This is a genomic window from Weissella ceti (assembly GCF_018394055.1).
In the GTDB taxonomy this organism is placed as follows: domain Bacteria; phylum Bacillota; class Bacilli; order Lactobacillales; family Lactobacillaceae; genus Weissella; species Weissella ceti.
Genome location: NZ_CP074441.1, coordinates 745,615 through 802,692 on the forward strand (window position 1 = coordinate 745,615; position 57,078 = coordinate 802,692).

General features: G+C 39.2%; 65 protein-coding genes, 1 tRNA gene, 1 other RNA gene and 1 pseudogene (1 of these 68 only partly in view). 16 read left to right on the top strand and 52 right to left on the bottom strand.

The features are described from left to right. From KHQ31_RS03815 to KHQ31_RS03970, 32 genes are all read right to left on the bottom strand, one after another. On the bottom strand, positions 1–233 hold the 5' portion of the coding sequence (locus KHQ31_RS03815) for a hypothetical protein (protein WP_213409668.1). 202 nt of this gene lie to the left of the window's left edge; the window shows 233 of its 435 coding nt (coding positions 1–233); it begins with the start codon at positions 231–233; the stop codon falls past the left edge of the window. Next, positions 233–637 carry a hypothetical protein gene (locus KHQ31_RS03820; RefSeq protein ID WP_213409669.1) on the bottom strand — a complete coding sequence of 135 codons (405 nt, stop codon included), beginning with the start codon at positions 635–637 and terminating at the stop codon, positions 233–235. The genes KHQ31_RS03815 and KHQ31_RS03820 overlap by 1 nt, the downstream gene beginning before the upstream one ends. Further along, positions 618–932: a head-tail connector protein gene (locus KHQ31_RS03825; protein ID WP_213409670.1), complete on the bottom strand. Its 315-nt coding sequence runs from the start codon at positions 930–932 to the stop codon at positions 618–620. The genes KHQ31_RS03820 and KHQ31_RS03825 overlap by 20 nt, the downstream gene beginning before the upstream one ends. 19 nt (positions 933–951) lie before the next feature. After that, positions 952–2,013: a phage major capsid protein gene (locus KHQ31_RS03830; RefSeq protein WP_213409671.1), complete on the bottom strand. Its 1,062-nt coding sequence runs from the start codon at positions 2,011–2,013 to the stop codon at positions 952–954. 18 nt (positions 2,014–2,031) lie between these two features. Continuing rightward, positions 2,032–2,808: a head maturation protease, ClpP-related gene (locus KHQ31_RS03835; RefSeq protein WP_213409672.1), complete on the bottom strand. Its 777-nt coding sequence runs from the start codon at positions 2,806–2,808 to the stop codon at positions 2,032–2,034. Further along, the gene (locus tag KHQ31_RS03840; protein WP_213409673.1) at positions 2,805–3,896 is read right to left on the bottom strand and encodes a phage portal protein; all 1,092 of its coding nucleotides are present in this window, start codon (positions 3,894–3,896) and stop codon (positions 2,805–2,807) included. Before KHQ31_RS03840 ends, KHQ31_RS03835 begins: the two co-directional genes overlap by 4 nt. Continuing rightward, positions 3,896–5,584, bottom strand: coding sequence for a terminase TerL endonuclease subunit (locus KHQ31_RS03845; RefSeq protein ID WP_213409674.1), 1,689 nt, complete (start codon positions 5,582–5,584; stop codon positions 3,896–3,898). Before KHQ31_RS03845 ends, KHQ31_RS03840 begins: the two co-directional genes overlap by 1 nt. Beyond that, positions 5,571–5,909 (bottom strand): P27 family phage terminase small subunit, encoded by a 339-nt coding sequence (locus KHQ31_RS03850; protein WP_213409675.1) that lies wholly within the window; start codon positions 5,907–5,909, stop codon positions 5,571–5,573. Before KHQ31_RS03850 ends, KHQ31_RS03845 begins: the two co-directional genes overlap by 14 nt. A 134-nt stretch (positions 5,910–6,043) precedes the next feature. Then, the gene (locus tag KHQ31_RS03855) at positions 6,044–6,376 is read right to left on the bottom strand and encodes an HNH endonuclease (protein WP_213409676.1); all 333 of its coding nucleotides are present in this window, start codon (positions 6,374–6,376) and stop codon (positions 6,044–6,046) included. Between the two features lie 412 nt (positions 6,377–6,788). Continuing rightward, positions 6,789–6,974, bottom strand: coding sequence for an XRE family transcriptional regulator (locus KHQ31_RS03860; RefSeq protein WP_213409708.1), 186 nt, complete (start codon positions 6,972–6,974; stop codon positions 6,789–6,791). A gap of 430 nt (positions 6,975–7,404) precedes the next feature. After that, positions 7,405–8,685, bottom strand: a complete 1,281-nt coding sequence (locus KHQ31_RS03865) for a type II restriction enzyme (protein WP_213407995.1) — start codon at positions 8,683–8,685, stop codon at positions 7,405–7,407. A gap of 15 nt (positions 8,686–8,700) precedes the next feature. Beyond that, the gene (locus tag KHQ31_RS03870) at positions 8,701–9,546 is read right to left on the bottom strand and encodes a DNA adenine methylase (RefSeq protein WP_213407997.1); all 846 of its coding nucleotides are present in this window, start codon (positions 9,544–9,546) and stop codon (positions 8,701–8,703) included. A 106-nt stretch (positions 9,547–9,652) separates the two neighbouring features. Beyond that, on the bottom strand, positions 9,653–10,057 hold the full coding sequence (locus KHQ31_RS03875; RefSeq protein WP_213407999.1) for an RNA polymerase subunit sigma-70: 405 nt from the start codon (positions 10,055–10,057) through the stop codon (positions 9,653–9,655). Positions 10,058–10,167: 110 nt separating this feature from the next. Further along, positions 10,168–10,479 (bottom strand): hypothetical protein, encoded by a 312-nt coding sequence (locus KHQ31_RS03880; protein WP_213408001.1) that lies wholly within the window; start codon positions 10,477–10,479, stop codon positions 10,168–10,170. Between the two features lie 354 nt (positions 10,480–10,833). After that, a complete protein-coding gene (locus KHQ31_RS03885) occupies positions 10,834–11,133 on the bottom strand; it encodes a hypothetical protein (RefSeq protein ID WP_213408003.1) in 300 nt (99 codons plus the stop codon). A gap of 67 nt (positions 11,134–11,200) precedes the next feature. Next, the gene (locus tag KHQ31_RS03890; protein ID WP_213408005.1) at positions 11,201–11,494 is read right to left on the bottom strand and encodes a DUF3310 domain-containing protein; all 294 of its coding nucleotides are present in this window, start codon (positions 11,492–11,494) and stop codon (positions 11,201–11,203) included. 16 nt (positions 11,495–11,510) lie between these two features. Beyond that, positions 11,511–12,137, bottom strand: a complete 627-nt coding sequence (locus KHQ31_RS03895) for an RNA ligase family protein (protein WP_213408007.1) — start codon at positions 12,135–12,137, stop codon at positions 11,511–11,513. 52 nt (positions 12,138–12,189) lie between these two features. Next, complete coding sequence (locus KHQ31_RS03900) at positions 12,190–12,582, bottom strand: RusA family crossover junction endodeoxyribonuclease (RefSeq protein WP_213408009.1); 393 nt, start codon at positions 12,580–12,582, stop codon at positions 12,190–12,192. Between the two features lie 258 nt (positions 12,583–12,840). After that, the gene (locus KHQ31_RS03905) at positions 12,841–14,250 is read right to left on the bottom strand and encodes a DUF5906 domain-containing protein (protein ID WP_213408011.1); all 1,410 of its coding nucleotides are present in this window, start codon (positions 14,248–14,250) and stop codon (positions 12,841–12,843) included. A gap of 12 nt (positions 14,251–14,262) precedes the next feature. Beyond that, positions 14,263–15,141, bottom strand: coding sequence for a hypothetical protein (locus KHQ31_RS03910; protein WP_213408013.1), 879 nt, complete (start codon positions 15,139–15,141; stop codon positions 14,263–14,265). Between the two features lie 6 nt (positions 15,142–15,147). After that, positions 15,148–15,717 (bottom strand): DUF669 domain-containing protein, encoded by a 570-nt coding sequence (locus KHQ31_RS03915; RefSeq protein ID WP_213408015.1) that lies wholly within the window; start codon positions 15,715–15,717, stop codon positions 15,148–15,150. A gap of 2 nt (positions 15,718–15,719) precedes the next feature. After that, positions 15,720–16,457 (bottom strand): AAA family ATPase, encoded by a 738-nt coding sequence (locus KHQ31_RS03920; protein WP_213408017.1) that lies wholly within the window; start codon positions 16,455–16,457, stop codon positions 15,720–15,722. Then, on the bottom strand, positions 16,450–16,617 hold the full coding sequence (locus KHQ31_RS03925) for a hypothetical protein (protein ID WP_213408019.1): 168 nt from the start codon (positions 16,615–16,617) through the stop codon (positions 16,450–16,452). The genes KHQ31_RS03920 and KHQ31_RS03925 overlap by 8 nt, the downstream gene beginning before the upstream one ends. Beyond that, positions 16,617–17,012: a hypothetical protein gene (locus KHQ31_RS03930; RefSeq protein WP_213408021.1), complete on the bottom strand. Its 396-nt coding sequence runs from the start codon at positions 17,010–17,012 to the stop codon at positions 16,617–16,619. Before KHQ31_RS03930 ends, KHQ31_RS03925 begins: the two co-directional genes overlap by 1 nt. Next, positions 17,009–17,215, bottom strand: a complete 207-nt coding sequence (locus KHQ31_RS03935) for a hypothetical protein (RefSeq protein ID WP_213408023.1) — start codon at positions 17,213–17,215, stop codon at positions 17,009–17,011. The genes KHQ31_RS03930 and KHQ31_RS03935 overlap by 4 nt, the downstream gene beginning before the upstream one ends. Further along, complete coding sequence (locus KHQ31_RS03940; RefSeq protein WP_213408025.1) at positions 17,212–17,466, bottom strand: hypothetical protein; 255 nt, start codon at positions 17,464–17,466, stop codon at positions 17,212–17,214. The genes KHQ31_RS03935 and KHQ31_RS03940 overlap by 4 nt, the downstream gene beginning before the upstream one ends. Positions 17,467–17,607: 141 nt before the next feature. Then, positions 17,608–18,024, bottom strand: coding sequence for a hypothetical protein (locus KHQ31_RS03945; RefSeq protein WP_213408028.1), 417 nt, complete (start codon positions 18,022–18,024; stop codon positions 17,608–17,610). Beyond that, positions 18,014–18,157 carry a hypothetical protein gene (locus tag KHQ31_RS03950; RefSeq protein ID WP_213408030.1) on the bottom strand — a complete coding sequence of 48 codons (144 nt, stop codon included), beginning with the start codon at positions 18,155–18,157 and terminating at the stop codon, positions 18,014–18,016. Before KHQ31_RS03950 ends, KHQ31_RS03945 begins: the two co-directional genes overlap by 11 nt. A 102-nt stretch (positions 18,158–18,259) precedes the next feature. After that, the gene (locus KHQ31_RS03955) at positions 18,260–18,526 is read right to left on the bottom strand and encodes a hypothetical protein (RefSeq protein WP_213408032.1); all 267 of its coding nucleotides are present in this window, start codon (positions 18,524–18,526) and stop codon (positions 18,260–18,262) included. After that, positions 18,516–18,977 carry a hypothetical protein gene (locus tag KHQ31_RS03960; protein ID WP_213408034.1) on the bottom strand — a complete coding sequence of 154 codons (462 nt, stop codon included), beginning with the start codon at positions 18,975–18,977 and terminating at the stop codon, positions 18,516–18,518. Before KHQ31_RS03960 ends, KHQ31_RS03955 begins: the two co-directional genes overlap by 11 nt. Positions 18,978–19,068: 91 nt before the next feature. Next, positions 19,069–19,242 carry a hypothetical protein gene (locus tag KHQ31_RS03965; RefSeq protein ID WP_213408036.1) on the bottom strand — a complete coding sequence of 58 codons (174 nt, stop codon included), beginning with the start codon at positions 19,240–19,242 and terminating at the stop codon, positions 19,069–19,071. Positions 19,243–19,934: 692 nt separating this feature from the next. Then, positions 19,935–20,156, bottom strand: coding sequence for a hypothetical protein (locus KHQ31_RS03970; RefSeq protein WP_213408038.1), 222 nt, complete (start codon positions 20,154–20,156; stop codon positions 19,935–19,937). Between the two features lie 262 nt (positions 20,157–20,418). On the opposite strand from KHQ31_RS03970, the gene KHQ31_RS03975 reads away from it, so the two are divergent. The 5 genes and pseudogenes from KHQ31_RS03975 (at position 20,419) to KHQ31_RS03990 (ending at position 23,179) form a co-directional block, all read left to right on the top strand. Then, positions 20,419–20,784, top strand: a complete 366-nt coding sequence (locus KHQ31_RS03975) for a helix-turn-helix domain-containing protein (RefSeq protein ID WP_213408040.1) — start codon at positions 20,419–20,421, stop codon at positions 20,782–20,784. 3 nt (positions 20,785–20,787) lie between these two features. After that, the gene (locus KHQ31_RS03980; RefSeq protein WP_213408042.1) at positions 20,788–21,183 is read left to right on the top strand and encodes an ImmA/IrrE family metallo-endopeptidase; all 396 of its coding nucleotides are present in this window, start codon (positions 20,788–20,790) and stop codon (positions 21,181–21,183) included. 87 nt (positions 21,184–21,270) lie between these two features. Beyond that, the gene (locus KHQ31_RS03985) at positions 21,271–21,909 is read left to right on the top strand and encodes a hypothetical protein (RefSeq protein WP_213408044.1); all 639 of its coding nucleotides are present in this window, start codon (positions 21,271–21,273) and stop codon (positions 21,907–21,909) included. A 205-nt stretch (positions 21,910–22,114) separates the two neighbouring features. After that, positions 22,115–22,249: pseudogene (locus tag KHQ31_RS07925) on the top strand (Arm DNA-binding domain-containing protein); the annotation flags it as partial. A gap of 33 nt (positions 22,250–22,282) precedes the next feature. Next, positions 22,283–23,179, top strand: a complete 897-nt coding sequence (locus tag KHQ31_RS03990; RefSeq protein WP_264336080.1) for a tyrosine-type recombinase/integrase — start codon at positions 22,283–22,285, stop codon at positions 23,177–23,179. Positions 23,180–23,326: 147 nt separating this feature from the next. Here the strand turns inward: KHQ31_RS03990 and KHQ31_RS03995 are convergent, their stop codons facing one another. From KHQ31_RS03995 to KHQ31_RS04010, 4 genes are all read right to left on the bottom strand, one after another. Continuing rightward, positions 23,327–24,457: a THUMP domain-containing class I SAM-dependent RNA methyltransferase gene (locus KHQ31_RS03995; protein WP_213408048.1), complete on the bottom strand. Its 1,131-nt coding sequence runs from the start codon at positions 24,455–24,457 to the stop codon at positions 23,327–23,329. Positions 24,458–24,547: 90 nt separating this feature from the next. Further along, positions 24,548–24,918, bottom strand: an RNA gene (gene rnpB, locus KHQ31_RS04000) — RNase P RNA component class B. Between the two features lie 25 nt (positions 24,919–24,943). After that, entirely contained in the window at positions 24,944–25,363 is a 420-nt protein-coding gene (gene gpsB / locus KHQ31_RS04005; RefSeq protein ID WP_213408050.1) for a cell division regulator GpsB, read from the bottom strand. Between the two features lie 91 nt (positions 25,364–25,454). Then, positions 25,455–26,012, bottom strand: a complete 558-nt coding sequence (locus KHQ31_RS04010) for a DUF1273 domain-containing protein (protein ID WP_213408052.1) — start codon at positions 26,010–26,012, stop codon at positions 25,455–25,457. A 188-nt stretch (positions 26,013–26,200) separates the two neighbouring features. Between KHQ31_RS04010 and recU the strand changes: the two genes are divergently transcribed. Together recU and KHQ31_RS04020 are read left to right on the top strand one after the other, a co-directional pair. Next, on the top strand, positions 26,201–26,812 hold the full coding sequence (recU, locus tag KHQ31_RS04015) for a Holliday junction resolvase RecU (RefSeq protein ID WP_213408054.1): 612 nt from the start codon (positions 26,201–26,203) through the stop codon (positions 26,810–26,812). Beyond that, positions 26,805–29,072, top strand: a complete 2,268-nt coding sequence (locus KHQ31_RS04020) for a transglycosylase domain-containing protein (RefSeq protein ID WP_213408057.1) — start codon at positions 26,805–26,807, stop codon at positions 29,070–29,072. The genes recU and KHQ31_RS04020 overlap by 8 nt, the downstream gene beginning before the upstream one ends. Positions 29,073–29,244: 172 nt before the next feature. Here the strand turns inward: KHQ31_RS04020 and KHQ31_RS04025 are convergent, their stop codons facing one another. The 14 genes from KHQ31_RS04025 to KHQ31_RS04085 form a co-directional block, all read right to left on the bottom strand. After that, entirely contained in the window at positions 29,245–31,401 is a 2,157-nt protein-coding gene (locus KHQ31_RS04025; protein WP_213409709.1) for a C39 family peptidase, read from the bottom strand. 333 nt (positions 31,402–31,734) lie between these two features. After that, positions 31,735–32,496 (bottom strand): DnaD domain-containing protein, encoded by a 762-nt coding sequence (locus tag KHQ31_RS04030; protein ID WP_264336081.1) that lies wholly within the window; start codon positions 32,494–32,496, stop codon positions 31,735–31,737. A 3-nt stretch (positions 32,497–32,499) separates the two neighbouring features. Further along, complete coding sequence (locus KHQ31_RS04035; protein WP_213408061.1) at positions 32,500–32,640, bottom strand: hypothetical protein; 141 nt, start codon at positions 32,638–32,640, stop codon at positions 32,500–32,502. A 247-nt stretch (positions 32,641–32,887) separates the two neighbouring features. Further along, positions 32,888–34,372 (bottom strand): GA module-containing protein, encoded by a 1,485-nt coding sequence (locus tag KHQ31_RS04040; RefSeq protein WP_213408063.1) that lies wholly within the window; start codon positions 34,370–34,372, stop codon positions 32,888–32,890. Continuing rightward, positions 34,338–37,292: a KxYKxGKxW signal peptide domain-containing protein gene (locus KHQ31_RS04045; RefSeq protein WP_213409710.1), complete on the bottom strand. Its 2,955-nt coding sequence runs from the start codon at positions 37,290–37,292 to the stop codon at positions 34,338–34,340. The genes KHQ31_RS04040 and KHQ31_RS04045 overlap by 35 nt, the downstream gene beginning before the upstream one ends. 829 nt (positions 37,293–38,121) lie before the next feature. Beyond that, positions 38,122–39,417: an asparagine--tRNA ligase gene (gene asnS / locus KHQ31_RS04050; RefSeq protein WP_213408065.1), complete on the bottom strand. Its 1,296-nt coding sequence runs from the start codon at positions 39,415–39,417 to the stop codon at positions 38,122–38,124. A gap of 10 nt (positions 39,418–39,427) precedes the next feature. After that, positions 39,428–39,940 carry a cell wall elongation regulator TseB-like domain-containing protein gene (locus KHQ31_RS04055; protein WP_213408067.1) on the bottom strand — a complete coding sequence of 171 codons (513 nt, stop codon included), beginning with the start codon at positions 39,938–39,940 and terminating at the stop codon, positions 39,428–39,430. Between the two features lie 83 nt (positions 39,941–40,023). Then, a complete protein-coding gene (locus KHQ31_RS04060; protein WP_213408069.1) occupies positions 40,024–42,849 on the bottom strand; it encodes a helicase C-terminal domain-containing protein in 2,826 nt (941 codons plus the stop codon). A gap of 124 nt (positions 42,850–42,973) precedes the next feature. Next, positions 42,974–44,005 (bottom strand): tyrosine-type recombinase/integrase, encoded by a 1,032-nt coding sequence (locus KHQ31_RS04065; RefSeq protein ID WP_213408071.1) that lies wholly within the window; start codon positions 44,003–44,005, stop codon positions 42,974–42,976. Beyond that, complete coding sequence (locus KHQ31_RS07890) at positions 44,006–44,140, bottom strand: hypothetical protein (protein ID WP_264336084.1); 135 nt, start codon at positions 44,138–44,140, stop codon at positions 44,006–44,008. A gap of 117 nt (positions 44,141–44,257) precedes the next feature. After that, positions 44,258–44,788: a hypothetical protein gene (locus KHQ31_RS04070; RefSeq protein ID WP_213408073.1), complete on the bottom strand. Its 531-nt coding sequence runs from the start codon at positions 44,786–44,788 to the stop codon at positions 44,258–44,260. A gap of 55 nt (positions 44,789–44,843) precedes the next feature. Next, a tRNA-OTHER gene (locus KHQ31_RS04075) sits at positions 44,844–44,917 on the bottom strand. 85 nt (positions 44,918–45,002) lie between these two features. After that, positions 45,003–45,974, bottom strand: a complete 972-nt coding sequence (locus KHQ31_RS04080) for a hypothetical protein (RefSeq protein WP_213408075.1) — start codon at positions 45,972–45,974, stop codon at positions 45,003–45,005. A 506-nt stretch (positions 45,975–46,480) separates the two neighbouring features. Next, positions 46,481–47,065, bottom strand: coding sequence for a helix-turn-helix domain-containing protein (locus tag KHQ31_RS04085; RefSeq protein ID WP_213408077.1), 585 nt, complete (start codon positions 47,063–47,065; stop codon positions 46,481–46,483). Between the two features lie 649 nt (positions 47,066–47,714). Between KHQ31_RS04085 and KHQ31_RS04090 the strand changes: the two genes are divergently transcribed. The 5 genes from KHQ31_RS04090 to KHQ31_RS04110 all read left to right on the top strand — a co-directional run bounded on the left by KHQ31_RS04090 (position 47,715) and on the right by KHQ31_RS04110 (position 50,007). Next, a complete protein-coding gene (locus KHQ31_RS04090; protein ID WP_213408079.1) occupies positions 47,715–48,314 on the top strand; it encodes a hypothetical protein in 600 nt (199 codons plus the stop codon). Between the two features lie 57 nt (positions 48,315–48,371). Beyond that, on the top strand, positions 48,372–48,614 hold the full coding sequence (locus KHQ31_RS04095) for a MerR family transcriptional regulator (RefSeq protein ID WP_213408081.1): 243 nt from the start codon (positions 48,372–48,374) through the stop codon (positions 48,612–48,614). A 1-nt stretch (position 48,615) separates the two neighbouring features. After that, positions 48,616–48,960, top strand: a complete 345-nt coding sequence (locus tag KHQ31_RS04100; protein ID WP_213408083.1) for an HTH domain-containing protein — start codon at positions 48,616–48,618, stop codon at positions 48,958–48,960. 89 nt (positions 48,961–49,049) lie between these two features. Then, positions 49,050–49,298, top strand: coding sequence for a hypothetical protein (locus KHQ31_RS04105; RefSeq protein ID WP_213408085.1), 249 nt, complete (start codon positions 49,050–49,052; stop codon positions 49,296–49,298). 244 nt (positions 49,299–49,542) lie between these two features. Beyond that, positions 49,543–50,007 (top strand): hypothetical protein, encoded by a 465-nt coding sequence (locus tag KHQ31_RS04110; RefSeq protein WP_213408087.1) that lies wholly within the window; start codon positions 49,543–49,545, stop codon positions 50,005–50,007. An 866-nt stretch (positions 50,008–50,873) separates the two neighbouring features. Here KHQ31_RS04110 and KHQ31_RS04115 read toward each other — a convergent pair. Both KHQ31_RS04115 and KHQ31_RS04120 read right to left on the bottom strand, forming a co-directional pair. Beyond that, positions 50,874–51,980, bottom strand: coding sequence for an FRG domain-containing protein (locus tag KHQ31_RS04115; protein WP_213408089.1), 1,107 nt, complete (start codon positions 51,978–51,980; stop codon positions 50,874–50,876). Positions 51,981–51,982: 2 nt separating this feature from the next. Then, positions 51,983–52,540, bottom strand: a complete 558-nt coding sequence (locus KHQ31_RS04120; RefSeq protein ID WP_213408091.1) for an ImmA/IrrE family metallo-endopeptidase — start codon at positions 52,538–52,540, stop codon at positions 51,983–51,985. A 439-nt stretch (positions 52,541–52,979) separates the two neighbouring features. Between KHQ31_RS04120 and mvk the strand changes: the two genes are divergently transcribed. Genes mvk through fni form a run of 4 tightly spaced genes read left to right on the top strand, consistent with a single transcriptional unit; the run spans position 52,980 to position 57,027 of the window. Continuing rightward, the gene (gene mvk, locus KHQ31_RS04125; RefSeq protein WP_213408093.1) at positions 52,980–53,915 is read left to right on the top strand and encodes a mevalonate kinase; all 936 of its coding nucleotides are present in this window, start codon (positions 52,980–52,982) and stop codon (positions 53,913–53,915) included. A 15-nt stretch (positions 53,916–53,930) separates the two neighbouring features. Beyond that, positions 53,931–54,917 carry a diphosphomevalonate decarboxylase gene (gene mvaD / locus KHQ31_RS04130; RefSeq protein WP_213408096.1) on the top strand — a complete coding sequence of 329 codons (987 nt, stop codon included), beginning with the start codon at positions 53,931–53,933 and terminating at the stop codon, positions 54,915–54,917. After that, complete coding sequence (locus tag KHQ31_RS04135) at positions 54,914–55,981, top strand: phosphomevalonate kinase (RefSeq protein ID WP_213408098.1); 1,068 nt, start codon at positions 54,914–54,916, stop codon at positions 55,979–55,981. The genes mvaD and KHQ31_RS04135 overlap by 4 nt, the downstream gene beginning before the upstream one ends. After that, entirely contained in the window at positions 55,981–57,027 is a 1,047-nt protein-coding gene (gene fni, locus KHQ31_RS04140) for a type 2 isopentenyl-diphosphate Delta-isomerase (RefSeq protein ID WP_213408100.1), read from the top strand. The genes KHQ31_RS04135 and fni overlap by 1 nt, the downstream gene beginning before the upstream one ends. Positions 57,028–57,078: the final 51 nt, after the last annotated feature.

Consider the following 57,078-nt stretch of genomic DNA (forward strand, 5'->3'; position numbering starts at 1 on the left):
TATGTCACACCACCGATACCACCAGGCTTAACCTTGTAGGTCGTTTCTTTAACAGTTGCACCGGTATCTCGATAACTGCCTTCTACTTCTTGCACAATTTTCTTACCAGCTTTACCAGCCTGTTTTGCAAAATCATTCGAAATATCGATAACAGCTTGTCGTCCTAACTTGCGCTCAACAGTCCTGAAGATGTCTTCAAGCCCGTGAACTTCGAATTTAGTACCATTCGCCATTAGCCCACCTCGTTGAATAAGCCTAGTGGTTGTTTCGTCTTGTGCACCAATAACTTGACGTAACGACCGTTAGTTATGTCCGGAATAATTTCATCCACTTCAAAATAACCAACATTCCCCAATCTGATGTCGTTGATCTTAACGACCATACTCACATCTAGAACAGTCTTGTTCAATTGAGGAATAACTAGTGTTAGAGACGTCTTTTCAAACTTCGCCCCAAGTAGAGCAATGTCTTTATTAGACGGCTTATACGCTAGTCCTAGTCCTTTATAAACCTTAGTCAACTTAAGCTTAGGCTTGCGCCCGTCATCAGCTAAATCGCGCTTAGAAAAGACGGTAAACGGCACATTCATCTCATTAGATTGGTATCGTTGATTTTTCTTACGCTTTGACTTGTCCAAAACTCTCAGCTCCCGTCTTCAATGCCAGGTCATTAATTTCAGCCCGATAGTTATCAAAGAAGTATTCGCCTTGGTCGTTGAAAACGTACATAGCGCGAGCGATAATCAACTCTCGATAAGTAGCATTTGCTAGACTCTTCACACCTGTAAAATCTGTAATCAACTCTACTGATGCATCAAGAATAGCCTTTAAACGCTCATCTTCTTCATCGTGAAAAAGCTTTAACGCCTCTTTCAAAGCATCTAATAACTTCTCAGATGTAAAGTCAGCGCTTAATGGTGTGTATTCACTCATATCACGCCCTCCTTATCGACTACTTAGAAGCAGGCTTAGCCTTCTTTTCTTCCAAACCAGTTGGCACTTTGATTGCGTAAACGCGTGATGCGTTGTTATCGATTGCCTTACCTTCTGCGTATTGCTTAGCAATGTGCAAGTCCATGTCTTCCATTGCCAAAGTTTGGTCGAATGTAGAGATAGTCAAACCACCACCGATAGCGGCAGTGTATCGTGAAGGAATGTAAGCAACCGCTTCACCTTGCTTAACACCTTGCGCAGGCACCAACTTCATTCCCATTGGGTAGTTTTCAACGTATACGCCAGATGCGTTTTGTACAGTAAATGCACCACGCAACAACACGTATTCAGTTGGTGAAACGGCTACATAAACGAACCCGTCAGTCTTCAAAACCTTGCCATTTTCAGCGATTGACAAGTCTTGTGCAATTTGTGCAACTTGCTTGATAACCTTGTCAGTATCTGCAAAGTCCAATGTTCCTGAAACTTCCTTCTTAGGGTAAGTAGTCTTACCATTTGCTACAGTTCCCTTGTTCAAGTCACGATCTAGACCGATTGGCAAGTTAGACCCGTCACCAGAGATAAACGCTTCTTCCAAAGCAGTGGCCATAGCTTCAACAATTTGGTCGACAACGAACTTCTTAACCCAGTCTGGTCCAAAGTCCTTCAAGTCCTTAGGGATAGCAATAAAGGCAGTTAACTTGTTGTGCATACCGTCTTCTGATACAAAGTTAACGTCCAGTTGACCCTTGATGTCTCCGAAGATGTCGCCCCATACAGCGTTACCAGAAGTTTCCGCCTTAATCATCTTCATACGCAAACCAGTGTTTTGCATGTTCAAAGTAGCTAGGAATGGGTGGTCTTGTGACAATGCATCAAATACTTCGTTGATAGTATCTTCTGGCAACAAAGTAGCATCCTTAGTTCCTACTTCTGTGTTCACATCATTAAAGAACTTACGTTCAGCAGCAGACATCTTCACTCCTGATGCCTTACCTGCTTGAGCGTCAGCAACCGCATCAGCTACCATGTTCTTCATCTTTTCTTCAAACAATTCTTGTGGTGTTTGTTCCAAGTTCATAATTAAATTCTCCTTTTATTAAGCGAATAGCTTTTCCATTACAGCGTTAACAATCTCTTCATTAGACAGTTCATTTTCAACTGGGGCAGTAGGTTGTTCTTCCTTTTCAGGCGTCGCTTCCTCTTCTGTTTCCTCAGTTTCCATAGCTTTTTCAATATCATCCAAGCGTCCGTCAATCTTCTTCAGAAACGCTAGAATTTCAGCCATATCTACTTCTTCTGTCTTTACTTCAACGTCCGTCTTTGTTTCTTCTGGCATACCTTCTCCTTTCACTTGCGCTACCATTTGCGCATCATCTTCCTCATACATCAGAGCATTGGCGAAACCAAGCTTGATAGCTTCTCCCGCACTGATATACGTTTCGTCTTGCATCATCGTTCGCAACTTCTCACGATCTAACCCCGTACGTAAAACATAAGCATTCAAGATACCTTCATTGACCACATTCAAGGCATCATCATTAGCGCTCCCATAAGCGTTATGAATCATGAAATAAGAAACGGGAGACATCTTAACAACATCCCCCGCGCATGCAATAACACTAGCTGCACTACCTGCGAAACCAGTGATATTAATATGAATTTCCTTATCGCTTGAACGCAACAAGTTGTAAATCTCACTGCCAGCAAACACTTCGCCACCACCTGAATTCAGGTTAATTTCCACAGTGTCACTATCCTCATTTGCCAACGCTTCACGCACATCTTGTGGTGTCGTTGCTGTCTTTTGACTAGCGTCAGCACGCATGTACTCAGCCGTCTCTTCACTAGCAATTGTTCCTTTAATCTCAATCATTCTTCTTCTCCTTTCGCCGCATAATTCTTAGTCAGAACAAACTCATCCCCGCCTTCAACAGGTGGTAGGTCAAAGTAACCGGCCACCATATTACGGGTTAGAACACCAGATGAGATTAGTTTGTCAGCCTGTTCAGCCATTTCAAAGATTGAATGGTCGTGATGGAATGACATCTTAATCTCCATACCTAGCTTTTGTTCAACTTCGCTATTAAGCAATGTCAGGATAGGACGAACAACGTTTTGACGATAAGTAGCCAACGCGCCTGAGTTATCAGCTTGTTCTCCATACAACAAAGCAACAGGTATACCTAATACACTTGCTGCATCAAGTACTACCATCTTCTTCAATTTCGCTAGTTCATCAGCCCCGAAAGACTGATTAACTCCAGATTTGAAGTTTTGCTCTTCATACGAAAGCCCCTTTAACTGGGGAATGATTGCAACTTCATTTGTCTCAACACTCTTCCTAATCTTACTGATTGTTTTAGACATAATCTCAGCTTCGTTTTCCTTAGCGAAGTTATTATTACCCTCAACTTTCAGCAACGCGCGTAATTGATTCTTACGCTTAGCATTCCCCATGATGTAGGCATAAAGAGCGTCTAACTCACGATTGAAATTATCAAAATTTCGTTGCCACATCTCAGATGACAACGTCATATGCCATACATCTTCATGTTTGAACTCACGCTTAAACGTAAATTCGCCTACGGTGACGTGTTTGTACTTGTTGCCATAATTAGTTGACTCTTCAACCGTGAAACTATCAGCAATCAGTAACTCTTTACTTGAGTTGGTAACGACCAACACTTCGTTCTCGTTGACTAACTTGTACACAACATCACGCCAAAACTCAGATGCGTTCTGGTTTTTATTAGGTGCCACATTCAATCGTTTGTATACAGCTTTGCGTTCAACGTCCGCCTTCACACTCATAAACGAACGAGCGATATAATTAGCAACAATCGTCATACCATAATCAGTCAGTGACGATCGAACGCCTGTAAAAAAATCATTGATGACAATTTCATCAGATGATGGGTCCCGACTGTTACCCTTGAGAACTAGCTTTGAAAACCAATTCATTAAAAGTCCACCTCCATAAATGTATTGAAAGCCGCGTCCATATTGACCGCCTCCTCTAACTCATCAGCACGGTACATAGCGAAAACAAAGGCCATAAATCCATCTGTCTTTCGCCTACGTTCTTCCCGTTTCAAGTACTCATGTCGTCCCTCGGAAGTCGTGTTGACCAGGACGTTCCATGTGTACCAACGCATTAGAGGAACATCTCCCCACGCGAACTCTTTGTTAGCAAAACCTGCTTCAATTCGTGGTGCCAGCAAAGCTGATACAGATTTAGAACTACGGATAACATCGAAATTGTCATATCCGGATACTAAAAAGGACTGACGTAAATAGTCAGCCCGAAAGGTATCTAAAACAATTCTGTCAATGTTATATGTATCTCGCCTTGTATCAAACCAATCTACAACCACACTTGCATCAATAGTTGGTGTATCTAGCACAGTTAAATCGCCTTTGCTCTCCCATTCTTTCAATGGTGCAAAGACACGGCTGCCTTTAATGTCATTAGCTGGGATATTGTATCCCATGTGCTTTTCAACAAAATCTTTAGTAGCGAATGAATGTGTTTTCCAGACGTACTTACCATCAACTTTGAACAGAAGTCCAACAGCCGTGAAGTCACGCACACTTGAGAAATCAACAGCCCCAATGGCCATACTTCCTGCCGGAACTTCAATCTCTTGATTAGTTGCGGTAATCTCTTCTTTCGTGGCAACATTCTTAGTCGTATCAGTAGCTGGTAAGTTCATACGCTTAGTCAAAAACTCAGCACGTTTGCTATCATCTTCTGACATACTCTTGTGTTGTTTCTTAATCTTATCGAATAGTCGGGCGCCATAATTAGAGAGTGGCTTAACCAACATTGGGTTAGCTAACTCCCACTTCTCTGGATCATCAACTTCACTTTCATCATCAAGTTGAGCAATGATAGGTAGTAGAGTATCTGGCGTTTCTTCTCCCGCCAATACCTTATCTGCTAAGTCTAGTTGTTTGTCCATAAATCCACCGCGGACATATCCCATTGATCCAATCATCAAAGAACGACTTTCCGCAACTTTACCAAGTCCGCTTTCGAACACGTTAACAATGGCATCATTTTCATAGGCGTGAATTTCATCAAACACGACCAGACTGTCACGGGCCCCGTCCTTAGTCTTAGCATTAGACGTTCGGGGGGTAATTGATCCATGCATTTGCTTGCTAGTAATCTTCTGTTTCAAATGCTCAAACATCTTATTAAGGACATCATCATCTTCAATAGCCTGATAAATTTCATCTACCGAAGTCTTCGCTTGATCAAGAGAGTTAGCGACGATACCTACATTGTAGTTACGAATACCGTTCAACTCTGAGATAAGAAAAGCTGCTAACGTAGATGTCCAACCATTCTTTCCCGCTCCACGACCTAGTACCAATAATATGCGGTCAAAGAATGGCTCTCCTGTGTCTTTTCTATATAAGAAGATAAGTGCATCACAGAATTTCTGGAAGTCGGTGTGTGCAAAAAAGTGGCGCTCTGAGAAATTAACCAAACGATTAATCTTCTGTTCGTCAAAATACAAATCATCTCGAGTTAATACGTCACGTTCCAACATCTCAATCAACTTAATGCGTCTCTTATTAAGCTTTATGTCACCATTGCGATACGATTGAATGTAATTATCTACATATTTATTCGTAAGCATCGACATTTACCCCCGTGGTTTCGGGCGCTTTATAATCAAGAACACTCTTAGCATCTAGTCCCAACGTTTTGAGAATGTTATTCATGGCCGTATTAATCTTCTGCTTTTCCGTCACGGCTGGATTTACCTTTCTGTAGATCTCATTACCGCCAACAACGTCAATCATCACGCCATTCTTCTTAATCTCATCGTCAAGCGCAATCAAATCTTCGTTGAATTGTCCGTAACGCTTGATTAAATCTTCTTCGTATGCTGTAATTGTCCTAACAGCACGAATACCCGCAGAAAGACTAGATTCCACTTGGTTTCTGGTCTTTTTTTGCATACCCCCACCCCCTTTCTGTAAAAATCACTCTTTTTCATAGAATCGACCCACTCCCCCCGGTTCTCCAACGTTCGTTTTTTTCGAATTTTTTCGACGGGGGGGGATTTTATTATTCGTATGTTTCTATCAACTTCTCAACCAAACCACTCATCACTATCACCGTTGCGTTTACGCATCATAGAACGATACTTGTCATGCTTAGCGTTGTGACACATACGACACAGCGACTGTAGGTTACTTGCATCAAGAACCAAGTCAGGTCTATCAATAATAGATAGTATGTGGTCTACCTCGATAACTACATCAGGCATGCGATCAGTTGTGATAACACCATCAGCTCTACAACTCAAACACTCATGGTGGTCACGCTCTACCACTTGGTTACGCAACTCACGCCATCTCTTACTACGATAGAAACGAACTCTATCAGCTCGGTCATAGAACGTCTTAGGTACATCACTACGCATCGCTATCACCTCTCTTGAACACACATGTTTATTTGCGCCTCTATTTTTTGGCCATAAAAAAGAGCAACCGTTTTTTAACAGCTACTCTTTTGAAACCAATTAGCAGTGACGGAATCGAACCGTCATATTTACGGGACTGTTGTGCTAGCTCCTCACCCGATTGCCCTCACGTTATGACGCTATCTCATGTGATACTCTGCCACCATTGAATAAATTAGATCGCTCGACCGGCATACCAATTCACGACACATCTCTTTTTTTACAAGTAATTTAAGTTAGCGTGAAATATTGTCGTCTTTTGTTCATACCTAATTATCGAACAATATCATAATACCCCGTTTACCCCGCCTTACGGCCGAACGTTTTCCGAACACTCCCCGAACGTTTTGAACAAAGAAAAAAGCACCCGAACTTAATCGAGTGCCTTATCATAAACTTCTTCTAATTTTTCAGCGAATGCCAGGCTAATATCATCGATCGAATTCTTACCACTTCGTAGACGACCAATCTTACTTGCATTTATTCCGTATTCTTTATTCAATGCATACGATGATAAATCACTATCCAGCACCGCCTGAACTTTATCCCTTAATTTCATCACAACACCACACTCACTAAATTAATAACTAACGCAAGGACTGAAATGACTAATGCAGATATCGCCATTTTGTATAGAGTTTCGTTTTTCATGATAATTTGTTAAAATGGGTACACAAAGACGAGGTATCTCTACCCCGCTTTTGCTATTTATTTGAGAAGCAAGTTCACTAACGAATTGATTAAATTGATAATTGCTGTTATCAAGCTAATCGTTACAATTCGCTCAGCGGCCTTGTTTTTCTTTTTGCGCTTTTTCTTACCCATTTCATTTTCCCTTTCTTTAATATTCAGGACTTCGTTACCTCAACCCTATAACTATATTATATAATACGTTCGTATAACAATCAACACTTTTACATAAGAAAAACCGTGAATTATCAACTTTATTTAGTCGGTAACTCACGGTTATTTTATTTACTTAAAATATTCTAGTCGACAGTAACACTTATTATCCAATCTATCCATGATTTTACAGTTGAATGTCGTCGTTCTGCCGTAGATTGAGATCCAACCTCATACGCATATTTTAACAAAATTTCCGCAATAACTGGTTTACTAATAAAACCCCCATTGTTAATAAATTCCTTAAAACACATGTCGAAACTCTTATCCCTTAACATTTGCTCTATGATAATTTTATTTCGCCTATTACTATTTGGCATTTTTTGAACTTTTCGGCCTAATTCCGTCAGAGCAAAAAGTCCTTTCTCAATACGTTTAACCATCCCAATAAAAACTAAGGCATTAAGATAATAATCGCCTTGCCTTTCATGAAATTCGTATCTATCTATCACATCAGACTTTTTAATCTCTTCATCAATGTAGTTTAACAAATCTAAAACTCTTGTAATATTATCAGCTTGCGGAAAACTACTTTTTACAACAATATTCTCACTTTGATTAGATATATTAATGACATCATCAACAGTCAAATCTAATGATTCATCAACAATAAAGTTAATTTGTTCTACCTTTTTAATGCTGGAATAATTATCCTCTTTATTAAATTTGAAAATATGAAACGCATAAATACCATCTGAATACGTAAAATAAATCGGTAAGACTTTTTTATCCGTACCAAGATTATTATAGACCCGATATGGATAATACAATTGTCGAATCATGAAAGTTTTAGGAATATAACTTTTCGCTTCGATTATAGCTAGTCTATCCAAAGTTTCAAATCCTGCATCAATTTCGACTTGACTATTCTCCACTTCAAATTCAAACGTCTTATCTGAGCTTTCTAAATCAATATTATATTTTAAACTCCCACTAGACAACCGACCTGAAATGGTTTCAACAGCTGGAACTTCATCCATAGCCTTCATCACATAATCTATCATCCCAGTCATCTGGGCGATATTCAAGGCTACAGCTTCTGAAGTAACATCAAAACTATCAAAAGAACGGACATATTCCGGCAGTTTTACAACAATAGGACGTTTGTCCTCATATGTAAACTCTGCATATGCTTTGAATTCACCAATAACATATGTTCCTCGACTATTTGGTAGGATTCTCAATTTATGTTCTTTGAAAATATCTGGTAATGCGTCTACAGAATCAAACTTTGTCATTAGCCGTGGTTCGCGATATTTTTTAATTTCCATCGACGAAATTTCAAAAGACCCTCTCAAACGTATGGTCTCTAAAACATTGAAATCATCAAAAATCTTTCCCCACGCGTCATCATTTAACCCAGACATCCTAAACTCCTAATTTTAATAGTTTGTAATAATTACTTCATCAACGTTTCCACGGCCTTGGGCGCGACTATTAATCACTCTCTTCGCTTGTACAATATGAATGTTTTCAGAATACTCTTTGTACAATTCGTGAATAATTGGGGCTGATGAATTTGACATCATTACGTAAGCCCCACGACTATCTAATTCCTTAAACAAATCAGCCAAACGAGCTTGATGTTCATCTGTAAACCCATTCAATGTATATCCCACAAAATTTTGTTTATCGTCCGTCAAATTAGCATATGGCGGATCTAAATATACAAAATCATTCGCTTTTACATCTTTCAAGGCATCAGCGTAATCACCCGTTAAAATATTAACATTATTCTCATTCAAATAAACTGATACTGCCTTCAGTACACTTTCATTAACAATTGATGGATTTTTATATTTTCCATACGGTACATTTACTTGTCCTTGACTATTCACTCGAAATAATCCATTAAACCCTGTTTTATTTAAGTAAATAAAGCGGGCTGCCCGCTCAATATCCGTCTTATTGTCTATAATTCCATTCCTATCCCACTCTCTAACAGTATAGTAATAATCACTAGAATTATTTGCATCATGCTCTTTCAATATTTCTATTAATTCGTTTACATGTGTCTTAACAATTTTGTAAGTATTAGTTAGCTCTGAATTAAAATCATTAATTGTGACGTTTTTAAACTGACTGTCTAAAAATACTGCTCCACCGCCCACAAACGGTTCAAAGTAATGCTCAAATTTCTCTGGAGCATATTTATTTATTTCTGATAGTAATTGTCTTTTTCCACCAGCCCATTTAACGAATGGTTTTATTAGCGGGTTCTTATTCATTCTTATTTTCTCCCAACTTCAAGTTTAACTTAACATCTAGATTAACATATAATTTTTAAATTCAGTATAATATCCCGAAAAAAATGTCATTATTGTGAACCTTTTTTTATTTATTCACACGTAAATCATCTGTTTCATAAAACGATTCCGCGAAGTACATAAATGCACGTTCAATACGTTTTTGCCCTACTCGTTCCCCGATGTACATACGTTCTTCAATTTCACTCCAAGTTAACTTATGAAAGTACCGTAACTTCAACATCGTTCGATAAGGTTCAGGCATGTATTCACACGCTGACTTGATATTCGTAATGATATTCTTAGCCCAAATTGCGTCAGTATATTTTTGATCGTTCCCATTGCCGCCAGGTCGACTTGTAGGCATATCTGAAATAGTTGGAGACCCTAGAGATACACGGGCCATATTTTCTAATCTCGGCAATTCTTTTTCAAACAAATAGCGGACATTATCCACTGTTTTACGTTTATCTAGTTTTGGTAACAAAGCCATACACTCAACGCCCCCTTAAAACGCCATTAATCATCTTGTAATCAATTTTACCACTAAATCAGCACATTCATCTGAATGTAACTAAAATCGTTTACAAGCGATTTAAAGGGCTATTTACCGAAATTTTTCTTAGCACGATCAGATAGTGCTTGTCGTTGTTCTTCTGTCATCTCGCGCTTAGTCGTCGCGGACATACCCGCAATGTCGTCCATGTAGCCATAGAACTTAATTACACGCCCGGTTTCGTCTACTTCTACACTAACGAACTGTGTAACGCGTGGTAGATACTTAGTAATATGCTTACGTACGTTTGTATAGATTGACCAACGCCCGCTCGCTTCTAGAAATGAAATACTGGTTTCTCGGTCATCTACACCAAATCTGCTCTTCGACACTTCTGCCGAAACTGTTTGATTATTCAATTTAATCTCTTTGAGTTCCACTCGCTTGCTCCGTTTCCCTATAACTCACCCTGTTTTCAGGGTCTAAAATCAATTTAAAACCGTTTTAGGTACAAATACATTACTCGCTATTTAAAACGCTTAAAAAATCTATTAACTACACCGCGCATGTCTGACTTGAATTTGTCAACTGACTTAACCAATTCATAATTAAATGGTCGGCACGCTTTGCAATTATCTGCGTTGCAGTCTTCGGAGTGAATGTGCTCATCTTCCAAATCGCTTAAATCAACTTCTACCCAAGGTAACTTACAACGTTTGCAATTACACGCACCTGTCTCTTGACGTTTTAGTCGGTCTACTCGCCTATGTCGATTATTCGGCATCATCTTCCTCCCACGAAACCGTGTAAGATCCGCTATCCATAAACTCGCCACTCGGCTTTCTATGGGTAATGTAATACCCCAACTTTTCCAATTCACGTTGCACATCTTCGCGTTGTAAAGCCGCAACTTTTAACTTGTCGTACCCACTGAAAGTGACTTCGTGGTATGTTGAACCATTTTCAATTTTGCGCTCAATGGCATCTAGAATGTTCTGTAAACCTTCTTCAGAAGCCTTTTTCTCCAAAATATTCTTATCAGTCCGTTCTCTTGCTTCTTTTGCTGTAATCATTATTTTTCTCCTAACCCTACATATTCGTCTAAACGCTTGCGGATATGACGTTCAATATTCACATGCGCTACAGGTTGTTTTGCAAACCATTCTGCAAACTTCGGATAGTTGTCAACCTCCCACAGAGCTTCCAAAAAGTGGTCCCAAGATGTGTAATAAAAGTTTTCAATTCGATATTCTTCGCACGGTACCGCATTAGGTACTTAATCGCACTACCGCGATAGAAAGCGATAGTATCGTCACGTCCTACTAATTCAGGCAGCACGTCCTTTAATTCGTTCCCACTAGCTAATTGATACCCAGCAGGCTTAGTTACAGGGTCATGTCCAGATAGGCAACTAGTGATATTAATCGTTTCCATAACATTCTCCTTCTAATTAAAAATCAGCCATCTTAACTTTTGTGATGACACGTTCTCCTGTTCGAGTTAGTGGCATATGTTCTGGGACAGCTACTAGTCCTTCGTAATATGCGCCATTATCTTGTCGTTGACGTCCTGTTTGTTCAAAGCGTTCTAATACCGCTCGCCAATTTGGAAGTAATTCATGTTCTACGTAACGCAATCCTAATTGTTCTGAAATCAACTTCACGTCGTCATACATTAACCACACGCCATCAATGTTGATGTCAAAAATTTGAAATTGTGGTTCTGCATTATGTGGGTTGCCTTGAATTTTCCCACCAAATGTTTCTCCGTAAATTATCACTCTTTTTTCGCCAAAAGTTTCGTCAAATTTGTAATTGCCGTTTTGTGTCAAATCGCCCAACAATTCTGTTTGATACCCTTGTAATTGTGAACCACCTGTACGGCCCTTAACCTCTAACTTATACCCATCCCAAATAATACGTGTATTAGTCCCGTCCATTTTTTCAGACACCCACCATTTTGTTGTGTCGTTCATGTAAGGTAATAGTTCAGGTCGCGGTAATTCCTTATCCAACTTCTTTGTTTCCTTGTTGCGGATATATGGCCCGTAAAACTTTGGATAAATTAAAGTGTTCATCACATTCTCCTTTTAATAAATAATCATTCACTTAGTTAAGTGAGTAAAAAAATTAAGCCTTCCAAATTTCAATTCTTAAACTACGGGTAAAGTGCGTCATCTTCTGCCCCGTCAGCTTAGTAATCTGACAATCATCGAACCCTAGCGCCATTTGCATAGCATCTAACGTTGGCTTAATCATGTTGTCTAAATCTTTCGTTGATCGCTTTAACTGATTGACGTTGGTTTGATAGAACACTAAACTCACTGCCAGTTCATCTCCTGGTTGCACGTCTACTTGAAACTTATCTTGTAGTTCATCTAACGCTTCCGTCAGTTCATCTTTGTAGTCGTGATATTTCTTGCCACGATATACAGCGTTAGTTTTCGTGTTGTGTTGCAAGTCATTTCCACTACCAAAATCGTTATTCAACTCAATTAACGCTTCAAAAATCTTGTTGCTCACAAATTTCTCTCCTAAATTGGTGACGGACGGTGACGGTTAGTGACGGATCCTGGTGACGGTTTTAACCCAGTCATACCAACAGTTGTGACGGTTATGACGGTTTTACCCCCTCTTATTTCTTATATATTCTTTTTTATTTACTTTTATTAATTTAAGAAGAATAAGTAATAAAAACCGTAATAACCGTCACTATCCACTCATACCAACGGTTTAAACCGAAACCATAACCGACACCAAACCGTCACTAACCGTCACCCTTTACTTGATTAGGTAATATTTACCGTCTTTCTTTCCAACTCGCTTATATCGTTCAGCCATTTTCTTGCCGAATGCTTGCGTACTCATTGGGCGTTCACCCTCGCCTAAGTTTAAACCTAGATAATAATCGGAATATTCACTGTACAATTCTGACGACTTTCGCTCTCCTTGGTTATTTGAATGGCGTAACGTATCAACCCATTGTGTAAACGGATCGAGCGCCACAATATCATCAACAATGTTATCTTCGATTTTCCAATCTTCTTTAACCGCTTCTTGATATTGTTCAATCGCATAAGTAGCAAGCATTGGGATTTCTTCTCGTAACTTGTACTCTGGGAACATATCGTCACGCTTCAATCGCTCGCTCGCAGTAGCAACGGGTGCTACGGTTTTGATGATGTGCAAACGTCGCTTGATAGCTCCACTGTCGTTGAACGTGGGCATTTCGTTAACATTGACGATCATCTTTGAAGTAATACGGTAGTCCGTCCCGTCAACTCCTTTACGTTCAACCGGCGAAAGTCCACCACCAGTGATTGACTTAAACGTGTCATCTTCCTTAAATCGAACACGACTGGCATCATCGTCAACCATTAGTGACTTGCCAACGAAACGAGCAGTTTCAAAACGAGCATTGTTCCCTTGTAAGTTCTTCAACTTAAAAGCCCCTACTCGTTCGCTACCGAACATAGCTTGCGTTACCTTAGTAACGAAATGCGTCTTACCTGTTCCGCCAAGTGGGTCAAGCAAGAATAGCGCCCCTTGTTTCCAACTCATGTTCGATTGAAAAGCATAGCCTAACCATGCCCACAAGAACTTGGCGTTTTCTCCGAACATATATTCGGCATATGCCACCCACGTTTCAGGCACCTTGTTAGGGTCCGGTGCAAAGTCAAAACCATGAATAACGTACTTTTCTTTAACCGGATTGAAGAAAACGTTTGTTGTAACGTTCAATGTCCAACCTTTAAAGCCGATGTAATTATCTTTGATACTATCGTCAAAGCTTCGCGACTTCTCAATCAAGTACGGCTTAATGTCTCGTTGCAACTCTCGCTTTTTATTCGTTGTGATACGCAATCGATCACACAAGAACGTAATTGCAACGTCCACCATGTTATAGACTTGCTTAACTGGAACTCTGTCCCAAAACGAACCATTCCAGATATAACCCCAATCTTCTTTGACGGCCATGTTATCAGTGGCGATTAACCACTCTGAAAAATTAACAACTGAATTGATTACATACTTGTAATTGCCTTCTTTCGACATTCGAATTTCTAGCCAGTTGTAATCTCCAATAAATGTTGTACTCATCATCGGATTGTTTAGTTCTTCTTGATCACTGAATGGAATTTGAAGCGTGTTAAATCTATCGACCGATGTCAGTCTTAAATCATTTGCCATAATTCCTTCTTTCTACCCCAAAAGGCGCTTCGTTTTTCTTGTAATATCTTGCACGGGGTTATCCAATTGAGAAGATATGCCACTGTCCTCGAACGCTTCAAGTAAATCATCTTCGTTAATGTCGTTAAAAGCCGTTTTAAGAGCTCCTAGAACTCTCGTAAGGTTATTGTCCCGTTCGCCCTTTAAAAACGTTACAGCGTGTTTCTGGGTGTAACTTGTAATGAACGAAGTTAGGTTTTCAACACTAGGTTCTTCTGAAAAACTTCCAAAACCACCACCCGTGAAAACACTCTTCGGTTTTGGCACATATTCAGCTTGAATTTTGTATCGTTTACGCTCTGCCATATCCCACGGAACAATCGTGTCTTCTTGTTGTAAAGGTAGCCCCATAAGACGACCTACCGTCTTAGATGCAGTAATATCAGCGCCGTAGTTCAAGATATTCAGACCAGCACGCACCAAGTTTAGATAGACTTCTTGGATAGCTGTGTCTAAATGGTCTGGCATAATCGGCTCTCCTAGTGGAATGTATAGCCTAGCACCATTTTCATGGTCACTCTCATTTGAGAAAGAAGATGGTGTCTTCCAAAGATACATTTCAATCTGGCTCTTTGTTAGAACAGTCAGGAACTCGTGCACCAACTCTTGATAGTTTGGCACTCGATCTAAGTCGAAAATTAACGCTTGAACATTAACTATGTTGGCCCTGTTTCGTGCAAGTCCGTTTTTTAAATCACTTGGTGTAAAATACTGCGCAGAATACATCTTGAAAGCATTCAAATCATTAATTGGCTCACGCCGTAGCGGTAAGCTTTCAACGTATTCAATTACATCTAATTCATCGACGCAGTCATAGTCACCAAGCATGCCCGATTTCATAAATGCGTACATGATTGATTAGAACCCTCCACCAAATGCATCAGCTTGTGGTTCTGGAGGAAGTGGCGCGCCGTTACCAAACGCATTTTGAGGTGCTTGGTTAGCATTCTTTGGGTTCACAATAGATTGATCAACTTGTGTCCCGTTCGTTTGCCATGGTTGAATGTCGTTAATGCGTGGGTTGTAGTAAGTTGTCTTCTTTCCAGTTTGGTTGTCTGTGCTTTCAGACTTTTCAAATTGGTTAACAGATACAGATACTTTCTTGCCGACCAACGCAGGTGCGATTGAATTTACATCAGCAGATTGTCCAGCTTGAACGACACCAGTCGCAGCAATAAGTGCCCCAATTTCGCGATAACGGAAAGGTTGGTATGACGTAACATCAGAGTCATCCATGAAGAAGTGGTTAATAGTAGCGCCCTTGTATTGTCCATCTTCGACTACGAACTTAACAGACATCTTGTCCGCTCCGTTAACTGCTTTACCTGTTGCCTTCGCTTCTTCAATAGTTACGTTGTATACGCCACCGAATTCTAGTGTTGTCGCTCCTGAAAACTTTACGTCTGCTGGGTTAAATGTGAATGCCATGATTAGTTACCTTCTTCTTTCGTTTCTGTGTTTGTAGTAGTTTGTGTTTCGTCTTGCAATAGATTTTCTAGCTTGAAATTAGTGCGGGTGTCCAGTCTATTAGCGCCTTCATTACCCTTTTCAGGGTCGACGTCTACCATGAACTCTCCATTTTCTTTATGGATACGTCCTAGAATGTCGAACCAACCAGCGAACGCGTTACGCGTCTTATCGTTCATATCAGGCTTGAATGTATTCGGATTAGCTCCGTCAACTTGATGTGCAGTAGCTAACACCGGAATGCCTAACTCACGCAATTCTGCGCCTAGGTCTCGGAACCACTTCTGCACCAAGTTCCAGTTTTGTCTTCCGTCTTTAGATGCATTTTCGATGTTATCAATCACCCAGTTTTGTAAGGCGCTGACATTATCTAGTACGATCATATCTACATCAGATGCAATCTTTTTGCGTCCGTTTTCATCAAGGTTAATCTGCTTAGTATCCTTGTTGAAGTCGTACAAAAATCGAGTTAAATCATAACGAACTTGCGCTTGAATTTGCGGTGCATCGGCTTCTCCGTAAGCGATTAGCTTAACGTTATCCGTGTCTGCCAGTGCGCTGTACGAACCGTCGAAGCTCAATACCAATTTATTTCCTGAGAACAACTTAATTGCTCGTGTTTTCTTGGTTCCTTTACCTCCGTATAGGAAGTACATATTTCCACCAAAAGGGATAGTTCCCGCATTAAAATACTTAGGCAATAGGCACACCTCCTTCTTCAAATTGATTGATGATTTTAACCATTTCGTCTCCGAAGTTAGCAATTAAATCATCTTTCTTACGTAGCTTACCGTCTCGCAGTACGCCCGTTCCAAACCGATTGAGAAAGGCTTGTGCGATAGCGAATTCTGAACCGGTCATTAATTCCACTTCACTTTCTTGATTTTTGTTTCTTTGACAACTTTTTCAATGTGTTCTTCTACACGTTGACCAAATTGTTTCTTCAGTTTAGTAGGACTTTTCAACTCAAATGCATCTAGTCCATATTCATTCAGAAACGCTTGTTTGATTGGCAGTGTGTCTGGGATATCCTTCTTGATTGAAGTAGCGACTGTGGCCTTCCACATCTTCGCTCCGTTTAACAAGCGATCACGATATCCTTCTTTAACTACCTTTGTAGGCTTTTCCAAGAAACGGAAAGCGTAGGCTAATTGTTCTAGATCGTCGTCACTTAGCTTAGCTAGATGTTCCGCTGTGATGTCTTGAATAGGATATGCTTGCCCCATTTCGTCAATAATGCGTAATTCATTGCTCATAGTGTCTTAATCTCCAATTTCAATAGTTTGGCCATCTTCTTTGCTTGTGGGTTAGCGTTGACGGTTAGCAACATCTCCCCCCCTACGACATAAACTTCATCACCGGTGTAAATCGCATTACCATCAATATCCATGCCGACCATACTTGGCACTTCTTCTGCTTGGAAGAATGACTTCTTTAAATAATCTTCTTCGTAACTCATTTCTTATGCGTCCCTTCTGATTGAGAGTAGGACATCACGATATGCATAGGGCAAAATTTCTCTTGTCCATTCTTGTAATGTACCCAATAACCAACGTGTTCTTTACCGATTTCTTCCGGTTGGATAACATCTACTACCGCAGTGGGGTTAGTTCCAATTGGTTCACCGTGCTTATCCAAGTATCGGAATTGATGCTTTTCCTTGAATTCAACATAGTAGTCGAACTCTTTAATCACTAGTGTTCGTCTCATTCTGAAACCTCCTGATAGAAATATTCACCAATCGCCATTTTGTTCAGTACATTAGTTATTTTTTTCGATTGAAATTCGTTTTCAGTAGTAGCAATAACATCGTTCGTTCCCCAACGTTGCTTTTTATAAACTGCCCACATATCACACCAACTTTTCTTTCGTTCCACCGAACGCTTGAATGAATAAGTCAGCTTGGGTTTCACTCATACCTTCTTCGTATTCTGGTGCTCCATGCATATTGAAGTCCCAGACAGCAGGTTCACGATCATGAAAAACATTTGCTTTGCTTAGTACCCAATACGTATTTCCATGTGTATCATTTTGCACGTAATAACGTGGTTCACGTTCAGGTTGTAGCTTTTCATCTCCAAAGAAATGATTAACAATAGCCAGTTGTTTGTCCTCATAATTACCGTCTCCGTCATACACCCAATCATCTAAGATCGAAATATCAGGAAATACGATTAACAGTTCTCGCGGAGATGCAATTGCTTTTCTATTTATGCCATCTAACTGATTAATGACCGTTTGCGGTGCGTGTGTAATCTTATTCGTCATTATCTAGTCCTGCCGTTTCCAATGCTTCTTGCAAAATGTCGTGATCATCTGCATGTTCATTCACAAAATCTTCCAACACAATTAATTTGTTCAAATAGTCAAGTGGCAACTCTGCCATTACTTCGTTAGACATTAATCTGCTCCCTTCACATCTTCGTAATATTCTAAATAGTCATCTTCGCTAGTAGTCTCACATACTTCTGGTTGGTCAAGTAGTTGGTCGATAATTTGTTCATTAGTCAAATTCATGTGGCTCTCCCCATGTCACTGAAATACATTGCACGTCAACTAAGACCGAGTTCATCACTTCTCGATACGCAGCATTTCTATCCACATACGTCATCGTGTGTCGTGGCCATTCCTTGTGTGGCTTATTTGGGTCTTTGTAATACTTGAACAACTTGAAACGTCCGTGTCGTTCGAGTTGTTGCATAAAGTCCAATACTTCTTGACGGAACACTTCATCTGTCTTGCCTTGTCGTAAGAATGGCTTAGTTAACATATAGAACTCCCATCTCTGTTAGTTCTGCTTCTAAACGATTGTGTTCATCACGCAATGCTTTCAATTTCGGATGTCCTTCTGGCACATTCGTCAGCGGGCCGAACTCTGCATACAAGTCATGGCGTAGCTTATCTGTAATCGTGCGTGATTTAGCAATCAAACCAGGACGTTCAGCTAAATTTTTCTTTCGCAATTCATTCAGTGCGATCTGTTTTTTTGTTTCCTTATTCTCGATTGCACGCAGTTTCTTCTCCCGCTCCTTTTTCTTGGCGCGCTTGATGTCAGCTGTCACCACCTGACTCCATCCGATTTTTATGAAGATGCGTTCTTTTACACCTACTTCCGCACCAATTTGGGCATTTGTTAGCCCTCTAAACCGTTGGAAAGTGTAGTGTTCTTTGCTCATCTTCGCCATTTCTTCTGGCGTTTGAGTTGATTTATTCACCATCATTTATCCTTTCGTGTGATACAATGAATGGGTAAAATTTTGTCTAGAAATCTTTATCCGGAGTGTACTAAGCGCCAACTTAGTGCACTCTTTTTTATTGCTCTGTAAACGTGTTTTCAATGTGCCAAACCTTATCAGCAAGAGCGTCTAACTTATCGCCAACAGCTTGCCAACCTGATGTAGAAGCAGTGTAGAAAACATAGCTTGCTACTGCTCCAGCAACGCCGCACATCATTCCGAACAATGTTGCATTAATTGTTTCAATCATTTCTTTTCTCCCAGTCTTCGCCATATAAAGCGTGTGATAAGTACCCTAGTCCGAAGAAGAACAGGCACATATAAATCGTTACAATCATTTTTTATCCTCTCTCATTGCCCAAAAGATAAGAAAACAAGAGAAGATACCAAGTGCCATAAGCACGATTGCTACGATCTTTGGTAACATTTCCATTTATCCAATGCCTCGCAGTTCGTTATGCCTTTCGAAAGCGTTTGTCTCTGCTAACAACTCTTTATCCGTTGCAGTTTGATTGAATAGTGTTCTAATCAACTTCTTCATTATCTGGTCTCCCTAATGCCACAATCTTGTGACCGCTTCGTGTGTAGTGACGTGTACCTTTGGCCTGTCGTGAAACAGTGGAGTAAAGTACATGGCGACTTTTTAAACTACAAAACTCGCATACTTCATCTCTGTTCCCGATAAAGACCAAAACGTCCTCTTTGTCATACACCGCATATTCATGTTTCAAAGTTCCGCACCGTCTAACCATCGCTCAATTTCTTTCAAGCGCCACTTATTACGTTCCCTCTCTTTCACAACTCGCCTGAATCGTGCAGCCGCATCTGTTGCTAACCAACGCCTGAATGATTTAGGGTGCATACCTAAAATTTCGGCGACCTGTGTAGAGTTGATTAATTCCGCTCTCATTGATTTAGCTCCTATTGTTTACCTCTTTATAATTATGCGTCTTCAATGTCTAGCAGTCGGCGAATTTTCCCGCGCAACTCGATAGACTTGTCCGACATTGTGTATGTTGTAACCGCCGCCGTAAACGCTGGTAAAGTTGAGATACCTACTTCATTTACGAATTGTGTATCTGAACGATAGCCGCGCTTACGAAGTTCTGCCGTTACTCGTAAACGAAAATCGTCGCGAGCTTCAATCATCTTTTGTTCTGACATATTTCGTCTCCTTTTCTTAGAATTTGTTGTAAGAATCCATTTACATTTGGAAAATGTTGGACTATAATCATAAATAAAGAAGCATCAAATAAACACATTACACATACTATCTCCCGCCAAGTTGATAATAATCATGTGGTTTTTCGTTTGCTTGTTTCTTTCAATTAACTTACAAGAATTAGTATAGTCCATCATTTTCCAGAATGCAACGTTTTTATTGGAAAATGTTAGATTTTGTTTTTTCGGAAAAGGAATATCACTTATGTCAGTATTTAATAATGTGAAACAAACCGCTAAAAATAAAGGTTTATCGATAGAACAACTAGCTGATAAACTAGCCGAGTATTCTGAAATAAACGGCGTGAAAGTTTCTAAAAGTACCATTTATACTTGGAAAACTAAAGAACCTAGCGCTGAAAAGATTAAAGCAGTTGCCGATGTACTTGGTGTATCTGTTAACTATTTAATGGACGCTGATGATACTATGACTTCTCGCCCTACCAACGAAGAAATCGACTTCAAAGAATCATTAGACAAGGCAATCGCCTATAACGGAAAGCCTCTTTCAGACCACGACAAGGCAGTTATCCTGTCATTCATGGCAACATTAAAGGCGGAGGATAAGTAATCTATGGAGCAATATACCGACATTCTTAGAACTAGAGGTATTACTCTATATCTACTCCCGGACGCAATAGAGGCTAATGGGTGTTACTTGCCTGACGAAAAAATACTATATGTAGGCGGTGGGCTTTCTGAAGTCGAACGTAACTCTGTCATCATTCATGAAATCGGTCACTTGTTGAACGAACATGAAATAAATGAATTGAACGCCCCTGCTGTTAGATTGCGACAAGAAAGAGAAGCCAACGAATATTTAGCTGATCAATTGATTACTGAATATTTGGAAAGTTGTGTTACTCCTCCTTCTTATGTAGACGTGCACGAATTCATGGAACAACGTCAATTGAGTAATGATTTATACACATATATAGATGTTTCTTTCCGCAGTATTTTAACAGCATAGAAATAACTATCCTACTTCTTATAGTAGAATAATCGTAACGTCCAGTTAGGAATGACGTAAAAAGCTTTTTAGGGAGAGTTTGAATATATGTTGTTGTTTGTATTGGGAGTTATCCTTTTGGTTGCTTCTATCGTGGCGGTAGCCAAAGTTAATAATAAGATGCAAAAGAATGTGTTTATCGGTGGAATCATCACGGGAATAGTCATGATTGGTTTAGGCTTTAGTGCCTTTACCCCTGCTGAAGATAGCGATAAGTTGTTAGATGAGATGCTCAGTTCCGAAAAGGCTTCACGTAACAGTGAGATAATCAGAAGTGATGTTCATTACGAACACGAATCACAAACGTCAGAATCGGAAAATATCAACGATTCTTTCAATAGTGACTACGAAATCGAATCATTCTTAAAAGAGAATACTAAGTACACTGACATCTCTGTTTCCGGAACTTACATCAATAAGCCATTCGGCGCTGTCGTAACAGTTAACGTGAACGACGCTGAAAATAAAGCACAAGTTGTTTCTAAGGTTTTGCAAGCTTTCCATGAAAATGCTAATGATAGACTAAAGAATTTCAAGGGTATTACTATTATGGTAGATGATAAAAATAAGCGTTTGAAAGCAGAATATACTGTTGATACGGTCATTAACAATGCATCGGTTTATCGTCCTTCTGAAACGCAATCTCTTGCTAAGTCTTGGAGCGTCGTTCCGTCACCTAATAAATAATATTAAAAACCACGCTGGGTAGCTTCGTTCAGGTTCGAGTCCTGTAGTGGTTCTTGTCTAAAATAAGACAAACAAAAAACGCATGTCCCCCAGTCGCCAAACGAAAGGACATGCGCTACTACACGATTGCTCGCTTGATAATTATATCAAGTTAGAGCGGTTATTTCACTGCTCTTTTTTAATATAGAAAGGTTAGGTTAAACTTATGACGATACTCAAAAGAAACGATAAATATCAAGTTAGAATTAACTACACTGTTAAAGGCGAGTATAAACGACACACCAAGTCATTTAAAACAAAATCAGAAGCACGAGTTTACGAAGCGGAAAAGTTAGCGGAACTATCTAAAAACGAGTTCGACACCACTGGTGATATGATGTTTATCGAGTTCTACGCCGAATGGCTCGACCAACATATCAAGAGCGGAATTAACTCTCGCACTATCGCAAGTCATGAAGTTGCGTTTAGATGGGCAGAACGTTATCTATCCGAGTATAAATTAAAAGAGATCACTCGACCGGTATTGCAGAAGTATATAGACACCCTTTCAGAGACTCGTAAGACATCTACTGTCAAACTGTTGTTAATCAACACCAACATGCCACTCAAAGAAGCGTTTCATGACGGCATCATTGCCAAAGACCCTACGTTTAGGCTTAAGTACAAGATTGAAAAAGATAAGCCCGACAAAAACAAATTCTTGGAATTAGATGAGTTTAAGCGCCTGCTGTCTCTGCTAGAAAACAAGCAATTAGACTTGTACGATTTAGGTGTCTATCTATCCGCTTTATCTGGTCTTCGCCTTGGAGAAGTCATGGCATTAACTTTTGATGATTTTGATCGTGATAATTACACAGTGTCTGTTACTAAGACACGCACCCTAGTTCGTCCATTTACTAGCGCACCACCTAAAACTAAGAACTCCACTCGCGTTGTTTCTATACACCCTAAATTCTTCGACAAACTAAATGAGTACATCGAAGAAACTGGTAACACAGATTTGTGGCACGATGTACTGGGCGAAAGTGTTACTAAACGTTTAGATAAGATTATTCGAGACAATGACTTTCAAAAGATTACATTCCACGGTTTACGACACACTCACGCTAGTTATCTGATTAATTCAGGAATAGATACGGCGTATGTGAGTAAGCGATTAGGACACGCAGACATAGCGGTAACTCAAAAAGTATACTTCCATTTCTTTGAAACTAGAAACGCAGAAGAGGATGAAAAAGCTATGAACTTGTTCCGAATCAGTACCGAATAACTTTAAAAAGCCCTCAAAAGTTCCGAATTAGTACCGAAAAATCGCATATTTTCGTTGAAATACGTTACTAATTATTACCCCTTGAAACAAAGAAAAACCGCTATATATCAACGTTCAAAGCTGATACATAGCGGTTTTCATTATCTATTAGCGAATCTTCTTACCCCAGTATTGGTACAAGTCAACCTTCAAAGCACCGTTGTACAACTTACGCTTCTTAGTTGCTTTTGCTCCAAATGCTGATTCGAATTCTTCATCTGAAGTCAAAATGTACTTAGACCATGTAGGCATATCTAGGTAGATATGTCCCATTTCTGAGTACAATTGGCGGGCAGCATCTTCGTCACCCAAACGTTCACCATATGGTGGGTTGGCAACTAGGACACCGTTAATCTTTTCAGTTGACCAGTCCTTGGCAGCTAGTTGCTTGAAGACGATATCTCCACCAACACCAGCAGCTTCGGCGTTCTTCTTCGCAATTTCAATCATTGAACCATCCACGTCAAAACCAGCAATATCTAGTTCAACGTCAAAATCAATCATTGTACGTGCATCAGTCTTTAACTTCTTACCAATTGACTTATCAAACCAGTCCCATTGTGTGATTTCGAATTCACGGCTTAGACCAGGCGCAATGTTACGTCCAATCATAGCAGCTTCAATCGGAATAGTTCCTGATCCACAAGTTGGGTCAACAAATGGGTTGTCAGTAAACCAACGCGCCAATGACACCAAGGCCGCCGCCATTGTTTCCTTAAGTGGCGCTCCACCCTTTTCAGTACGGTATCCACGCTTAAATAGTGAATCACCAGTTGAGTCTAGGGTAATCATGACGTGATCCTTGTCGATGGCTGTTTCCAAGATGAAACGGTTACCAGTTTCAGGCAAGTGTGTACGTGCATGGTACGCTTCAGTCAAACGTGATGCAATCGCCTTCTTCGTGATCGCTTGAACTGTTGGTACTGAGTGCAGCTTTGAGTTCTTTGAACGCCCATTAACTGGGAATTCAGCATCGTATGGCAACAAGTCTTCCCACGGGAATTCTTCTGTTTGCACAAACAACTCATCAAATGTACGTGCATCAAATTCTGTCACCACAATCTTGATACGGTCTGCAGTACGCAACCATAGGTTGGCACGGTAGATATCTTCAACCGTTCCTTCAAAGAAAACACGTCCGTTTTCTGTTTGTGTTGCGTAACCCATGTCTTTTAGTTCTTTAGCTACAAGAGCTTCCAGACCGGCTCCCATTGTCGCCATCAACTTAAATGTTTGCATGATGTCTCCTATTCTATATACTCGATGTTTAATCGTTTTTTTGAAAAATAAAAACCGGCGCCACAAAGGACGCCGGCTGCCTGATGCGTTAGCTGTAAGCCATGTTTTGTTCTGCAAATAATGTGGCAGACTATTTACAGTGGTAATCATCTATCTCAGACATTACTGTCTCCCCGACCATCACTTCAATTCGCTAGGTCAAGCGCCCCTACCAAAGTTTGGGTTGCCCGCTCGAGGGGTTTACCGCGTTCCACCCAATCAATTTCTTGATTGGTTCGTCACTGTGGCACTTTCACAACTATTAAACCATAGGCAAGCCGTTAGGTTGTTCGTTGGCCGTCAACTTTTACAAGCTGCCTAGCCTTATTTTTTCAGCTAGCACGAACACTACTGACATCACAGTCAGTGCGAGCATGGACTTTCCTCATGCTGCTTAAAGCAACACGCAATTACCCACCAACACATCAATGAATCTTATTATACACTTTAATTTAAGGTTTTAGTAGTGTCTTCTGAAACAATTTTTGTAACTGGTGCTGAAGCATCAGTATTTTTCGTTGATTCAGATGAAACCCCGAACACACGACGTTCCAAATTAGATAGACGCTTCAAAATGTCCATGTTAGTGTTAGCAGCAACTGTCGGTTGTGCAACCTTAGTAGGTGCTGCTGGTGTTGGTTCTGCCATTTGTGCTGCAGATAGTTGCTTAGTCAATTCTGCAACTTGGCTCTTCAAACTAGCATTTTGAGCTTCAAGTTGATCCATATTGTTTTGGAATGCTTGATAGTCTGCCATGATTTCATCCAAAAATGAATCAACATCAGCCATTTCGTACCCAGTTCCAATACGTGTCTTTTTAAAATCTTTACGTAAAATTTGTTCACGTGTGTGCAATACATTTTCCATCGGAAGTTCTCCTTCTATCTCATACCATACTCGTACTCTCATTCTAGCAGATTACCCTTTAAAACCAAAGGATATCAGTTAAAAAAGTACCTTAATATAGCGTGTTTTCTTGGTATTCAGTTGCATAATCTTGAAGTCGTTCAAAGTCGATATATCTAATTGAATAATCAACCAGTTCTTGATATTTTTTTGCAGCCCATACGTCATAACGTACACTTGCATTTTCTGCAACATCATCGTAAAAAATAACCGCCTTGTCCGTATGTTCTAACATGAACCTTTGATATTGCTTTAATTGCGTTGGATTTGTATATTTTTCTTGTGAAACACTTTGCGTAAAATCCACTTGTGTTTTCAAGGTTGATAATTTAGTCTGACGTTCTTCTTTCCAATTGGCACCGAAATCCGTAAAAGGTGTCATTAAGGCAATCTGAAACTCAGGGTATTCAGCTTTTAGTTCTAACCCAACTTCGATAGCCCAGGTTTCAATACCTGATTGTCCACCAACAATCAGCCAATTTAACCCGTTCTCAAGTTCATTTTGTAAAACTTTTCGTAAGGCATACTTGATTACCGTGACCTTAGGATCTTTCTCTTTAAAAATCCCTAATTCATGTTGGCGAAATCCTGTAATCCACAATCGATCCATTGTTTTAGCCCCCTTTTCAGACATTTATCTGACCATCGTAACAAAAAATACAGTCGCTTTAAATGCCTATCTATCAAAGATTATCACTTTTTCTTCGTTTTTCTTTGACATGTTTTCTCGCATTAAGTTAGGTAGTTATGGCGGTTATTTGATATAATTAACTAGTTATTAATTTTGGAGGCAATAATATGACATTCAATTATCCGAATGGGCAACCATACACTGGTCCTAAACGAACAGCGAAATCATCACTGTCATTAGGCACAAGTAATCGTGGGATGACTCTGGAAGGAGACATTAATGTTGCGAATCAGTATTACCTTGAAACTGGACGTGCAGTTATTCATAAGAAACCTACACCCATCCAAATCGTTAAGGTAAACTATCCTGAACGCGCTGCTGCTAAAATTACAGAAGCCTATTTTACCCAGGCCTCAACTACTGACTACAATGGCCTCTACTCCGGTCGGTACATTGACTTTGATGCAAAAGAGACTGCTAATAAGCAATCATTTCCGTTAAAGAATGTACACGCCCATCAAGTTGCTCATTTACGTCAAATCCACACCCAACATGGGTTGGCAGTTTTCATCATTCGTTTCACGGCTCGCCAAGAAACGTTTGTTATTCCCGCGACCCTATTATTCCAATATTGGGACAATCAAGAGAATGGTCGGAAATCTATTCCATATGATGCATTTGTTGAACATGGTGTTTTAGTAACACCTGGACTACAAATTCAGGCCCCCTATCTTGACGCAATTGATCAATTGTTAGCTAAAGGAGAACAAAATGGCTGATGAACATTCACGCATGAAGCGTAATACACGAAAATCTTCCGCTTCCACGGCGAATAAGAAAAGTCAAAAGAAAAAGGCTCGCCAAGGTGGCAGCCGCCCGAAGCGTATTTTACGTAACACTTTATTGATTGGTTCTACCGTTGCTGTCATCGGAATGGCAGCTGGTGGTGCAATGTTTACGTACTATGCGGCTACCGCGCCACAAATTACTGATGCTGCCCTACGTGGTACATCACAAACACAATTACTTGATAGTGAAGGACGCGTTTTCTACACAACAGGTAATCAAACTCGTCAAGTAGCCAAGACATCTGAACTTCCTAAGGAACTTCGTGATGCCGTTGTTGCTATTGAAGATCGTCGTTTCTACCAACACCACGGTGTTGATCCTCGACGTATCATTGGTGCCACATTTGCTAACATTATTGGGTCATCACTTGGTCTACAAGGTGGATCAACCTTGACGCAACAATTGGTCAAGTTGACAGTTTTCTCAACTGCAAGTGCTGATCAAACAATCAAGCGTAAAGCACAAGAAGCTTATCTAGCAACCAAGGTTGAAAAAGAATACAGTAAGAACGATATTCTAACCCTTTATATGAACAAAGTTTATATGGGTAATGGTGTATATGGTATGAAGACCGCTGCCAAGTACTACTATGGTAAAGCTGTCTCTGATTTAACACCTCCAGAAATTGCCTTGTTGGCCGGATTGCCTCAATCCCCTTCTGGTTATGATCCTTATACAAACCCTGAAGGGGCTACTAAGCGTCGTAATGATGTTTTGAGTGCCATGGCTACTTACGGAACGATTTCTGATAAGGAAGCTAAGGAATACATGAAGACGTCTGTTACTAAGGGATTGACTGATAGTCATCCTGAATCAGAAGCAAGTGTAGAAAATGCCAAAGTTTCTGATGCATACATTACTTCTACGCTTAATGAATTAACACGTCTTGGTTACGAGCCTGCCCGTGACGGACTAAAGGTAAAGACAAACTTGAATTCAAAGATTCAAGAGCGTGCCTACCAAATCACAAATGGTGAAGAAGCTGTCGCTTGGCCAAACGATGACGTCCAAGTTGGTTTGACAGTTACTGATCCTAAGAACGGTGGCGTTTTGGCACAAATTGGTGGACGTAAGACGGATCACGTCTTCGGACTAAACCGTGCCACACAACGTAGTCGATCAGCCGGATCAACAGCTAAGCCAATCGTGGATTACGGTCCAGCAATCGAATATCTAAACTGGCCTACTTACCGTGCGCTTGATGATAAAAAGTACACATACCCAGGTACAGATGTTCCGGTTAATAACTGGGACAACAAGTTCGAAGGTCCAATGACAATGCGCGAAGCATTAGCCAAGTCACGTAACATCCCTGCCATCCAAACATTCGAAGAAGTTGGAACAGAGCGTTCTTCTAAGTTCTTGGAAGGTCTAGGAATTAACATTAAGCCAGCCGATATGATTGCCGGAAACGCAATTGGTATTGATATCTCATCAGAACAAGAAGCTGCGGCTTTCTCAGCTTTCAGTAATGGTGGACAATACTTCAAACCAACTTACGTTTCAAGCCTACAAGATCAAGCTGGTGTAACCAAAGACTTTACCCCTTCTGGAACAACTGCCATGACTTCAGCAACTGCTTTCATGACAAACAGTATGATGCAATCAGTTATTTCTGATTCATATGCCAACATCGTCGCTACTTCAGCTTATGCACAAGCTGGTAAGACAGGTGTCGTTGGCTACGATACTGATATTCAAGTTCCAGACGGTGCTGCTTCTGATGCTTGGTTCACTGGATTCACTAAGTCTGCAACAATTTCCACTTGGGTTGGATATGATCAACCAAACGTTCCTGGTCATTATCTAATGCGTGGTGAAGAACAATATCTACCATTACGTACGTACAGTGCATTGATGAACTACATCATGTCTGGCGAAGTATTGAAGGATACTGATGGCACACCTTGGGAAACACCAAACTCTGTTAACACAGTAACAAAGTATGGTAAGACGGAATACGAAGTTTCAGGCGCAACATTTAACGACCCTGGTCTTAACATTGGTGCTCCTGCTCCCTCACGTCCAAGTAAGAAGTCTTCTTCTGAAAAGTCATCAACCTCTTCAGAAGAAGAATCAAGTAGTTCATCTTCTGAAAAAAAAACTAGCGTAACAGAATCTTCTTCTTCTGCTACTTCTCAAAGTGAACGCAAGGCTCGACGCCAAGCTGCATCTTCACAACCCGCTTAAACGAAGAACCTAAAAACCGATCACCCTATTAGAGGATGATCGGTTTTTTGTTTTGCTTTTTTATTTTTAACGCATAAAGTTATAACTCATACAATCACATACATGAATGAATAATAAAAGACACCTTAGAGTACTTATGCAATCTAAGGCGTCTTTTCATCACAAACTATTCTTAACGAATAACCATGTTCATTGAACGTGGTGCTTTATAACCCAATGTTTGTGTATTTGAATTTACATATTCCCATGTGTTTTGGTTCACCCAAAGAGTACGCTTTCCATAAGCATATGGATCCGCAATCAAGAAACTTCCATTATTGTAACCAACAATAGACATAACGTGGAAAGAATGTGCTCCTGTTAGGCGCCATGAATAGTCCGCCCAGGTAACAATTGCGTTTCCGCGATTCAATTCACGAATAATGTCCTTCTTCTTGGCTCCCGTCAAATCGGCCGCTCCTGCATGCTTGTAGCTCTTAGCTAGCGCACTTGCAAAAATTGTTTCAGTAACTGCCCCACCATTTCCGAATGGGTTTCCGTAGAATCCCTTATGTGGACTTACTTTGTAGCCAGAACCAGTCTTCTTGTAAATTTCCTTCAATGAAGGCACATAACGCCCCTTATGTGACAAGGCCATTTGCATTGAAGCCCCTTCACATCCTTGTGGTGCGCCTTGTTGTAGTTGTGAATAATACTTGTAATTCAACAATACTTCTGTTGCCTTACCATTCTTTCCAAAGTGATAACGTGTATTCTTAACCGTTTGCCACTTATTGGCTACACGCTTGAAATTATTATCGTAGTATTCAACATTATTTCCAAATTGACGTAAGCCCTTAATGGCACGACCATTTGATCCTAGATAGTAAGCACTTTGAACCTTCTTATCCTTATCAATGACATAGTAAGCATTTCGCATTTGCTTATGTGTTGACCAGTTATAAGTTTCAATTTGTGTCTTTCCCTTACTATCCTTGTACTTACGGATTCCTTGGATGGCACGACCGTCCTTACCTAAGTAATAGTTAGTAGGCGTCTTGGTTCCCTTATCGATCATGTAATAAGCATTTCGCATTTGCTTATGTGTTGACCAGTTATAAGTTTCGATTTGTGTCTTTCCCTTACTATCCTTGTACTTGCGGATTCCTTGGATGGCACGACCGTCCTTACCTAAGTAATAGTTAGTAGGTGTCTTGGTTCCCTTATCGATCATGTAGTAAGCATTTCGCATTTGCTTATGTGTTGACCAGTTATAAGTTTCAATTTGTGTCTTTCCCTTACTATCCTTGTACTTGCGGATCCCTTGGATCGCACGACCATCATTACCTAAGTAATAGTTAGTAGGTGTCTTGGTTCCCTTATCAATCATGTAATAAGCATTTCGCATTTGCTTATGTGTTGACCAATTATAAGTTTCGATTTGTGTCTTTCCCTTACTATCTTTGTACTTACGAATTCCTTGGATAGCGCGACCATCTGCTCCTAGGTAGTAAGCACTTTCTGCCTTAGTATTTTTATTCAAAATATAGTAAGTATTGCGAAGTTGCTTATGCGTTTTTGCGTTATAAACTTCGATTTTATCCTTACCCTTGCTATCCTTAAACTTACGGACACCTTGAATGGCATTACCATCCTTTAGATAGTACGTGCTATTTTTATCAAGATTAACATAGCCGTTTTTACGTTGAACAAAGTTGTTATCGTAGTATTGCTTGTTCTTGCCAACTGTTTGGAAGCCCTTCTTGGCTTTTCCGTCTGCACCAAACAAGTATGTCTTTCCGTTAATTGTTTGTTGTCCAGTTAGCTCCTTGCCATTCTTAAAGTACTTATCCCCATGCCATCCATTCTTAACAACAGGCTTTTCAGCATCTTTTTCTGCATCACTGGTTGTCTTCTTAGGTGTTACTTTTTCAGCTGTCTTAACGACAGACTTCACTTCTGATTTTTTAACTGGCTTGTCTGCTTCAGCAACAGATTCTTTTTTCACTGCCTTAGTGTCGTTTTCTGGCTTTGATGTTGATTCCAACTTACTATCTGATTTAAGCGTTGCTTTTGCATCAGTCTGGTCCAATGAAGCAGACTTTGAAATTCCCTCTTCGACGTTTTTCTTTTCAGGCGTCTTTGATGATACAGACTTAGTAGTTGTCTTAGTATCAATTTCTTTATTTGACTCTACTTTAACTGTTTGCGCCGCAATCGGTGCCTTACGTACGTTAATTTCAGCGGCTTCTACTGACACAGCTCCCATTGCTAATGCCCCTAGTCCCGCCAAGGCTGTAACCCAAATCTTACCTTGCTTATACATTTTAAAATGACGTTTCTCGTTCATTTCCAATCTCCCTTTATATACCAAATCATATCTTACTCACGATACATAATTAAGATACCATTAAGTTTCAAAAAACACCATAATTATATTTACAATATTTATTTGCATTTTAAAAAGAAGTAGATTAAATACAAACACACCTAAAACGTTAACAACCTTAAACAATTAAATAAATACAAAAACATGCAACATGTAGTGAAAAAACGTTTGCACCCGCTAGATTTAAACAAAACAAAAAGACCAGTTGTCGGTATACCACCGATAACTGGTCTTACTAGCGCTAATCAAACATACAATTCATCCAGACATACTTCCATAGTAACTTAGTTATACTTAAAACTTAGACCAATCCGTATTTTGAATATCTACATCCCATGCTACATCTGGTAAGTCATTTGATTCACGTTGTTTAAATTGTTGATGTTTTTGTTTTTCATTATAGACATCCTGTAATGAATGATAATTCTTCTTTTGCCAAGAAGCTAAAATCGTTTCGATATAACGTAAATTCAACGCATTATTTAGTACGGCTTCTTGAATTGCCACTTGAATAAAATCTGGTCGGAAATGATCAATTTCAAACCAGTTCTTAATTGTATTAATTTCAATCGGACTCAATGGACGTCCAAATTCTCTCTCAACCATATTAAAAATATCAGCACGTGATAGAGAACTGTTCTGAGATGTATTAACTTGCTCTAAAACACCTTCTCGTTGCGTTTCTACACGTGACGACACTGTTTCAGTAGCCAAAGCATCAGCATCCAAAGTAATTAGCTTTAAATACAAGGGTGAAAAATCTAATTGTGTCGCCACCTTACCATCTCGATCTCGTTTGGCATGATCTGTCATATAACCCTTTTCACGTAGTTGTTCCACAATTTTAGAAATGGTGTTAGATGTCCAGCCTAAGCTTTTTTCTAAGCCATGGATATCCACATCGCCATCTAACATCACCATTTGGCTCTGAATATGCGTCATTAATAAAAATTCATCATTGGTCATCCCTAGCTCTCTATAATGTGTCATTAGATACACATTAAGACTTACCGTAGGGGCATTAAAAAATGCTGTTATTTTTTCTTGATTGTCCATATCTTAACGCTTTACAAACAAAACCATTACAATCAATGATACAAATGCCAACCAAACCACTCGACCAACATTAGCGGTTACAATAGTCTCTTTCTTACTCTTTTCAACTGAAATAGTTAACAAATCTTCATTAAATAATTTCATTTCTTCTCCCTCAACTTGATAATAGTTTCTCAAATAATTATCGAACCAGTTCTGATTAACAGCTACCGTTTATCTTTTTATCATATCATATTCAACATCAGTCAACACGATTTAGAACATTCGATTTATGTTCCTTGGCTATCTTGTAATAATCCCAACTAAACAAAAAGCCGTAATTATTATAATTACGGCTTTCGTTTAATACCTATTTTATTTCACAACTAGTGCAGAAGTTCCACTGGTTTTATTAACCCTTCTTACGACGGAAGAAAGTTCCCATTGTTCCCAACAGAACCGCTAATCCAGCTAATGCCGCAGTAGTATTAGTAGTCTCTGATCCTGTATTTGGCAGTTCTTCTTGCTCTGCTTTTTTTGAGCCAGATGATTCGACCGCATCTTTCAATGAAACCTTATCAGTCTTTAACTTGTTTGTGTCAAAGGCCATATTTTCAATTACACCATTCTTGTCATCATCTGTTGACTTGTTTGAATCATCCTTACCGTCTGTCTTTGGATTGTCTATTCCATTCTTGTCAGTGTCTGTTGACTTGTTTGAATCATCCTTACCATCTGTGTTTGGCTTGTCTGTTCCGTTCTTGTCATCATCTGTTGACTTGTTTGAATCATCCTTACCGTCTGTCTTTGGATTGTCTATTCCATTCTTGTCAGTGTCTGTTGACTTGTTTGAATCATTCTTACCATCTGTGTTTGGCTTGTTTGTTCCATTCTTGTCATCATCTGTTGACTTGTTTGAATCATCCTTGCTGTCCACTGGCACCATTTCTACAACAACTTCATACGCCTTGCCATTTTCAAATGAGTTTGCTTTAGCGGCCCGTTCAGACATAAGCATACTCATCAATACTTGAATTTCACGAACTTGAATTTCAGTTAATTCATATCCATGCTTCTTTCCCCATTGACGTACATGATTTTCAAACGCATGAGTATTTTCTACAAATTGCTTCCATTCATCGTGTTTTGAATCCTTGTTATTCACAACGTCAGAAATATTTAACAAAATCTTATCACCAGATTTAATAATCAAGTTAATAAGGGGTGTTTGTCCAATCTGATCTGGCTTATTGTTATCGTTGTCCTTTTCAGCTTGCTTTTCCTTGTCGGCCTTTTCAGCTTCTTCGACGATCTTGTTCACATCTTCCTTCGTCTTACCGTTGTTGATGTCTTCCTTGATCTTGTCTTTTTCTTCTGGTGTCAAGTTATCCAAGCCGTCGATACCCTTGTTGGCGTCATCCTTGTGCTTGTCCAATTCAGCCTTGTTCTTGTCGTTTAGGTCTTGCGCTTCCTTTTCGATTGCCTTGACGTCTTCAACCTTAGTTGCCCCATCTACGCGATCCTTAAAGTCTTGCTTTTCCTTATCTGACAAGTTGTTCATCTTATCGATGTTCTTCTTAGCTTCGTCCTTGGCGTCCTTCAAGTTTTGGGCATCCTTTTCGGCGGCCTTATCTTCAATCGGCTTAATGTCCTTGATATCTGTTACACCATCAATTTCATTCTTGAAGGCATCCTTTTCGTCCTTGCTCAAGTTGTCCATCTTATCGATGTTCTTCTTGGCTTCGTCCTTGGCTGCGTTCAAGTTTTGGGCGTCTTGAGCTAATGCATCTTCCAAAATAGGATTAATATCTGAAATCTTATCAAGTTCCTTTATTTTATCTTGAAATACCTTCTTTTCCTCATCAGTTAGATTGGGCAAAGTATTGAATGGCATCATTAGCTTCCTTTTGAGCTTCTGCAAGATTTTGAGCATCCTTTGCTTTAGCTTCATCAACGATACGTTGAATTTCTTCCAGATTTGTTCCCTTGTTGATTTGATCTAAGAAAGCATCCTTTTCTTCTTTACTTAAGTTGTGCAAATTATCAAGTGTTTCTTTTGCCTTATCCTTAGCATCCTTCACTTCTTGTAACTTTTCAATCTTATCCAAGAAGTCCTTCAAATCTTCGCTATTAGTGATTTCATCCAACTCATCACGAAGATCCTGAGCATCTTTCTTTTCTTCTTCTGTAACAGCTTCTTCTGTAATCTTGTCGACACCTTGGTTAGCATCATGCAAGTTATTAATATCTTCAGCTGCATCACCAAATTCAATGATAATTTGGTCATTAATTCCACCAGTCAACCATGTGTCAATAATGTTTTTTTGACGTTCGTATCCAATAGTAAGGAAGTCACTCTTCTCCAACTTCTTAGGCTTAAATGATACACGAATTTCCAAATCTTCGTCACCTGACACAATCAACATTCCACCGGTTTCCATTCGCCATGTTCCACCAGCTGGATCCCATTTCACTTTTTGCTTTTGTCCGTTTTGGATAAATTCAACTTCAAAATCAGTTCCTAATGTATGGGGAATTTGTAGGTAAACCCCTTCATTACTAATTAATTGTTGAATATTCAATCCCCAAGGCACACGAACGTGGGCATTCAACATAACACGCCCGTCTTTATTCGTTTCTTGATTTTTTTGAATGTAACGAACAGACAAAGACTCCAACTTGATGTTTCGATCTGTTTGTGGATACTTAACTTTAACATCATTAGTGATATCTAAGTCCAACTTACTTCCACCAATTGCCTTCATTTCTTCATGTAGCTTATTAGCACGATCCAAAATATTTTGAACTTTACTTTGAGAATCAGCAGCTTGTAATTCCTTAATGAACACATTCTTTTCAGATTGTGTCAAAGCATCCATGCCATTGATTTCGTTTACAGAACTAGCCTTCTTATCAACCAATTCATACCCCAAAACAGTCTTACTATTTTTTAGGTCAGTTGCAAATTTTTCCATTTGTTGTGGAGTCAATTTGTTGTAATTCTTTCGAGCATTTTGCACTTTTTCAGCTTTTTGCTTAGCAAATTTCAAATCAAGAGAATCCTTGGCATTCATCATTTGTGTTGCCAATGTATTCTTATCTGCGTCAGTTAACGCATCCATACCACGCAAAGCATTAATATACTTGGCGCGTTCCATTTCGAAGTCAGCAACATCCTTGCTACCAGCCTCCATTATAGTTTTTGAAATGACATTCTTTTCAGTTTGAGTCAAGTTTTGCATACCACGAACTTCTTCAACCATCGTGGCCTTACCCTTAGCAGCACCAACTTGTTCATCAACGGTTACTTTACCCCAACCAAGAATTGGTAGCCCACTACCTTCGACAGCCTTAAATACCCCTTCATTCAGTGTATTCTTTTCATTGTCTGTAATTTTGCGTCCACGGATTTCATCCATAGCTGCAGCTTTCGAGCCTAATTCAGTTACTTCAGCTACTGTTTTAGCTGCTGAAATAGCTGCATTTAGTTGACTTTTCTCGGCATCCGTCAGGTTCTTCATATTACGAACCTTCGTCATTTCACTAGCCTTTTGATTGCTTAATTTAATCGAATTTGACGAAACACCATCTACGATAAGTTTAACTAACGCATCCTGATCAGCTGTTGTTAATGTCTTGTTATCACGAATATCCGTGATGTCACTAGCTTTTTGATTTGTAAAAGTTATATCACCCGATTTAGAACTAGATAAAATTTGATTGGCCAATTTGTTTTTGTCATCATTTGTAAGTGATTGATTACCACGAATTTTATTAACAGATGTTCCTTGATCAATAAATAGTTGCAGATTTTGATCAGTTGCATTAATCATCTTGACACGTAGGTTGGTTACGTCTGAAACATCTAAATGTTCAGCTGTACGAATACCTGCGATAGCATCGGCACGCTTTTGTACCAAGGCTGGGTCTACTGTATCTAGTAAAGTAATTAGCCCATTTTTATCCTTTGCGTCATCTAATCCTGCGTTACCACGAATACTATTGGCGACATTTGATTTAGTTGTAACCAAATGTGCAGAATCCGCCTTTTCGTCCATGATTTCTTTAGCAAACTTTGTTTTGTCCGCTTCTGTTAAGTTAGGTAAAGCACGCAAAGACTTCAGACGCTTTGCCTTATCAACTTGATTATCAACAGTTGCTGTTACAGCTGCTTCATCTTTAACAATGTTAATCAAAGTTTCGCCTTCAGGCACGTTTAACGCACGAATTTCAGACATCGCTTTCGCTCGTTGTGTAATCATGTTCAACGACATGGCTCCACTACTTGTTCCACGATTGACCTGTGATTCTAATAAGGCAAAATAATCCTTAATATTATCATATGAACGAATTGTGTTTGTCGCTTCTGCCTGTTCAATAATCCAGTCCACACTGTTTCCTAATATTACACCCGCATTATTAATTCGATCGGCATAGGTTTTCTTTTGTTCAGAAGTTAAATAAGTAAACTTTTCTAATCTAGCAAGTGCATCGGCTTTTGAAATAGCCAACATAGGTTGAACATTTTCAGTATATGTTGGTGTAACTGCGTCTTCCGTAGATTCAGATGTTGTTTCTTCTTTTAATGAGGGTGATTCAATAGATGGCATTTTTACGGTATCTGCTTCATCACCTGCCGATGCAGTAGCAGATGTTACCTTCTTTTCCGTTTCCGCTGCTGAAACTTCTAGACTACCCATCAATGCCATAGGCACAGTTAAAAGCATTAGACCTGCGAAGACCCAATGCTTTCCATCTTTATACATCTTAAAATTAGTTTTAGTTACTTCTGGCTTCTTAAGCATATTCTTATTCATTTATAAATTCCCTTTTCTCATACAGATCATTTAGCGATCAATTTAATCAACATACCCTTATATTGATTAATACAACAAACCTCGTCATTTGATTCACTCACATTGATTGTGGTTTTAAATACTTTTATCATCACAATCGATTACTCATAATTCCCGCACCAGTCCTCCATGAACATTGTTTCAAATCATTAAAAATGATGATGTTATTTTAAAAACATACATACGATATTTTTTAAAAGTAAGACGAAACGTTTAATTAAGAAATATTTGAAATATAATTGAATTCCCTCAATACAAATACCATCAACATTATTTCTGTTTTTTATATACTACAACAGGTTTTAATTAGTTACAATACCACCCAACACGCCTAGTCATATCAACAATCTATAAACATTCACATTGCATTTTGTATATCCCGTTACTTATTTTTTTATTTTTTATTAATTACAACAAATAATTCAAAAAAACGTATGTTATTTGAAATTTATTTGTTTTTTTAAAAAAACTTCGTCACTTTGTCTTCTATAGACTGAATCTAATATGCAAAAAAAACAATAAAATGCATAAATATCATTTTTTAATTATTTTTCAAAAAATTCGTAGATAAGCTCTAAAAATAATTTATGCTTACTTATCCATACTCATAGCGTTTTTCAACGCATAATTACAGTATTATCTACATCGTTAACTATCAGAATAACCTTAATTAAAATGCATGAATCCTCTATATCTCTTTTATTTTTCACGATCCCGTTTCATCGTAGATACAAAAAAACACGCCAATTCAAGTGCATGAATTAGCGTGTTAAATTATTGATCTATTAAATTATGGCTTCAAACGAGTAGTTGTACGTGGGAATGGAATAGCTTCACGAATGTGTTCTTCTCCAGTAACCCAAGTAATCATACGTTCTAGTCCTAGTCCGAATCCTGAGTGAGGCACGGCACCGAAGCGACGCAAGTCTAGGTACCAAGCATATTCTTCAAGATCAAGTCCCATTTCCTTAATACGACCTTCTAGGTAATCGTAATCGATATCACGTTCTGATCCACCGATGATTTCTCCGTATCCTTCAGGGGCCAACAAGTCAGCTGAAACAACAACATCATCGCGGTCTGGGTGGCGCTTCATGTAGAAGGCCTTAATTTCCTTAGGGAAGTTAGTAATAAAGACTGGACTGTTGAAGTGGCTAGCCAAGAATGTTTCTTCTGGTGAACCAAAGTCAACTCCCCATTCTACGTCGAAGTCGTTTTCTTGCAACAACCTAATTGCTTCATCATATGAAACACGTGGGTAAGGTAGCTTTGTGTATGAAGCCAACAATTCCTTGTCACGCCCTAGCAAGTCTAGTTCGTATTGGTTACGATCTAGAACTGCTTGAATCATGTAAGCAACGTAACGTTCTTGAATTTCAAGAGATTCGGCTTGTTCCATCCAGGCCATTTCTGGTTCAATCATCCAGAATTCAGTTAGGTGACGACGAGTCTTTGACTTTTCGGCACGGAAAGTAGGCCCAAATGTGAAGACCTTACCAAAGGCCATTGCCCCTGCTTCACCATACAATTGACCAGTTTGTGACAAGAAGGCATCGTTACCGAAGTAATCAGTTGAGAACAATTCAGTTGTTCCTTCTGGCGCTGAGCTAGTCAACAATGGTGAGTCAATCTTAATGAATCCTTCCTTGTTGAAGAATTCGTAAGTGGCTGCGATCAATGTATTACGGATACGCAAAACCGCGAATGGTTGGATGTGACGTAGGTATAGGTGACGGTGATCCATCAAGAAATCAGTTCCGTGTTCCTTTGGTGTGATTGGGTACCCTTCAGATGCACCAACAACAGTAACATCCTTAATATCCATTTCGTATCCAAATGGTGAACGTTCGTCTTGGCGGATTGTACCAACCAAGTACATGCTTGTTTCTTGAGTCAACGCCTTAATCTTAGCGAAGATGTCTTCTCCAACAACTTCCTTAGAAGCAACACCTTGGAAAAATGCTGTTCCATCACGTAGTTGCAAGAATTGCATCTTGTTAGATCCACGCTTATTACGTAGCCAAGCTCCTAAGCGAACTTCTTTACCGACAAATTGTGGTGCATCTTCAATACGAATTGTTTCCATCGTTATACTCCTATAAGTTTTCTATCGCGCGAATGATCTTCCCATCAGAAAATTGGTAAGTCAATAGCGTCAAATTATCATCTTTTTCAATAATCGTTACTAGCCAGACGGGAACACTATCGTAAATCCCCATTCCAAAGCTAGTAATCTCTTTTGGTGCAAAGCGAGCTTCTACATCATTACGAACCTTTTTAGCAGACCAACCAGTACTCATGTCGATTTCCATTAATTCGCTTGTTGTATTATTTCGGATAACACCAATCGTTTGATTCTTTTTATTCGTACCCACAAGTGACGTATAGACATCATCACGTGACACAGAATAATACTGCTTCACATCAACCAAATTAAATTGGTCAGTGGCTAATTGCGTCAAACGTTGTTGCCCTTCACGCATCGGATGCGTTGACAACATGAAGAACGCAACCACGATGGCTACGACACCCACGATACTACCAATAATTTTAAACCAACGGGCACGTCGTTCACGACGCATCGCCTGTGGCGTCTGCCTAATTTCCATATCGTGACGTCTCCATTTGCATCATAAGAACATATCTAAAACTATTTAATACTTTATCAGAAAAACCCCACCGTGAAAAGGGGTTAGCGATGTTCTGTAAAGAATTTTTGTAAGTGTTCAGACACGTCATTTCCCTTAACAACCAATTGCGGCATTTTCTTAGGTAACATCTTTCGCAATGTCTTTCCGTATGTCTTTTGGACAATACGTGAATCTAAGATCACAATCGCACCGTAATCTTTTTCTGTTCGTAATAAACGACCAACTCCTTGACGTAATCGTAAGACTGCCTTAGGTAAGACGCTATTGTAGAATGGTTGTTTTCCAGCAGCCTTTAGAATGCTTTCTTCAGCCTTTTGTGGAATGGTATTTGGGGCATCGAATGGTAGACGTGTAATCACGACTAAACGAACTTGTTCATTAGGTAAGTCAACGCCTTCCCAGAAACTATTCGCACCCAAGACAATCATCTTATTTTCCGATTGCATACGCTTTAAGATACGTCCTTTGGTTCCAGTTACACCTTGCGCTAACAAAGTCATGCCATGCTTTTGTGGCATTTGATGTTGCTGCATGTAATGGAACACTTGTTCAATCATCTCTAATGAGTTAAATAAAACCAACGTATTTTCTTGCGTTACATTCATGATATGTTCAAGTTGCTTAGCAATATAAACTGGGTAGCGACTGTCAGTTGGACTAACGGCATCCTCTACCAGTAGCATCTGCGTTTGCTTTTCGTAATCATAAACATCATCAAATTGATGTACTTCGGCCGTTTCACGATTTAGATCCAAACGTTCATACAAGTAGCTAGACTTAGTTGATGTAAACAGAGTTGCACCAATCAAAGTCGCTGGCATGAAGTGTGGGTAAATTTTGTCCTTGAAGTAATCAGTTGTATTTAATAAGCCACCACTTAATTTCAAGTAATTGATATCTTCACGCTTTGATAGTGTTAACCAAAAGACAGAAGCCTGTGGATATTCAATGATATTCTCTTGGAAATCAGTTAGATATAAGTCATCACGCTTGATAACACGTAACCAGCGGCGGAAATCCGCCAAAGCTTGACGTTCAGATACAGAGAACACATTCTTCAATTCACTAAAGCCAGTTAACAGCTTATCCAAGGCATCTTCAATTGCTTGAATATTCCCCTTCACCTTCTGCATACGATTGGTTTGTTCAATAAAGAATAGCGCTAACTCTGACACATTCAACGGTACTTCTAAATGACCTTCGGTCGCTCCTACTTGTTTACGGTTCAACAAGAAGCGACGATAGAATTTCTTCTCTAATTGTGGAATCTCTGTCAATAATTGCTTTAATTGCAGAATAAATTCGTGCTTCAAACGATTACCAGCTGGAATACGCGCCAAGATTTCTTGCAAGCTATCCTCGTTACGAACAACTAAGTCTAATGCTTGGCTAACCGCATATTGCCAACTCGTAAAGTCTAATTGACGACGATTTTGGTCAATAATAGCATCCGGCAAGTGTTGTGGTTCATCAATCACCAAGAATGGTGTTTGATCTTGCTTACCCAATTCTTGTGCATACGTTGTTAAGTAGGCATGATTAATCACTAAGAATTGTGCTTCATTGGCCACAACTAATTGTCGTTCAAAGAATTCATGCCCGTAAAAAGCAGAACCAGTTGGATTATTCGCTGCTTGTGTTAACTTCTGTAAGAAATCAGCAGGTGGATTTAGGAGATTCAATTCATCAAAATCACCAGTCAGAGTTTCAGTTAACCAGACCAAAATTTGTGCTTTAGTAAATTGTAGGCCAGTTGATCCTTCGTCCACATTCAATGCGCGACGGAAGCTTTGTAAATTGACATAGTGTGTACGCCCCTTCAAACTTACCGCACGCGTTTCAAATGGTAGGATTGGATTCAATTTTTGATTTACCAAATTAGTCACTTGCTGTTGTTGAACAAGTGTCGGTACTGCAACCACAACCTTGCGATTTGATTGATTAGCTAAGTAGGCATATGGCAATGAGTAACCAAGGGTCTTTCCAAGTCCTGTAGGTGCTTCAATCACCAACGCGTTTTCACCAGGCTCACTATCTGCAAAAGTGTCTTCTGCATAATGGTGTTCGATGAAATTCATTAACTTCGCTTGATCTTTACGATAGGCAAATGAGTCTCCTAAAACCTGTTCCAAAGCAGCTGGTTTTTTCGGATATTTCACGTCTGTACTTGCTACCAATGGCGCTGGTGCAGAGAAACGACGAATCGCTAACCCATCTAGCACTTCCAATGATTTATCTAGTTGTTTTGGCTCTTTTTGATTATAAGTGAGCGCTTGTTCAATTATAATTCTGGTTTCTTTTGGTAGGTTCAAAGGTAGATTTACCAACGTTTGTAGCGTAATCATTGGTAAGCTTTGTGCACGTTCCACTAGCTTCATAAACAAGCTTGCGGTTGTGGCGGCATCACTGTCTGCCTTATGGGGATTTAAGTGATCAATACCCAAATATTGCGCCATATCAATCAAACGGTATCCCGGTGCCGTTGGATATAACATTTGGCTCAATGTCACTGTATCGATTGCTTGCCCTGTTAATGGCGTTAAGCCTACTCGCTCAAATTCAGCGTTTAAAAATGGCCAGTCAAAGTTAACATTGTGCGCAACAAATACAGTCCCTTGTAGCATGGCGTGAATCATATGCGCAACATCTTCAAATGCTGGTGCAGATTTCACCATTGCTGAATCAATCCCAGTCAACTGCACGACATGGCGTGGAATGACCATCCCCGGATTAATCAAGGTTGAATATTGGTTAATGATTTTATTGTTTTGTACAAATGCAATGGCAATTTGAATAATACGTCCCGTCTCAAGTGAGGTTTGCGTCGTTTCCAGATCCACTACTGCATAAATGTTTTGTTTTAACATCTAGCCACCTATTCATCTCGTAAGTAATATTGTTTATTATAACACAGATCTTCTAAAAGCCTTTATATAAAGGCTTTCAGCGTTCAATCTTTTAGAAGAGTCTGTAAAAGTGTCTGGATGCTAATTACAGCTCCATAATTTTGCTAAACAACTCTGCCACTTCTCGCTTTGCCTTTGGTGTGACTTCAGCATAGATATTAGCTGTTGTCAGCATATTCCTATGTCCTAATCGATCGGATACTTGCTTCATTTCCGCACCGTTACTTATCAATAGACTTGCGTGTGTGTGACGCAAGCCATGAATATTAAGCCAAGGTAATGCTTCATCGTGGTTATCGTTATACCATGCGTTGAAACGTCTTAAATTAACGTCTAACGCATTTTGTGAGACATTAACAATATAATCCCGCTCGTTAAAACCCGTACCGTTGATCAACCCTTGTTGCTTCTGGTGGTGCTTCCATTGACGTAATAATGAAACCGTCACAGAATCTAATTCAATTATTCTCTCGTCATCACCGTTTTTAAGCCCATCTTCATATTTGGGTAGTCCTGACACTAAACGACTCATACGCCCATTTAGTGTGACTGACTGCGCTTTTAAGTCTAAGTTTTCCCATTGCAATCCTAACAACTCACCTATACGGATGCCTGTACGTAATAACACAGTGTAAGACATCCTATATACAAGATTCTCTGTATATTTTTCTTGTAGTCCTTGTTCAAAAAGTCGTGATTGAGTTTCTGTATAGTATCTTACTGCTCGCTTGGTTGCTTTCTTTGGTTTAACCATGCGAACTAGATCAAGGTAATTTTTTTCGCAAACTATATGTTCACTAGCCATAGCATACTTAAAAATTTGCTTCGCATAGCTAAGAATAGCCTTGCTTGTAACATACTTAGGAATGAATTTGTTTACACGTCGTTGAATATCAAGCACCGTCATACGTTCAAAGTACAAACCACCAAACAACTCAGGATCAAGTAAATATTTATTAAAGTAATATTCTACCCGTTCAATTGTTGACTGCGTGACGTCTTGTTGCTTGTATATCTCAAACCATTCTCCATAAGCCATATCAAAGGTATAGTGTTCTTGTACCTTGTCTTGTTCCCATTTAGGAACTATCTCCCCACTATCAACACGTAGTGACAATTAGGCTTCTTTTAATTTAGCTTCTTTTATAGTACTAGCGGTAGCAGATTTATAGGTTTGCTTGCCTGTAATTGGATCAGTTCCAATATACACACGCACCTTGTACTTACCGTTAGCTTTTTGTGTAATAGTCATGTTGCTTACTTCTCGCTAATATAGCGCCCGTCAGTTGCTTTATTAGGAGTAAACACTAAGCTTTTTACGTCATCAGATATTGGACGGAATTAAACGTATATTTGAGTATTACATTGTTTAATAGCGCTTGCGCCTAGCTCGCACCATAGTTCTACGATTTATATTTTTCTTATAGCGTTGCGAAATTGGTATATAGTCATTGTCATCAGATTGTGCTCTAGGTTTATCTAAGAATACAAACCAAGGAATAATCACACCTCCCACAAAAGTGACTGCGTTAGATACAATGGACCAACCCCCGTTAATAAGAAAAGCGCCCGGTAAAATGGCCATCATTGTAATATACCAAATAATGGTTACATTCATCTTCCAAAATTCAGTTATATGACCATTGAACATGCCTTCATTTTCAAACTTTTTATTCTCAGACAACAGAAGAAAACAATATAATGCTCCAGCAATAATAAGTATTATTCCACCCCATACAATTGCATCAGAATCATAAAAAGCAGAGGCAATTGTACCAATGGTGGAATTTTGATAGTTCTCCAAATTCGTTCCTATTATGATTAAACCAACACCTAACAGAATTGTTACTATTCCTAGAACATACCAAATAATATAACAACATTTATGTTTTTCTCTCATCCCATAAAACCTTTCTGGAACATTTTTAACATACTAAACCTCTAAGTCAAAACAACGAATCATGCCGGACTAGAACCGACACATAGTAAGTAATAACCTACCCGTTCTAACCAATTGAGCTAATGATCCACACGCCTACTCTTTCGAGTGGGATTTTTATTTTATTAAGTATTAGATTTTAACGTCGTTCCTTTGCTGGACGTGGTCTGAACTCTTAAGATTCAAATTTGAAGAAACGACTCATAACCAAGTTACATGTTTCTTTTAATGAAATAGATAGTAACGGAATCACACCCACCGTATATATTAGTGCAGCTGTCCACCTATCAAATGCCCTAGCTTCTTGTAGATCTTTGGATAGTGCTTCAAAAATCCCCAGGATGTCGCCATTCGCAGAGCATACAAGAGAAATAACTAGAAATGACACAGTGAACCAACCGGATATTACATAACTAAGCTGAACCATATTTTGAGAAAGCACGCTATTCTCAGAGAAAATAAAGAACAACCCCAGTAACAATGCAACAAATATAAGTAACACACTGAAAGAAAGTCCAATCCACGGCGTATATGGCATCACAAATACTATGAAAATTCCAGCAATAACATACACACCCATACAAAGTCCAGCCACTTTGAAAAGTTTAATTCCTATTTTCCTTCTTCGATCTAACTTTTCCTTATGCAGTTGTTCGTTTTCAACCTCTACCTCATCTTGAGCGTGTGATTGCACTTCATTTTCCTGTGTGCTTTCTTGAATAGGGGCTTGTATATTGCTCATATTCTTAAATCCAAATGCCCACATAACAATTGGTAACACCGCGGCCACTACTATCGTTGTAAGATTTGCCAAATCCCCTAGACTTTTGATATCAAAGACTTCTGATAGCATCACAACAAACAATGGAAAAAAAGCATATGCCCAGGCTATCCTATTAACTCTCGGTAGACCTTTAAACCAAGACGAAATACCTGAAAAGAGATTTTTAGTTTGCTCATCATTCGTAGGTACTAAAAGTGAATGGACACAAAAAAATAGAAAGCAATAACCCATTAGCCATCCGCCAAAATTACCTATGTTCCCTTTATGCCCTCCAAAGATTCCCCCTACAATGAAAAGAACTATATGCACAAAAACAACCCACTTATTGAACGACTTTTTCCAATTTCTCCAATATATTTTCATTTTTATACTACTCCTTACCTCTACGCACCCTATTTATCCCAACGCAAATTTGCGTTCGGCTCATTACCCACAGATACACATAGTCCAATCCAGTTATGACTTCGGCTACATGGCGCAATATTGCACCAACCCTCTTAATCATATTGGCCCCATAACATATCTGTTTCCGGCTAGACTATTTGACGGCTCAAATCTGAGCTACGAGATACCTAATGTAAACAGCCCTTGTGCCAGACCCCAACCGATATCTCGGTTGGGCTATTTAGGTGAACTCAAATTTGGGTTGACCCTCTATCATCTTGTTTCACGACCTTAAATAATTTCAACGCATCCAAATTTGGGTTGGTTAGGACAACTCACATTTGAGTTCTCTAGGTTTAGTTAACACCCCAAGCCAAGTCTGGCTTGGGGTGTACTTACACTACTAGTCTTTGTAAGCATCTATTAGCCCTTGTACGTAATCATTAGATCTTTTTAGTTTATAGACAGAAATACACCAACATACATTAATCTTTTACTATATCCGAGATACCTTTTTCACTAACAAGTTTTTTTAAATTCTTGGCATACAATCCATCTAAAATATCCCACAGTTCTTCTTGTCGTTCTTCATAATCAGTGGCGTCTGGATATTCTTTGTTCAATCTCAGTTCATAATGAAGTACGTAATCTACTATACGAATTAACTCCCATTTCCTATCAAAGTCAGTCCCGAATTCTTTATTAATATCGACTATATTTTCATCTGTAAAACTTAACACAGTCAGTAAATCGTCAAAATTACTAAGTAAATCACGTTTTAAATCTTCTTGTTGAGTTTCCCACTTTTCTTGTCGGTACTCTTTGGTATTTTTATTTTTTTCTAATTTAATCCAATTTTTGCGTTTCTCTAGATTTCGTTCATCTGAAATATCTTGCAAATATGGAACGTCTACATCAAAATAACCAGCTAACTTTTTCCATACGTCTAATTTAGGCTCACGTTCCCCACGTTCATACCCTGCATACGTTGAAACTGGTATGTGTAGTTCATTAGCTACTTCTTTTTGTTGTTTTCCTGTACCTTGTCGAAGTTCTTTAATTCTATTCATAGTCCCACCTCTTTCGGTCTTTTCGTAGATAAATATAACACAAAAAACGCATTTTGCGTATTTCGTGTTGACAGAACGCAAAACTCGTTTTATAGTTTTAAACATCAACAACGCAAACCTCGTTTTAATTTACATAGAAAGGAATTATCACACTAGAAACACAAACAACTCTACTTAAACAACAAGCAGCAAGTCGCTTAACACGTACTTCTTTGGCTACTTAATTAGGATTGTTTCGTGATACAGTGCAAAAAGTACTGTATCAAATACCACCTTTTGCCGTAAACGGTAAAACATACACTGCCGTTAATACGTGGCTTATCAGCAAGTTAGATAAGTAACCACAGCGTCCGTCCGTGCTAAAGGAGTAACAACATGACTACTGTCATTATACTAATTCATTTTTTCATCATGTTTATCACTGTACTGAAAGTAATTGCTTATGTAGCAACTGCTCTAGAACGTGCATACAACATGATCACTAAGCTTCTACCAAATTAGGTAGAAACACCGGCTTACACAAATTACCGACCGCCTCGCGACCTGAATAAGTCCTAAAACTGTTACAAACACACGCCCGACTCTATTAACCTGTCATAGCGCCCTAGCGGTTTAGGAGTGGACGAACCACCCAGAAAAGAGATTGACCATGAACCACGCAGAACCAGGATACAACCAAGCCACAGCAACCATAGCAGATAAGTACGGAATTATTCCCCTAGCGAATGACCTATTACTAGCCATGCATTATGCAGAAATGTCATCCAATAACTTTGATGATGAAGAAGCACGCAAGAAAGATGTTAATTTAAACATGGCTGTTTTGGATGCATCCTCACAACTTGCACTAAGCTTCCAAAGTCTTTTTGAGGAATTGGGGCAACCTATCACGCTGGACGGCATCGACACTCGTACTAGTAATGCGTCACAAGACCCTGAAAAGGCTGTTGACCAACTAGATAAAGACTCCAAGGCATTGTTTGGCAACGTTAGTGCCTATACTCGTGAAGAACTTACAACAGCAATCGACACATTTGGGGTTAAGGTAACCGAATTTATCCAAGCGTATGGAGATAACTACCGTCACAGCGAACTAGAAGAGCTTAACGCCCGTCTAAATATGCTAGAAACTGCTATTGATGATCCTAGCAACTTTGGCGTGGTTCGCAGTGATTCGACTACATGCCGTGCCACGCTAGATGATTATGTTGAGTTGGTGCAAGAGCAAATTTACAACCTGTACGCCTAATTATGCAAAATAACATTATTAACTTCTCCTCCCGCTATGGTTGTAAATTAGCCAACCTTGGCAAAATTAACCCGTAAGTCTATCAACACCGTTACAGCGTGGGAACGACAAGGAAAGTTACATGCAACTATTGGAGGCGGTAGAAAATTGTTTGATTTAGATGAAGTCAATGCTTTAATCAGACCAAACAACAAACACAGCCGTAACACTTATTTAATGGCTGACATCCCTAGTTATGATGATTTTATTGATCAAGTAGCTACTGATGCTGCCACTAAGTTAAAGAATATGGATAGATGACATGACACGAAAACTAACAACTAGACAGTTAGAACTTATCAAGTTGTTACCTAAAGGTGACCAAAGCCCAATTACTGCTAAAAGAATCGCCACACAGTTAGGAGTTTCCGCTCGTATTGTCCGTAAGGAAATTGAAATTTTAATCACGCAACATGGTATCCCTGTTGGTTCTAGGCGAGACGGTGGAGCTGGTTACTACCTAATGGAAAATAGCGAACAACGAGATAATACATTAATTCCGATTTATGCCCAAATGAGTTCCGAAAATAGGCGTATTACTGCTATTGAAAATATGGATATTACTAGATTTTGGCAAAAAGAAAAAGCCGGAGCTTTTACCGTCTAAAAATAAACAGCAACAGACACCGACTTACACAGTACGGACTTACCGACCAAAGTTTTCTCCGTACTCTATCCCGAAAGAATTCTTTAATTATGACTGAACGAGAAAAGATTAGCAAGCTGCTAGATATCGCAGTACCACTATATGAATTGGTGGAGTTGAACAATAACTTTACCCACGAAGTACCTATGCGTGGATTTTTGTCTGAAACATCAAAATCTGTTGACTTTAAAAGAGCTAATGCAATTTTAGAAGAACATTTTATTATCCAACGACTAGGGAGCAGTATCTACAACCGCCTGAACGAACTTTATGAATTACTAAGTGAATTTGATATGTAGTTAACCCTAACTTCAAAGGATGCAGAATTATGATTTACACAGTACGTGGCGTTTTACAAAAAAGATACAACAATCCTCAAGGTAATGAATGGCTGCATCTAGTGAATAGTATTCACGCCCCTGCTCAATATGTTGGCACAGATTTCAATCTTACAAATTAAAAGAAGCGCCTCATGTTCTTTGTGGCCAAAACAAAAATAATGAGCTAATTCGTGGCGAAAGCGAACTATTAAACCGATCAGTTTTGTTTATTGACGTAGATAATGGTGGCAAAACTTATGAAGTCACGCAAGAAAATATACAGAACATTTTAAACCACTTTAACGTGGCCTATGTTATCTACCTTACTATTCGCCATGGGGTTGAATCAGGCGAACGGTTACGCCTTGCTGTCTTATTAGATAAGCCGCTAGAACAAGATGACTATGTTAAGGTATGTCTTGTGTTAGTTGTTGGCATGGGGTTAACTGCTGATTTAACGGGTGTCACACAGAACTTTAAGCAAACACAAGGCATATATGTCAAGACGCCTCAAAACGAGCATATCAAACCGATAGTAGCTCAGAATAAACCGTTAAATACAGTTATATTCTTAGATATGTATGACCAAGATTCTGAACGATACGAAAGCTATAATAAGCAATCATCTAAACCCTATCACGTAGCTTCTAATGGCGTTGATGTTCCTGATTGGGAAATTACGTTTTAACGCCATTATAGACCCAGAGAGCCATTATCTAGAGTTTGGTAGTTGGGGCAACATGCTAACTCATATTAGCGGTTGGGTATTTTCCTATTGAACAAACCAAAGAAGATCAGCCTTTTTCATAGAATCGACCACTTCCCCTGGTTTCTTACGTTCGTTTTTTACCATTTTTTATAGATAGGGATACATGTTTAATTTACCCCCATCTTTATAACGCCACCAGTGAGCACCTAAGAGTGTTCAACGCCAATCAAACATTAAATCACGTCTAAAAATACGGCGAAACAGATACATCCTACATAACGAGACGTGCCCATAGAGCCACTTACCTCCTACCTAAAAAGTTTCAAAATTCGATTCCGACACGAGAAGGCTAATTGGCGCGCTTTTAATTTTTAGTAACCATGCGGGGGCCTTAATAGTTTCGAACCATTGTAACGCGTTGCATAAAAATGTTGCATTCTAAAACTGATTAAACGATACCTGAAAAACACTTCTATCACACCACTTAAGGGCTATGTAATAACCCGATTGACCTAAGAAAATCTATGGTTAAAATACTGATATTTGCTAGTACGACAACTCTAATTTTATCCAAAGGAAATGCTTAGATTTGCTAAGGTAATTATTAACATCAAATTACTACTCTTTACTAGATAGAATTACTAACTATTGCCAATTACAGCAAATACAAAATGATAAGAATTATTAATGTCATTTGTTCGATTTCGTTCTGGTAAACGTTGGAAAATGTGGAAATTAAAATATACATGAATAAATACACGCAAAATAAAAAAGCACCTACTAATTTAGCAAGTGCTTAATAATTCGATTTCGAATCATCGCGTATCAAACTCACAACATATCATCTAATCAAGAACTTCCTTATTTGGATTAAATTTGTACCATTCTGGAGGTTCTGGATGTTCCACTGTTTGATATGTGGTTTTCAAATGATCTAGATACATGTAAAAATCTGGAAACAAATTATCTATTGTATAATGATACGATTTTAACTTAGTTTCAATGTCTTTAGTGGCTGTTAATAAAGCATATTGTTTATCTGTATATCCATCGTATCGTTCGTCTTCATTATCCGGCTTTTCCAAGCCTAACAATTCATCTATTGAATTAATTTTAGGAGTTATCGGTTTGATCCTAATAACTATTCGACAAATAGACTCATCAGACTTTTCAAATAACAAATTAGTATCGTCTAATAAACGATCAAAATTTAAAAACGCTCCTTTTTGAGCATCTATTCGCAAGTTAGAATTATTTTTTTCTACTTCTTGAAATAATTTATTACGTCCATTATTTTTTATAAAGAATATTTCGAATTGAGGAAAATAGTTTTTCTTTTCGATTCCCTTTTTAAATCCATCAACCATAAACAACATAGCTATAAATGGATTTTTAGTCACATCAACTAACGGGGTTCCCATTCCATAATGTTGTAATTCAGCTAAATTTTTTACACGATCATCACCATATTCGTGATATTGAACAACGGATGGGTATTTACGGGCAATATCTCTGTAAATTTCTTCAAAATTATCACGGAACTGATCGTCAAAAGAATCTCTTAAAATAGTTGGCGTTAACTCCCAATCTCCATTTTGTCCCCTAAAATAGGGCGTAACTTCATCGGGAACATTAAGCATAATTAAATCTATAAGTTCTTTTAGCGCATAAAATGTAGACCATGATTGCCTTACTTTTGAGTCAGCATATTTTTCTGTAACCTTTAGGTTAGTAATTGCTTCGGGCACACTATCAATACATTTAGCTAACCCTTTTCGTTCCCAAATTTTTTGTTCATTTTCCGTTAAATCCTGGCACAATATGTCAGTCATATAATAAATGCGATTTTTATTTGAGATAGTCGAAGTAATATTAATATCAATATTGAACGAGCTGAACACGTTATCTTCAGAATAAATAGATTTCAATTCAGAATATGTCAATTTACTCATTGTTAAAATCCTTGAGTAGCTGTGAGGATATTTAAACGATCCACACGAATATTCAAAGCCTGATTAGACACCTGCATTTTCTTTGCTATCTCAGATAGAACAACATCAACATCCGTTGTGTTAATTTTTTCCTTATCAAGCCCTTTTTCAGATAAGACATTTTCCAAATGATGTTCTATTAAGTTTTTAGGCATAATCAATTCGGCAGAGAATTTATTTGCAAAAACTTCATCTACCTTTTCTTCCTCACTGTATTCAGTCGCTTCTCCACGCATCGCAAAAGTTTTATTTTGTAAAATATGGGCTAATTCATGCCCCAATGTAAAGTTTTTGCGTCCTTCACTATTAGATTTATTAATACAAATGATTGACTCATTCGCATCAACAAACCCACTTAATCGTCCAAGATCCTTTTCAGAAACAGTGTAGTTAACTCGTTCAATAATTTGTCTAACATCAATAAAATCTTGTATTTCTTCGTCTTTATCAATAGCAGTTACGCCCAAAAGCTGATTCACACCATTCAAAAACTGCGGTGTATATGCGTCTCCATACTTCATGTGTATTCTCCCCCACATCATGTGTTAACTATTTTTAGTATACAACATCTACTCGTTTTGAAACATGCATAATAGTTATTTTAAATCAAAATTTTCATAAATATATAAAAAACGCTACCTCATGACAAGATAACGAAAAGAACAGCAGGCTGATATTTAGTGTTTGTAAAGTGTCTGGGAGTGTCTAATCTAAGTTATGTACATTGACACTCATTTATACTCTAACCATTGATACAAGCGCATTTCTGACACTTATTAGTATCTATTCATACTCCTATTTTAGAAAATTGTTTATTATAACATGCAATCGCCTAAGAATAAGGGCTTACTGCGAAACTTATTCACTTTCATACAGGAAGCACGTATAGAACCTTTAAGCTAAATTTGGTATTATATTTAATAAGGTTTTACATATTTAAGGATTGGTGGTTATTTACCAATGAAAAAAATTGCGACTGGTACGAGTCATGCAAAGGTTATTTTAACGGGCGAACATGCAGTTGTTTACGAACAACCTGCAATTGCCCTACCTTTGCCTGATATGTCTTTAACCGCAACATTAACAGAACGTCATCACGGGCAAATTATCGTAGCGCCAGGCTACTATGGTCCGTTGGCCGAAATGGCTGAAATGTACGAAGGAGTGCGTCAATTAATCATGCGCCTGCTACGTCATTTTTCTGCGCCTGAAATGGCATTTAAATTAAAAATTACATCAAGTATTCCTGAAGAACGTGGTATGGGTTCTTCAGCAGCAACTGCAGTCGCTATTACGCGTGCTTTTTTCAATTACTTTGAAACCCCTTTGACTAACGCAGAATTGCAAAAATGGGCAAGTATTGAAGAAGCCATTACCCATGGTTCATCATCTGGAATTGATGCAGCAACAGTTGCCCACGATGTCCCTATTTGGTTCATTAAAGGTCAAGAACCTACGACTATTCCCATGGACCTATCCGCAACCCTAATCATTGCGGATACTGGTATCCACGGTCAAACCGGATTAGCAGTGTCCGTTGTACGTCAACGCTTGATGTTCAATGAAGATAATGCTGCAGAACGCATTGAAAGTCTTGGGGATGTTTCTAAAACTGCTCGTGATACGTTAGCACAAAATGATGCGCAAGCGCTTGGTGCAGCAATGAATAATGCACAAGAACACCTTAGTGCATTAGGTGTCTCTCACCCTGAATTAGATAAACTTGTCAATGCGTCTCGTAATGCTGGTGCATTAGGCGCCAAACTTACTGGTGGCGGTGTCGGAGGTGCAATGTTGGCCCTAACCGATACACCCGAAGCAACTACTGCCGTTGTATCAGCGCTTGAACATGCTGGTGCGCGTGAAATTTGGATTCAAACATATCCACAAAGTTAGGAGAATATTGTTTACATGGAGACATATACTGCCCGTGCACATACTAATATTGCGTTATTGAAATACTGGGGGAAGGACGATACCACTTACATGGTTCCGACAACAACTTCAATTTCATTAACACTTGATGAATTTTACACAGATACAACGGTTACTTTTGATGAAAGTCTATCTGAAGATATTGTGACATTAAATGAAACAACGTTAACTGGTAATAAGGCCAATAAGGTCGTTCGTGTCTTAGACTTAGTTCGTGAACAAGCTGGTATTTCAGCCTTTGCACATGTGTCTTCTACTAATCATGTCCCTACTGCGGCTGGTTTAGCATCGTCTGCATCTGCTTTCGCTGCTTTAGCTGGTGCCGCTTTACATGCTGCTGGATTACAACCTTCTCTAACTGATATTTCACGTCTTGCTCGTCGTGGATCAGGTTCTGCATCTCGCTCTGTCTTTGGTGGTTTCGTTAAATGGGAACGCGGTACTGATGATGCAACATCTGTAGCGGAACCCTTAAATGAACAAATTGATTGGCCAATTCAATTGATTACTGTGATTTTGAATGATCAACCAAAAGCTATTGATTCACGTTCAGGCATGCAACATGCCAAAGACACCTCTCCTTTCTATATGGATTGGGTCAATCGTACGAACAGCCAAACACAAAACATGATCGATGCATTAAATGCACATGATCTTGATACGATTGGTACAATTGCGGAAGCAAACGCGCTAGAAATGCACGCCACTAATGCAACAGCCCAACCACCCTTCAACTATTTAACTGACCGTTCTTGGTCAGTTCTATCAATCGTGCAACAATTACGTGAGACTGGCATTTCGGTTTACGCAACGATGGACGCCGGTCCTAATGTGAAATTAATTTCTGATCCAAAAGATACTGACCAGATTTTGTCTGCATTACGCGCTTGGCAACCAGATGTTATGACACAAGTCGCGACACCTGGCCCTGGTATCAAGATTCACAAAGGAAGCGAAATATGATGATTGTCGAAAAAGCACCAGGTAAGCTCTTTTTAGCTGGTGAATATGCGGTAACAAATACAGGCCAAACTAGTATCATCATGGCAGTTAATCGCTACATTACTGTAACGTTAACACCTAATACGGTTGACCGCTTATCATTCGATAATGGTGACTATGCACCTTTATCAATTGACCTATCTACATTAAAAGACCAGTCATTAGAAAACGACTGGTCTCTTTGCTTACGAACATGTCAGATTATGGCTGATTGGTTAACCCACCATGACCAACCACTACATGGATTTGACGTGACAATTAGTAGCGACCTAACCCAAGGTAACCAAAAGCTAGGATTAGGGTCGTCCGCAGCTCTAGTTGTAGCACTAACACGAGCTATCCTGTCAGCGCATAACAAGTCTGTGTCAAATGATGTACTCTTTAAATTAGGTGTTTTAACGACCATCACGACCCCACCGTTCCATAGTGGATCAATGGGAGATATCGCCTCAGCTGTCTATGGTGGTGTGATTCATTACCGTAAATTTGATGGTCAATGGTTAAAAGAACAATTGGTAACCCAATCCATTTTGGATTTAGTTATGACTAAATGGCCTGAAATGGCAATCACTCCACTACAATTCCCCAGTGATTGGCAATTGTTAGTCGGTTGGACTGGTCAACCAGCAAATACACAAGATATGTTAGCTGTCCATCAAGAACTAGCCCGTTTGTATCGTCAAACGCTATCAACCAAGTCGACCCCCTTGGTTGATAAATTAGCAAAAGCTATTGAAGCTGATGATTATTTACGCGTGGCTACGTTAATGCAGCTAAACCAAGAAGCCCTAAAGGTTTACGCGAAGTCTATGCACCTAAACTATCTAACTGATCGGTTGCATATGCTTCTCGTGATTGCCCATAAGTTTGGCGCAGCAACCAAGATTTCTGGCGCTGGTGGTGGCGATAATGGTATTGCGATTGTCAAATCGGCTGAAAAAGCTGAAAAAATCGAAGCTGCGTGGATTAATCACGATATTACACCTTTACAACTTGAAATTGCACCAGAAAGAGGTATGGATTAATGGATTCACAACATATGCATCGTAAAGATGAACATCTTGCTTTAGCCGAAGCGCTATATCGACAACAAGCACCCGTTTCTTCATTAGATGGCGTTCGCTTGATTCACCGCCCCTTTCCTGAATCAAGTGTTGATCAAGTTAACTTAAGTTGGCAAGACGAACACTTTAATTGGCAATTCCCCTTCTATATTGAAGCAATGACTGGGGGTACACCACGTACCAATGACGTAAATGCCAAATTGGCAGAAGCAGCGGCGCAAACAGGTATTGCAATGGCTGTTGGTTCTGAAAGCATTGCCATTAAGGATCCTTCAAAACGTTCTGGTTTTGAAGCCTTGCGTCAAATTAATCCTGATGGTTTTATGATGGCCAACATTGGGGCTGGAAATAATCTGGATGCAGCGAAACAAGCTGTCGAAATCCTGGGTGCTAATGCGTTGGAATATCATGTCAATGTTGCCCAAGAATTAATCATGCCTGAAGGTGACCGTTCATTCTACTGGCTAGACGACTTGGCTAACATTAAAGCAAACCTAGATGTTCCTGTTATTGTGAAAGAAGTTGGCTTTGGTTTCGACCGCGAAACACTTAACCAACTAGCAGAAATGGATATCAATTACGTCTCATTAGGCGGTCGTGGTGGTACTAACTTCGCCAAGATCGAAGATCGTCGTAACCGCGCTGTCCCTCATGAACATGACTATCTTGCGGATTGGGGCCAAACAACTGCTGAAACCCTATTGGAAGCGCGCAACACTCCTACTTCATTAACGACATTTGCAACTGGTGGCATGCAAACACCACTCGATGTCTTAAAAGCACAAGTTTTAGGTGCCCGAACAGTTGGTGTGGCTGGTCACTTCTTACACATCTTAATGAATAATGATGTTGAGACGCTTGTAACCGAAATCAATCAATGGAAAGCGCACTTGGCTAAGTTATACACACTTGTCGGTGCGCAAGAATACAGCGATTTAGCAAAGGTCCCCTTTGTATTAAATACTGAGTTAAAGAACTATGCTGATCAACGTAACCTATTGCGTTAATTAAATCAATCAAGATAAAACAGCAAGGAAGTCATTACCTATGTAATCTTC

What these genes read in the sequence shown, in the direction of transcription:
- KHQ31_RS03825 (WP_213409670.1), bottom strand. Translation starts at nt 932, where the DNA reads ATGAGTGAATACACACCATTAAGCGCTGACTTTACATCTGAGAAGTTA.
- KHQ31_RS03830 (WP_213409671.1), bottom strand. Translation starts at nt 2,013, where the DNA reads ATGAACTTGGAACAAACACCACAAGAATTGTTTGAAGAAAAGATGAAG.
- KHQ31_RS03835 (WP_213409672.1), bottom strand. Translation starts at nt 2,808, where the DNA reads ATGATTGAGATTAAAGGAACAATTGCTAGTGAAGAGACGGCTGAGTAC.
- KHQ31_RS03840 (WP_213409673.1), bottom strand. Translation starts at nt 3,896, where the DNA reads ATGAATTGGTTTTCAAAGCTAGTTCTCAAGGGTAACAGTCGGGACCCA.
- KHQ31_RS03845 (WP_213409674.1), bottom strand. Translation starts at nt 5,584, where the DNA reads ATGCTTACGAATAAATATGTAGATAATTACATTCAATCGTATCGCAAT.
- KHQ31_RS03850 (WP_213409675.1), bottom strand. Translation starts at nt 5,909, where the DNA reads ATGCAAAAAAAGACCAGAAACCAAGTGGAATCTAGTCTTTCTGCGGGT.
- KHQ31_RS03855 (WP_213409676.1), bottom strand. Translation starts at nt 6,376, where the DNA reads ATGCGTAGTGATGTACCTAAGACGTTCTATGACCGAGCTGATAGAGTT.
- KHQ31_RS03860 (WP_213409708.1), bottom strand. Translation starts at nt 6,974, where the DNA reads ATGAAATTAAGGGATAAAGTTCAGGCGGTGCTGGATAGTGATTTATCA.
- KHQ31_RS03865 (WP_213407995.1), bottom strand. Translation starts at nt 8,685, where the DNA reads ATGTCTGGGTTAAATGATGACGCGTGGGGAAAGATTTTTGATGATTTC.
- KHQ31_RS03870 (WP_213407997.1), bottom strand. Translation starts at nt 9,546, where the DNA reads ATGAATAAGAACCCGCTAATAAAACCATTCGTTAAATGGGCTGGTGGA.
- KHQ31_RS03875 (WP_213407999.1), bottom strand. Translation starts at nt 10,057, where the DNA reads ATGGCTTTGTTACCAAAACTAGATAAACGTAAAACAGTGGATAATGTC.
- KHQ31_RS03885 (WP_213408003.1), bottom strand. Translation starts at nt 11,133, where the DNA reads ATGATTACAGCAAAAGAAGCAAGAGAACGGACTGATAAGAATATTTTG.
- KHQ31_RS03890 (WP_213408005.1), bottom strand. Translation starts at nt 11,494, where the DNA reads ATGGAAACGATTAATATCACTAGTTGCCTATCTGGACATGACCCTGTA.
- KHQ31_RS03895 (WP_213408007.1), bottom strand. Translation starts at nt 12,137, where the DNA reads ATGAACACTTTAATTTATCCAAAGTTTTACGGGCCATATATCCGCAAC.
- KHQ31_RS03905 (WP_213408011.1), bottom strand. Translation starts at nt 14,250, where the DNA reads ATGGCAAATGATTTAAGACTGACATCGGTCGATAGATTTAACACGCTT.
- KHQ31_RS03910 (WP_213408013.1), bottom strand. Translation starts at nt 15,141, where the DNA reads ATGTACGCATTTATGAAATCGGGCATGCTTGGTGACTATGACTGCGTC.
- KHQ31_RS03915 (WP_213408015.1), bottom strand. Translation starts at nt 15,717, where the DNA reads ATGGCATTCACATTTAACCCAGCAGACGTAAAGTTTTCAGGAGCGACA.
- KHQ31_RS03925 (WP_213408019.1), bottom strand. Translation starts at nt 16,617, where the DNA reads ATGACCGGTTCAGAATTCGCTATCGCACAAGCCTTTCTCAATCGGTTT.
- KHQ31_RS03930 (WP_213408021.1), bottom strand. Translation starts at nt 17,012, where the DNA reads ATGAGCAATGAATTACGCATTATTGACGAAATGGGGCAAGCATATCCT.
- KHQ31_RS03935 (WP_213408023.1), bottom strand. Translation starts at nt 17,215, where the DNA reads ATGAGTTACGAAGAAGATTATTTAAAGAAGTCATTCTTCCAAGCAGAA.
- KHQ31_RS03940 (WP_213408025.1), bottom strand. Translation starts at nt 17,466, where the DNA reads ATGAGACGAACACTAGTGATTAAAGAGTTCGACTACTATGTTGAATTC.
- KHQ31_RS03945 (WP_213408028.1), bottom strand. Translation starts at nt 18,024, where the DNA reads ATGACGAATAAGATTACACACGCACCGCAAACGGTCATTAATCAGTTA.
- KHQ31_RS03950 (WP_213408030.1), bottom strand. Translation starts at nt 18,157, where the DNA reads ATGTCTAACGAAGTAATGGCAGAGTTGCCACTTGACTATTTGAACAAA.
- KHQ31_RS03955 (WP_213408032.1), bottom strand. Translation starts at nt 18,526, where the DNA reads ATGTTAACTAAGCCATTCTTACGACAAGGCAAGACAGATGAAGTGTTC.
- KHQ31_RS03960 (WP_213408034.1), bottom strand. Translation starts at nt 18,977, where the DNA reads ATGATGGTGAATAAATCAACTCAAACGCCAGAAGAAATGGCGAAGATG.
- KHQ31_RS03965 (WP_213408036.1), bottom strand. Translation starts at nt 19,242, where the DNA reads ATGATTGAAACAATTAATGCAACATTGTTCGGAATGATGTGCGGCGTT.
- KHQ31_RS03970 (WP_213408038.1), bottom strand. Translation starts at nt 20,156, where the DNA reads ATGTCAGAACAAAAGATGATTGAAGCTCGCGACGATTTTCGTTTACGA.
- KHQ31_RS03975 (WP_213408040.1), top strand. Translation starts at nt 20,419, where the DNA reads ATGTCAGTATTTAATAATGTGAAACAAACCGCTAAAAATAAAGGTTTA.
- KHQ31_RS03980 (WP_213408042.1), top strand. Translation starts at nt 20,788, where the DNA reads ATGGAGCAATATACCGACATTCTTAGAACTAGAGGTATTACTCTATAT.
- KHQ31_RS03985 (WP_213408044.1), top strand. Translation starts at nt 21,271, where the DNA reads ATGTTGTTGTTTGTATTGGGAGTTATCCTTTTGGTTGCTTCTATCGTG.
- KHQ31_RS03990 (WP_264336080.1), top strand. Translation starts at nt 22,283, where the DNA reads ATGATGTTTATCGAGTTCTACGCCGAATGGCTCGACCAACATATCAAG.
- KHQ31_RS03995 (WP_213408048.1), bottom strand. Translation starts at nt 24,457, where the DNA reads ATGCAAACATTTAAGTTGATGGCGACAATGGGAGCCGGTCTGGAAGCT.
- gpsB (WP_213408050.1), bottom strand. Translation starts at nt 25,363, where the DNA reads ATGGAAAATGTATTGCACACACGTGAACAAATTTTACGTAAAGATTTT.
- KHQ31_RS04010 (WP_213408052.1), bottom strand. Translation starts at nt 26,012, where the DNA reads ATGGATCGATTGTGGATTACAGGATTTCGCCAACATGAATTAGGGATT.
- recU (WP_213408054.1), top strand. Translation starts at nt 26,201, where the DNA reads ATGACATTCAATTATCCGAATGGGCAACCATACACTGGTCCTAAACGA.
- KHQ31_RS04020 (WP_213408057.1), top strand. Translation starts at nt 26,805, where the DNA reads ATGGCTGATGAACATTCACGCATGAAGCGTAATACACGAAAATCTTCC.
- KHQ31_RS04025 (WP_213409709.1), bottom strand. Translation starts at nt 31,401, where the DNA reads ATGAACGAGAAACGTCATTTTAAAATGTATAAGCAAGGTAAGATTTGG.
- KHQ31_RS04030 (WP_264336081.1), bottom strand. Translation starts at nt 32,496, where the DNA reads ATGGACAATCAAGAAAAAATAACAGCATTTTTTAATGCCCCTACGGTA.
- KHQ31_RS04035 (WP_213408061.1), bottom strand. Translation starts at nt 32,640, where the DNA reads ATGAAATTATTTAATGAAGATTTGTTAACTATTTCAGTTGAAAAGAGT.
- KHQ31_RS04040 (WP_213408063.1), bottom strand. Translation starts at nt 34,372, where the DNA reads ATGATGCCATTCAATACTTTGCCCAATCTAACTGATGAGGAAAAGAAG.
- KHQ31_RS04045 (WP_213409710.1), bottom strand. Translation starts at nt 37,292, where the DNA reads ATGAATAAGAATATGCTTAAGAAGCCAGAAGTAACTAAAACTAATTTT.
- asnS (WP_213408065.1), bottom strand. Translation starts at nt 39,417, where the DNA reads ATGGAAACAATTCGTATTGAAGATGCACCACAATTTGTCGGTAAAGAA.
- KHQ31_RS04055 (WP_213408067.1), bottom strand. Translation starts at nt 39,940, where the DNA reads ATGGAAATTAGGCAGACGCCACAGGCGATGCGTCGTGAACGACGTGCC.
- KHQ31_RS04060 (WP_213408069.1), bottom strand. Translation starts at nt 42,849, where the DNA reads ATGTTAAAACAAAACATTTATGCAGTAGTGGATCTGGAAACGACGCAA.
- KHQ31_RS07890 (WP_264336084.1), bottom strand. Translation starts at nt 44,140, where the DNA reads ATGACTATTACACAAAAAGCTAACGGTAAGTACAAGGTGCGTGTGTAT.
- KHQ31_RS04070 (WP_213408073.1), bottom strand. Translation starts at nt 44,788, where the DNA reads ATGAGAGAAAAACATAAATGTTGTTATATTATTTGGTATGTTCTAGGA.
- KHQ31_RS04080 (WP_213408075.1), bottom strand. Translation starts at nt 45,974, where the DNA reads ATGAAAATATATTGGAGAAATTGGAAAAAGTCGTTCAATAAGTGGGTT.
- KHQ31_RS04085 (WP_213408077.1), bottom strand. Translation starts at nt 47,065, where the DNA reads ATGAATAGAATTAAAGAACTTCGACAAGGTACAGGAAAACAACAAAAA.
- KHQ31_RS04090 (WP_213408079.1), top strand. Translation starts at nt 47,715, where the DNA reads ATGAACCACGCAGAACCAGGATACAACCAAGCCACAGCAACCATAGCA.
- KHQ31_RS04100 (WP_213408083.1), top strand. Translation starts at nt 48,616, where the DNA reads ATGACACGAAAACTAACAACTAGACAGTTAGAACTTATCAAGTTGTTA.
- KHQ31_RS04105 (WP_213408085.1), top strand. Translation starts at nt 49,050, where the DNA reads ATGACTGAACGAGAAAAGATTAGCAAGCTGCTAGATATCGCAGTACCA.
- KHQ31_RS04115 (WP_213408089.1), bottom strand. Translation starts at nt 51,980, where the DNA reads ATGAGTAAATTGACATATTCTGAATTGAAATCTATTTATTCTGAAGAT.
- KHQ31_RS04120 (WP_213408091.1), bottom strand. Translation starts at nt 52,540, where the DNA reads ATGAAGTATGGAGACGCATATACACCGCAGTTTTTGAATGGTGTGAAT.
- mvk (WP_213408093.1), top strand. Translation starts at nt 52,980, where the DNA reads ATGAAAAAAATTGCGACTGGTACGAGTCATGCAAAGGTTATTTTAACG.
- mvaD (WP_213408096.1), top strand. Translation starts at nt 53,931, where the DNA reads ATGGAGACATATACTGCCCGTGCACATACTAATATTGCGTTATTGAAA.
- KHQ31_RS04135 (WP_213408098.1), top strand. Translation starts at nt 54,914, where the DNA reads ATGATGATTGTCGAAAAAGCACCAGGTAAGCTCTTTTTAGCTGGTGAA.
- fni (WP_213408100.1), top strand. Translation starts at nt 55,981, where the DNA reads ATGGATTCACAACATATGCATCGTAAAGATGAACATCTTGCTTTAGCC.